The organism is Pseudomonas sp. PS01300 (assembly GCF_029960155.1).
In the GTDB taxonomy this organism is placed as follows: Bacteria; Pseudomonadota; Gammaproteobacteria; order Pseudomonadales; family Pseudomonadaceae; genus Aquipseudomonas; species Aquipseudomonas palmensis.
The window spans coordinates 1-42,284 of record NZ_JASCPN010000048.1; the positions used below are offsets into that span (position 1 = coordinate 1).

The window sequence follows — 42,284 nt, forward strand, 5'->3', positions numbered from 1 at the left end:
GGTCAAGCCCGCTCCCACAAGAACAGCGCCGACCTTGTGGGAGCGGGCTTGACCCGCGATGGCGGCACCGATGATTTGTGATCTGCGCTCAAATTTACCCACCCACCATTAGTCGCCGCACCCCCGGATGGATTAAAGTATCAGCCCCTGCCCGGGCGTTGTTGCCCTCCCCCCGGGCGCACGCCCAGGAACCGTCCCGATGGAACATCGTGAAGCGCTCATCGCGCTGCGCACCTTTCTCTCCACCCAGATTCTTGGCCAGGAAAAACTGGTCGAGCGCCTGCTCATCGTGCTGCTCGCCGATGGTCATATGCTGGTGGAGGGTGCGCCGGGCCTGGCCAAGACCAAGGCCATCAAGGAACTCGCCGAAGGCGTCGAGGCGCAGTTCCACCGCATCCAGTTCACCCCCGACCTGCTGCCCGCCGACATCACCGGCACCGAAATCTATCGCCCTGAAACCGGCAGCTTCGTGTTCCAGCAGGGTCCGATCTTCCACAACCTGGTGCTGGCCGACGAAATCAACCGCGCCCCGGCCAAGGTCCAGTCGGCCCTGCTCGAGGCCATGGCCGAGCGCCAGGTCAGCGTGGGGCGCAGCACCTACGAGCTGTCGCCCCTGTTCCTGGTGATGGCCACGCAGAACCCCATCGAGCAGGAAGGCACCTACCCGCTGCCCGAAGCCCAGCTCGACCGTTTCCTGATGCACGTGAAAATTGGCTTTCCCGATGCCGCCGTGGAGCGGCGCATTCTGCAGCAGGCGCGCGGCGAGGCGCTCAACGGCGAAACCAAGCCCGAACGCCGGGTCAGCCAGCAGGCGATCTTCGCCGCACGCAAGGAGATCCTCGGCCTGTACATGGCCGACGCAGTGGAGGAGTACCTGGTGCAACTGGTGATGGCCACCCGCACCGGTGCCAAGTACGACGCCGAACTCGGCGACTGGATCGCCTACGGCGCCAGCCCGCGGGGCTCCATTGCCCTGGACCGCTGCGCACGCGCCCACGCCTGGCTGGCCGGACGCGACTTCGTCAGCCCCGAAGACATCCAGGCGGTGCTGTTCGACGTGCTGCGCCACCGCATCATTCTTTCGTTCGAGGCCGAAGCGGCCGGTATCGACCAGGACCGGGTGATCCAGCGCATCCTCGACGTCGTCGCCGTGGCCTGAAGCCATGCCTCTTTCAGCGCAGGCCGAGCCCGGCATCCGCATCGGCCTTTCCGAGCTGATCGAGATGCGTCATCGCGTGCGCGAGGTGCAGCTGTTCTCCGCCCCCGGGCAACGCAGCCCGCTGGTGGGCCTGCATCACTCGCGCCTGCGCGGGCGCGGCGTGGACTTCGACCAGGTGCGCGTTTACCAGGCCGGCGACGATGTGCGCAACATCGACTGGCGAGTCACCGCCCGCACCCAGGAACCCCACACCAAGCTGTTCCACGAAGAGCGCGAGCGGCCCATCTTCATTTTGGTCGAACAGAGCCGACGCCTGTTCTTCGGCTCCGGGCTGATGTTCAAGTCGGTACTTGCCGCCCAGGCCGCCGCCCTGATCGGCTGGGCCGCGCTGGGCCACAACGACCGCATCGGCGGCCTGGTGTTCGGCGACAACGAGCACTATGAAATCAAGCCACGGCGCAGCAAGCAGAGCCTGCTGCAACTGCTCAACCGCCTGGCGCGGGTCAACCAGTCGCTGCACACCGAGGCCCAGCCCCAGGGCGACAACCTCAACATCGCCCTGCGCCGCGCCCGCGAAGTGCTGCGCCCGGGCAGCCTGGCCATCGTGATCTGCGACGAACGCGCGCTCACCCCCGGGGTGGAGCAACAGATGAGCCTGCTGGCGCGCCACTGCGACCTGCTGCTGCTGCCGGTGTCCGACCCACTCGACCACGCCCTGCCCGCCGCCGGCTTGTTGCGCTTTGCCCAGCGCGGCGCACAGCTGGAGCTCGATACCCTGGATGCCAACCTGCGCAAGAGCTATCGCCAGCAGAGCGAGGCACGCATCGAACGCTGGGAACTGCTGGCCCAGAAACTGCGCGTGGTGCTGATGCCCTTGAGCACCCAGAGCGAAATGATCGAGCAACTGCGCGAATACCTCGACCCGCAACGCTCGGGTAAAAGCCGATGAACCCACTGGACGCACTGCAACCGCTGATCGCCCCCGCCCCCATCGGCGCGTGGCCGCCCGCGCCGGGCTGGTGGGTGCTGCTGGCATTGCTGCCCGTGCTCGCCTGGGGCCTGTGGCGGCTGCGTCACTGGCGCCCGCGCAAGGCTCCGCTGCCACGCGCCGAACAACCGCTGGAACCGATCCGCATCGCCGCCCTGGCAGAGCTGGCGGCGCTGCCCAAGCCCTACGACGGCGCACCGGCCGGTGCCTGGCTGCAGCAGATCAACGCCCTGCTCAAACGCCTGTGCCGCAACCACTACCCCGACAGCCACAGTCACACCCTCAACGGGCGCAAGTGGTTGGCGTTTCTCGACAACCGCTGCCCGGCCGCCGGCCTGACCCGCTGGATGGTACTGGTGGAAGGCGCCTACAAGCCCGTGTGCCGGCTTGACGACAAGGCCATCGCCGGGCTCAACCAGGCGGTCGACACCTGGATTCGCAAACATGTTTGAACTGGCCTGGCCGTGGGTCTTCGCGCTGTTGCCGCTGCCGTGGCTGGCCCGTCTGCTGCTGCCGGCCGCCGACAGCGGCGAACCGGTGCTCAAGGTGAGCTTTCTGGACGAGCTCGAAGGCCTGGCCGGGCGCCGCGCGCGGCTCAACCTGCCGACCTGGCGCCAGCAGGCGCCGTTCGTGCTGGTGTGGCTGCTGTTGCTGTGCGCCGCCGCACGCCCGCAATGGCTGGGCGAGCCGCTGCCGGTGGCCGCCAGTGGGCGCGACCTGCTGGTGGCGGTGGATGTATCCGGCTCGATGGACTTCCCCGACATGCGCTGGGACGACGAGGACGTCAGCCGCCTGACCCTGGTCAAGCAACTGATGGGCGACTTTCTGCAAGCGCGTGAAGGCGACCGCGTGGGGCTCATCCTGTTCGGCAGCCAGGCCTACCTGCAGGCCCCGCTGACGTTCGACCGACGCACCGTGCGCAGCTTTCTCGACGAGGCGCAGATCGGTATCGCCGGCAAGAACACCGCCATTGGCGATGCCATCGGCCTGGCGGTCAAGCGCCTGCGCATGCGCCCTGCGCAAAGCCGCGTGCTGATTCTGCTGACCGATGGCGCCAACAACGGCGGGCAGATCCATCCGCTGACCGCCGCGCGCCTGGCCGCCCAGGAAAGCATCAGGATCTACACCATCGGCATCGGCGCCGACCCGGACGAAACCGGCACCGCCGGCATGCTCGGGCTCAACCCGAGCCTGGACCTGGACGAAGCCTCGCTCAGGGAGATCGCCGAGGTCACCCACGGCGCCTACTTCCGCGCCCGCGACGGCAACGAACTCAACGCCATCGGCCAGACCCTCGACCGCCTCGAGCCGGTAGCCCAGCAACCGACCCAGGCGCGTACCGCGCATGCCCTGTACAGCTGGCCGCTGGCCCTGGCGCTGGGCCTGAGCGTACTGCTGGTGGTGCGCGATCGCTGGCCCGACAACCTGCTGCAACGCCTGCTGCGCCGGCCGCACTTTCTGCAGCCGCATCCCGAATGGCGCGAGCGCCTCAAGCGCCTGCGCCTGCGGAGGCGTCGATGATCGAGCTCTGGCCCCAATGGTTGCGCCCGGCCTGGCTGTTGCTGCTGCCGCTGCTCGGCTGGCTGCTGTGGAAGCTGTGGCACCGGCAAAAGCGCGCCGGACGCTGGCAGATGATCCTGCCCGCGGCGTTCCATGCCGTGCTGCTGGGCGGCGGCAATGGCCGCGACAGCAAGCTGCCGTGGATCGCCCTGGGCCTGGCCTGGCTGCTGGCCGTGCTGGCCCTGGTCGGCCCCAGCTGGGAGCGCCTGGAAGAGACCCGCCAGCGCGCCGCCGACCCGCTGGTGGTCATGCTCGAACTGACCCCGCAGATGCTCGCCGACGACACCCCGCCCAACCGCCTGCAGCAGGCCAGACGCAAGCTGCTCGACCTGCTCGAACACCGCCGCGACAGCCAGACCGCGATCATCGTGTATGCCGGCAGCGCACACACCCTGGTGCCACTGTCCGACGACCTGGCCACCAGCCGCAACCTGCTCGACGCCCTGGACCCCGCCATCATGCCGCAACCTGGTCAGCGCGCCGACCTGGCGGTACGCAAGGCGCTGGCACTGCTGGCCCAGGGCGCGCTGGGCCAGGGGCGCCTGCTGCTGATCGGCTCCTCGCTCAGCCCGCAGGAACGTCAGGGCATCACCCAGGCACTGGGGCGTCATGGTCCCAAGCTGCTGATGCTGGGCGTGGGCACCCCCGAAGGCGCGCCGGTCAGGCAGACCAACGGCGAATACCTCAAGGACGTGGACGGGGCAATCCTGGTTCCGCGCCTGGACAGCGCCGAGCTCAAGGCCTTCATCAACAGTACCGGCGGGCGTTACCGCAAGGCGCGCATCGACGACCTCGACCTGCGCGGCCTGGGCCTGTTCGACAATCCCCAGGCGCTGCGCGCCGACGGCCAGACCCTGCAACTGGACAGCTGGGCCGACCAGGGCTACTGGCTGCTGATCCCGCTACTGCTGCTGGCCGCGTGCGCTGGCCGGCGTGGCTGGCTGTTCTGCCTGCCGCTGCTGCTCGGCCTGCTGCCGCAACCGAGCTACGCCTTCACCTTCAACGACCTGTGGCTGCGTCCCGACCAGCAGGGCCAGCGCCTGCTCGAACAGCAGCGTCCGGCCGAGGCCGCCCGCCACTTCGAAGACCCGCAATGGAAAGGCATGGCGCTGTACCAGGCTGGCGACTATGCTGGCGCCGCCCGTGAATTCGCACGGGCCAGCAGCGCCAGCGCCCATTACAATCGCGGCAATGCCCTGGCCCGCAGCGGCGAACTGGAGGCGGCCGTGGATGCCTGGGAGCAGGCCCTGGAGCTGGAGCCCGAGCTGGAAGCGGCCCAGGCCAACAAGGATCTGGTCGAGCAACTGCTGCGCCGCCAGCCCGAACAGCCCCAGCAACCGCCGGCCACCGAAGACCCGCCTCAGGGCCGGCCCGACCTGCCGACCGATTCGGCCAGCAACGGCCAGCAATCGAACAGCAGCGACAGCAGCCAGGGCGATGCCAAGGCCGGCGCCGGCGAAGACACCGCCACCGCGCCAGAGCACGCGCACAACGCCAGCGAGCCGCCGGACGAAGACACCACCCGGCCACCGCAGCGCCCCGTCGACAGCAGCCTGGATGCCGAGCAGCGCCAGGCCCTGGAACAATGGCTGCGCCAGATCCCGGACAACCCGTCCGAGCTGTTGCGCCGCAAGTTCTGGTACGAACAGCAACTGCATCAGGAAAGCCCCAAATGATCCGCGTCTGCGCCCTGGTTTTCAGCTTCTTGTTCGCCCTGCAGGTGCAGGCGGCGACGCTGCTCGCCAGCGTCGACCGCAGCCGCCTGATCGCGGGCGAAACCCTGGAGCTGACCCTGGAAATCGAAGACGTGACCCAGTTCGGCAAGCCCGACCTGACCCCGCTGCAGGCCGACTTCGAAGTGCGCGACACGCGCCAGGTCAACAGCCTCAAGAGCCTCGACGGCCAGACCCAGGCCAATACCCGCTGGATCATCACCCTGCGCCCGCGCCAGAGCGGCACGGTCCAGGTGCCGGTGCTGCACCTGGGCGAGGCGCAGAGCCAGCCGGTGACGTTGCAGGTACTGCCGGCCGAGGCGGCCAGCGACATCAGCCAGGCGCCGGTGAGCATCGATGCCAGCCTGGACGCAGACAGCGTGTACGTGCAGGCCCAGGCCGTACTGACCCTGCGCATCTACCACTCGGTGTCGCTTTACGATGACAGCAGCCTCAGCCCGCTGGTGATCGCCAATGCCCGGGTCGAACCGCTGGGCGAGTCGCGCACCTATGAAAAACTGATCAACGGCGTGCGCTTTGGCGTGATCGAGATGCGCTACGCGATCTTCCCCCAGCAAAGCGGCGCACTGAGCATACCCGCCCTGACCTTCAGCGCCACCAGCGCCGACGAGCCGGCCCAGGGCGACAGCGGCGCGGCACGTGGCAAGCAGGTACGGGTCAGTTCCACGCCGCTGCCCTTGCAGGTGCTGCCGATACCGGCCGAGTACCCCGCCGACCAGCCGTGGCTGCCGGCACGCAGCCTGAGCCTTGAGGAACGCTGGAGCCCGGACCCGGCGCAGACCCCGACCCAGATCGGCGACTCGCTGACGCGCAGCGTGATCCTCAGCGCCGACGGGCTGTCCAGTGCGCAACTGCCACCGCTGCCCGCCACCGAAGTCAACGGCCTGCGCCGTTACCCGGATCAGCCGCAACTGCGTGAAGAGGTCAGCGAACGCGGGCTGGTAGGCCTGCGCGAGGAACGCGAGGCGCTGGTGCCGACCCACAGTGGCGCACTGGAACTGCCGAGCCTCGAGGTGGTGTGGTGGAACACCCGCGAACAGCACGTGGAGCGCACCAGCCTGCCGGCGCGCGGGTTGAAGATCGAAGACAACCCCGCCCTCACGGCAGACACCCCGGCCAGCGTCGTCAACCTCGAGAACCGGCCGCTATGGCCGTGGCAACTGAGCACGCTGCTGCTGGCCCTGACCACCCTGCTCGGCTTCGCCCTGTGGTGGCGCGCACGCTCGCAGCCGGCGGTAATGCGTGCGGCGCAGAGCGGGCCGAGCCCGCGCACCCTGCTCGACGACCTCAAGCGTGCCTGTCAGGCCAACGACCCGCAGGCCACCCGCCAGGCGCTGGATGCCTGGGCCCGCCAGCAGCCCGAGACCCTGGCCGAGATGGCGGCGCGCTTCGTGCCGCTGTCGGATGCGCTGGACGGGCTCAACGGCGCGCTGTACAGCGAGAGCGGGCAATACTGGCAGGGCGATGAACTGTGGCGGGCGATCGGCACCATTCCCGCAGCCGAGCAGGCGCAGCCGAGCGCCGCCGAGAACGGCAGCCTGCCGCCGCTCTATCCCAAATAACGCGGCGCCTGCGCAGGGGCTATCGCAGCCCCCAAAACCTGCCACCCGCGTTACCATAGCCGGCTACCGGCTCGACCTTCACGGGACTTCCAATGCGTCTGTTTCACACCTCCGACTGGCACCTGGGGCAAACCCTGCATGGCCAGGAGCGCGACTTCGAACATGCCTGCTTTCTCGACTGGCTGCTCGGCCAGCTCAAGCTGCGCCAGCCTGACGCGCTGCTGATTGCCGGCGACATCTTCGACACCGTCAACCCGCCGGTCAAAGCCCAGGAGCGCCTCTACGACTTCATCGTCCAGGCCCACGAACAGCAGCCCAGGCTGAACATCGTGATGATCGCCGGCAACCACGACTCCGGCTCGCGCATCGAATTGCCCGCACCGCTGATGCGCCGTCTCAGGACCTACGCCCTGGGTCGCGTGCACTGGCTCGACGACGGCCAGCTCGACAGCGAGCGCCTGCTGGTGCCGCTGACCAACGCCAAGGGCAAGGTGACCGCCTGGTGCCTGGCCCTGCCCTTCCTGCGCCCGGCCGAAGTCACCGGTGCGCACCTGGGTGACGACTACCTGCGCGGCATCGGCCAGGTGCACGAATGGCTGATCGAGGCCGCCCTCAAGCAACGCAAGCCTGGCCAGGCGCTGATCGCCGTGAGCCACGCACACATGGCCGGCGGCTCGGTATCAGAAGACTCCGAGCGCAGCCTGATCATCGGCAATGCCGAGGCCCTGCCCGCCAGCCTGTTCGGCAGCCAGATCAGCTACGTTGCCCTGGGCCACCTGCACAAGCCGCAGAAGGTCAACCGCGAAGACCGCATCCGCTACAGCGGCTCGCCGATTCCGCTGTCGTTCTCCGAAATCGGCTATCAGCACCAGATCCTCGAAGTCGAACTCGACGGCGCCACCCTGACCAGTGTCGAACCGCGCCTGATACCGCGTGCCGTGCCCCTGCAACGCCTGGGCCCGGCGCCGCTGGTGGAGATTCTCGAACAACTCGGGCAACTGCCCCAGGTCGACCTGCTCGACGACCCGCAGCGCCAGCCCTGGCTGGAGGTGCGGGTGCGCCTGGACGAACCGCAGCCCGACCTGCGCCAGCAGCTCGAAGCCTGCCTGCAAGGCAAGGCCGTGCGCCTGGTACGCATCGCCGCCGAATACGCCGGCACCGGCGCCAGCGACGGCGAGGACGACACCCGCCTGATCGAGCTGGGCCAGCTCAGCCCCCACGACCTGTTCAGCCGTGCCTGGGAACAGGCCTACGGCACCGGCGTCGACGAACAGACCCTGGCCGACTTCGCCCTGCTGTTGCAGGACGTGCAGCAGGAGGAGGAACAGCCATGAAGATTCTTGCCATTCGCCTGAAGAACCTCGCCTCCCTGGCCGGCCCGTTCGAGATCGACTTCACCTGCGAGCCGCTGGCCAGCGCCGGCCTGTTCGCCATCACCGGGCCGACCGGGGCCGGCAAGAGCACCCTGCTCGACGCCTTGTGCCTGGCGCTGTTCGGCGCGGTGCCGCGGCTGAACAACATCGGCCGCGAGACCAAGCTGCCCGAGGTCGACAGCGAAATACTCACCAGCGACCCGCGCACCCTGCTGCGCCGCGGCACCGGCAGCGGCTTTGCCGAAGTCGACTTCGTCGGCATCGACGGGCGCCATTACCGCGCGCGCTGGGAAGCCAACCGCGCCCGTGACAAACCCACCGGCAAGTTGCAGGGCAGCCGCCAGAGCCTGCACGACCTGGACAGCAACCAGTTGCTGAGCAACCAGAGCAAGCGCGAATACGAGCAGATGATCGAGGCCCGCCTGGGCCTGAACTTCGAACAGTTCACCCGCGCCGTGATGCTGGCGCAGAGCGAATTCAGCGCGTTCCTCAAGGCCGACGACAAGGAACGCAGCGAACTGCTCGAAAAGCTCACCAACACCGCCATCTACAGCCAGCTGGGCCGGCGCGCCTACAGCAAGAGCAAGGAGGCCGAAGAGGCGCACAAGGCGCTCACCGACCAGGCCCAGGGCGTGATGCCGATGGCCGAGGAGGCACGCGCCGAGCTCGACCAGCGCCTCGCCGAGGCGCAGCGCCAGCTCAAGGCCGAACAGGCCCGCCTGCGCCTGCTCGAACAGCAGCGCAGCTGGTTCGCCGAACTCAAGCAGTTGCAGGACCAGCAGGCCGCCGCCAGCGAGCAGTTGCACAGCGCGCAGCAACAGTGGACGCAGTTGCAGGGCGAACGCCTGAACCTGAGCCGCCTCGAACAACTCGCCCCGCAGCGCCATCAGTTCGCCCGCCAGCGGGAGCTGGCCAGCCAGCTCAGCCCACTGGCAGCGAGCATCCAGCAGCAACGCCAGCAGCAGGCCGCGTTGCAGCAACGCCTGCAGCAGCTTGAACAGGCGCAGCAAGCCGCCGGTGAGCACCTGGCCACGGCCCTGGCCCGGCAGACCGAGTGCGCGCCGCTGCTGCGCCAGGCCTTCGCCGAGCAGCAGACGCTGGCGCGCCTGGAGCAGGAACTTGACCAGCGCAACGTTCAATGTCAGCACGCCGAACAAGCCAGTCGCCAAGGCCAGCAGCAGATCCAGGCGCTGATCGAGCGCCAGCAGCTCACCCACCAGCGCCTGGCCCAGGTCGACGAGCAGTTGAGCCAGAGCGCTCACCTGGCCAGCATCGGTGATGCCTGGAACGCCTACCGCGCCCAGTTGCAGCAACTGATGCTGGTCGGCAACCGCCTCAGCCAGGGCCGCGAGGAGCTGCCCGGCCTGCAGCAGCGCGCCGATGAGTGCGCACGCCAGTTGCAGGCACACCGTGAAAGCCTGGCCCTGCTCTACCACGAGGCCGGCGCCGAGCCCGAGGCGCTGGCCGAACAGATCGACCTGCTCGGCACCCTGCTGCAGGACAACCGCAAGCAGCAGCGCGCCGTCGAAGAGCTGTCCCGCCTGTGGGCCAGCCAGCAGGAGCTGACGCAACGCGCCCAGGCCCTGCGCGAGCGCCAGCAGGCAGCCCAGCAACAGCGTGAAGGCCTGATCGCCGAAGGCCTGCAGGGCAAGACCGAGCTGACCGCCGCCGAACAGGCCCTGCAGGTCACCCGCCAGGTGCTCGAACGTCAGCGCCTGGCCCGCAGCGCCAGCGTCGAGGAACTGCGCGCGCAGTTGCAGGACGACCAGCCCTGCCCGGTGTGTGGCAGCCAGGAGCACCCCTATCACCAGCCCGAAGCCCTGCTGCAAAGCCTCGGCCGGCACGACCAGACTGAAGAGGCCGGCGCCCTGCAGGCGGTGGAGGCGCTCAAGCTCAAGCTCGACGAACTGCGCAGCACCCTGGGCGGCGTGAATGGCCAGATCAAGGAGTACCTGCACCAGCAGGAACAACTGGCCGTCCAGCAGCAGGCACTGGCTCCTGGCCTGGAGGCGCACGCGCTGTATGCGCAACTCTCGGCACAGGATGTGGGCGAGCGCTCGGCCTGGCTGGAGCATCAGCTACGCCGCCTGAACGACGACATCGCCCGCGACGAGCAACGCCTCGCTACCCTGCTGACCCTGCAGAAAGACGCCGCCCGTGTGCAGCAGCAGGTGCAGGCGAGCGTCGAGGCGAACCAGCAGGCCGCGCAGCACCTGAGCCAGCAACAGCATGCGCTGCAGGCCGACGACGAACACCTGGAGCAGGCGCTGGCCGGCTTCGCCACGCTGCTGCCAGGCGACATTCTCGATGCCTTGCGCCGGGAGCCCGCCGCGACCTTCCTGCAACTGGACCAGCAACTGGCCCAGCGCCTGGAGCTGCTGGGCCGGCAAAAGGACGAGCAGCAGGAGCACGCCGAGCGTCAGCAGCAGCTTGAAAAGACCCAGGTGCAGCAACAGGCGCTTGAACTCAGCCATCAGGCCGTGCAGCAACAGGTCGATGCACTGCGCACCCAGCAGCAACAGGCCCGCGACGCCCTGACCGCGCTGATTGGCGAGCATGCCGGTGCCGAGCACTGGCAGCAGCACCTGGAACAGCAGGTCGAGGCAGCGCGCAGCGCGCAGGCAACGACCGGCCAGCAGTTGCAGCAGGCCCAGGCCCAGGCCATCGAGCGGGCTGCCGAACTCAAGGCAGACGAACAGCGTCTGGGCGCCCTGGAGCAGGAAAGCCAGCAGCTCGACCACGCCATCGGGCAATGGCGCCAGGGTCACCCGGAACTCGACGATGCCGGGCTGGACCAGCTGCTGGCGGTGGATGACGAGCAGGTCAGTCAACTGCGCCAGCGCCTGCAACAGGCAGAAAAGGCCATCGAGCAGGCCGGCGTGCTCGTCGCAGAGCGCGAACAGCGCCTGCAGCAGCATCAGGCCCAGGCCAGCGGCGAGGTACCCGCCGAGCAGCTGGAGCAGGCGCTGAGCGAGCTGCAGCAACACCTGGTGATCAGCGAACAGCAGTGCGCCGAACTGCGCGCCGAGCAGGCCGACGACCAGCGCCGGCAACTGGCCAACCAGGCCCTGGCCGAGCGCATCGCCCAGGCCCATGCCCAATGGCAGCGCTGGGCACGCCTGAACGCGCTGATCGGCTCGGCCACCGGCGACGTGTTCCGCAAGATCGCCCAGGGCTACAACCTCGATCTGTTGGTGCACCACGCCAACGCCCAGTTGCGCCAGCTGGCGCGGCGCTACCGGCTCAAGCGTGGCGGCAGCGCGCTGGGGCTGCTGGTACTGGATACCGAGATGGGCGACGAACTGCGTTCGGTGCACTCGCTGTCCGGCGGCGAGACCTTCCTGGTGTCGCTGGCACTGGCGCTGGGCCTGGCCTCGATGGCCTCGAGCACCTTGCGCATCGAGTCGCTGTTCATCGACGAAGGCTTCGGCAGCCTCGACCCGGAGTCGCTGCAACTGGCCATGGACGCGCTGGACGGCCTGCAGGCCCAGGGCCGCAAGGTGGCGGTGATCTCCCACGTGCAGGAAATGCATGAGCGGATCCCGGTGCAGATCCAGGTGCGGCGCCAGGGCAATGGGTTGAGCACGGTGGAGGTCAGCGGATGATCCTGTATTCGTTCCGCCGCTGCCCCTACGCGATGCGTGCGCGCATGGCCTTGCGCTACGCCGGTTGCCCGGTGCAGATCTGCGAAGTGAGCCTGAAGGCCAAGCCGGCCGACATGCTGGCGCTGTCGCCCAAGGGCACGGTGCCGGTGTTGAGCGTGGACGGTGAGGTACTGGAGGAAAGCCTGCAGATCATGCACTGGGCGCTGGCCCGGCATGATCCGCAAAACTGGGCGCTGCGGGACGACCCGAACGCAGCGCAGCAGGCCACGCAACTGATCGAGCGCAATGACACGCTGTTCAAGCAGCAGCTCAATCACTACAAGTATGCCGAGCGTTACCCGGAGCAGTCGCGCGAGACGTATCGCGCGCTGGCCGAGGCGGTACTGCTGGACCTGGAACAGCGTCTCGAGCGGCAGGCCTACCTGGTGGCGGCGCACCCGAGCATCGCGGACGTGGCGCTGATGCCATTCGTTCGCCAGTTTGCCGGGGTCGAGCCTGACTGGTTTGCCACAGCGCCCTACCCGCGCTTGCGCGTGTGGTTGCAGGGGTGGCTGGAGTCGGTGCTGTTCAAGGCGATCATGGCACGCTGACCAGCGAAGGGGCCGGTACTGACGCTACAAGGTCAGCACCGGAAACGATCAGTGCTGGACCTTGTGATCCAGCGCCGCATAGAAATTCGCGCTTTGCTGCAGGTACTTCTGGGTGTAGCTCGGGGTGGAGGATTTTTTCTCGCGGATCTCGACCTGGGCGCCGGCAGGCAGCACCACAGAGGCAGAAATGGCCGAAGCCGCGATAACCGAAAAAAGATTGAAGTTCATGGCAATGCCCTCGAAAGCGTCAGGTTGAAGTGGCCGGTTGGGCCGTGGTTCAAACCTACGCCGCTGCCGGCGCACTGAAAAATTCATTGCGCCAGTAGCGAATATCAAGGCGATTGATAGTTCAGTCGACGAACTTGAGGTCCGAAGGCGATTGCAGTGCCAGCGTCTGCACCACCTCGCCCAGCAGGCCGGTCTGCGCATCGCGCCGGATCACCACGATCTGGTTGCTCTGCTGGTTGCCGACCAGCACGTAGCCCCCGGTCGGGTCCAGGGTGAACTCGCGCGGGTGATCACCCTCCACCGAACGGCGCTGCACCTGGCGCAGGCTGCCATCCTGACGGTCGATGGCGAACACGATCAGTTCGTTGCGGGTGCCGCGGTTGCTCACGTACACGAAGCGCCCGTCGGCGGACACATGCACCGCGCTGGCCGCCTTGGCCGCGGCATCGGCCTGTTCGGTCAACGGCAGGATCTGGCGCTGGCTCAGGGTGCCGTCTTGGTAGTCGAACACCACCAGCTGTGCACTCATTTCCAGGGTCAGGTAGGCATGCTTGCCGTTTGGACCGAACGCCAGGTGACGCGGCCCGCTGCCCGGCGGCAGGACGACCGGGGTTGCCGCGCCCAGTGGCCGGGTCGGGGTCTGGGGCTGGTAGCGGTAGCCGATCACCTGGTCGGCGCCAAGGTCGCTGGCAAACAGGTATCGCCCGTCCGGGGACGGCACCACCGAATGCACATGCGGCCCGGCCTGGCGCTCGGGGTTCACCCCGCTGGCCACATGGCGCACCTGCTGCACCGACGCCGACAAACGGCCATCGGCGGCGACCGGCAACACGCTGAGGCTGCCGCCCGGCTCAGGCTTGACGCCGTAGTTGGCCACGAACAGATAACGCCCATCCAGGCTCAGGCTCGAGTGGGTCGGTTCGTCACCGTCGCTGGACACCTGGCTCGACAGGCTCAGTTCACCGCTGTCATGCGCCCGGGCAAAGCTGCTGACCTGGCCCTGGCCGTCACCGTTCTCGTTGACCGCGAACACGTTGCGCCGGTCCGGCGACAGCGTCAGCCAGGACGGGTTGCTGCTTCTGAGCACTTGCAGGGGCGTGAGGTCGAGCTGGCCGCGCTGGCTGTCGAAGCGGTAGCGGTAGATCCCGTCATGGGTGCCCACCAGCAGTTCATGGCCGTGGGCGTTGAGCGTCAGCGCCATGGCACTAGCGGTCAGCAGGGACATCAGCTGGCGTTTCATCGTCGTCCTCTTCAGAAGCGCGCAAGGCACTCATGCAGACTAGTTGATGCTCGCCCGTGTCGTCGCTGAGCTGCCAGTGCTCGCCGGCAAGCGTCGCGTTGCCGATCTGCTCGGGGCTGAACTGCCATTTCTTCAACGCACGGCCGTCCATCAATTCGATGCGCAGGCCCGTATCGTCGAAGGTGAAGTCGAATGCGTGCAGGCCATCGATCAACAGCATGTCGCAGGATTCAAGGGCTTGGGCAAGGGTGGTCATGGGGGGGTATCCCTGATTAAACACGCATGATACCCCAACCTTAAAAGCATCGCGGGTCAAGCCCGCTCCCACAAGGACCGCGGTAGTCATTGTGGGAGCGGGCTTGACCCGCGATGAAAACGACGCAGTGTGTCAGTGCGCGAAGATCGACTTGCTCTGGGTGCCCGCCATCTTCTCCGGCTTGATCAGGAAGCGTGCCAGCGCCGGCAACAGCCACAGCGCGCCGAACATGTTCCACAGCAGCATGAAGGTCAGCATCAGGCCCATGTCGGCCTGGAACTTGATAGCCGAGAAAATCCAGGTGCACACCCCGATCGCCAGGCACAACCCGGTGAACAGCACCGCCTTGCCGGTGGAGCGCAGCGTCTGGTAATAGGCCTCCTGCAACGGCAGGCCGGCGCGCAGGAAGCTCTCCAGGCGGCTGTAGATGTAGATCCCGTAGTCCACGCCGATGCCCACGCCCAGCGCCACCACCGGCAAGGTCGCGACCTTGACGCCGATGCCCATGAACGCCATCAGCGCGTTGCCCAGCACCGAGGTCAGCACCAGCGGCAGCACGATGCACAGGGTGGCAGCAAACGAGCGGAAGGTGATCATGCACATCACCGCCACGCACAGGTACACCAGGATCAGGATGGTCAGCTCGGCCGACCGGATCACCTCGTTGGTGGCCGCCTCGATCCCTGCGTTGCCCGCCGCCAGCAGGAACTCCAGGCCCTCCTGGTCATGCTCGGCAGCGAATGCCTTGACCGCATCCACCACGCGGTCGAGGGTCTCGGCCTTGTGGTCGTTGAGGAACACCAGCACCGGCGCCAGCGAACAGTCGGCGTTGTACAGGCCCTCGGCACGCGACACCGAGGTGTTGAGGATGTCCGGGTTGCGCGACAGGCTTTCCCATTTCAGGTTGCCCTCGTTCATGCCCTTGATCATCTGCTTGGACACGGTCACCAGCGAGATCGCCGACTGCACCCCGGGGGTGTTCTCCATCTTCCACATCAGCTCGTCGACCGGCGCCATGGTCTTGTACACCGAGCAGCCTTCGGTCGGGGTCTTGACCATCACCACCAGCACGTCGGAGCTGGTGGAGTAGTTGTCGATGATGAAGGCGTTGTCCTTGTTGTAGCGCGAATCCGGACGCAGCTCCGGCGCACCCTGGTCGAGGTCGCCGATCTTCAGGTTCTGGCTGTACCACAGGCCGCCACCGAACATCGCCAGCGCCAGCAGCACCGACACCGGCGCCACCTTGGGGCTGGCGAAGCTGGACAGCAGGCGCCAGAACGGATGCTCGCGGGTCGCATCCTTCTTGCTGCGTTCGATGGCCTTCTTGCTGATGCCCACATAGGAGATCGCCACCGGCAGCAGGATCAGGTTGGTGAACACGATCACCGCCACGCCGATCGAGGCACCGATGGCCAGTTCACGGATGACCCCGATGTCGATGATCAGCAAGGTGATGAAGCCCACCGCATCGGCCAGGATGGCGATCATGCCCGGCAGGAACAGCTGGCGGAAGGTACGCCGCGCCGCAGTCAGCGCGTTCTCGGCCTCGCTGGACTGCAAGGCGATGCCGTTGATCTTCTGCACCCCGTGGGAGATGCCGATGGCGAAGATCAGGAACGGCACCAGCATCGAATACGGGTCGAGCCCGAAGCCCACCGCGTGCATCAGCCCCAGTTGCCACACCACCGCCACCAGGGTGGTGATGAGCACGGCAATGGTGCTGCGGATGCACCAGGTGAACCAGTACAGCAGCACCCAGGTGATCACCAGGGCGATGCCGAAGAACATCACCACCATCATCAGGCCGTCGATCAGGTCGCCGACCTTCTTGGCAAAGCCCACGATGTGGATCTTGACGTTGGGGTTCTGCGCCTCGAACTTGTTGCGGATCAGGTCTTCGAGCTGGTGCGAGAACGCCTGGTAGTCGAGCTTGATCTGGCGCCCCGGGTCGTTGGGGTCGGGGTAGGATTCGAGCAGCGGCACATCGACGATGCTCGACTTGAAGTTGTTGGCCACCAGCCGGCCGACCTGACCGGACTTGAGCACGTTGTTGCGCAGTTGCTCCAGGCTGTCGGGCGAACCGTCGTAGGTCTGCGGGATCACCTCGCCACCGGCGAAGCCCTCCTCGGTCACCTCGGTCCAGCGCACGCTGGGGCTCCACAGCGACTTGAGCGCCGAACGATCGACGCCAGGAATGTAGAACACCTCGTCGTGGATCTGGCGCAGGGTCTCCATGTACGCCTTGCTGAAGATGTCACCGTCCTTGGCCTCCACCGAGATCCGCACGGTGTTGCCCAGGTTGGCCAGGTCGTTGCGGTGCTCGATCATGTTCTGGATGAACGGATGCTCCAGCGGGATCATCTTCTCGAAGCTGGTGGACGGGCGAATCAGCATGGCCTGCCAGAACAGGAACAGGCTCACCAGCACACAGATGCCGATCACCGCCGGGCGGTTGTTGAATATCAGGCGCTCGAGCAGGCTCGCCTTGTCCTGGTTGTGCTGCATGTTGAACGACTCCTGACTGCTCATGGTTGCGCCCTCGCGGCGCCGGTGGCGGTAGCCAGGCGTGCCCCGCCCTGGCCGACCAGGATCAGCTGCCCATCGGCCTGGCCGCTCACGCCCGAAAGGGCGATACGGTCGGGCCGGTTGAACACGCTGAAGCTCTGGCCGTCATCGGTGCTGCGCAACACGCTGCCGCCGTTGCCCACCAGCACCAGGCTGCCGTCTTCGAGTAGCGTAGCGCTTGCCAGGCCGAATTCGAGCGCACCGCGCTCGCCCTGGAGCGCGATGGCCTGCCAGGTGCTGCCGAAATCGCTGGAACGGTACAGGTTGCCGCGCAGGCCGTAGACCAGCAGGGTATCGGCGCGGGCGGTACCGATCGCTCCGAACAGCGAGCCCTCGTAGGGGCCGTCGAGGTGTTCCCATGTCTGCCCGGCATCGCGGGAGCGGAACATGCTGCCCTGCTCGCCCACGATGAACAGGCCCGCGCCCTTCACGGCAGCGATGCCATTGAGGTGGTACTGATCGGGGTTGTCGAGGCGCTCTGCGACGTCCTGCCAGTGCGCGCCGCCGTCGGTGGTTTCGAACAGGCTGCCATAGGCCCCCACGGCCAGCCCGTGCCGGGTGTCCTGGAACCAGACATCCAGCAGCGGGGATTCGCGGGACGGGTCTTCGAACTGTTTGCTCCAGGTGGCGCCGCCGTCGCTACTGGCGAGGATCTGCGCATCATGGCCCACTGCCCAGCCGTGCTTGGCATCGGCGAAGTACACGGCAGTGAGCAGTTGGCGGCTGGGGACGCGGGCCTGGGTCCAGCTCTGGCCCTGGTCGTCGGAGAAGAGGATATGCCCGCGTTCGCCCACCGCCACCAGGCGCGGCCCGGCCTTGGCGATGTCGATCAGCAGGCTGTGGGAGGCCTTGTTCGAGGTCTGTGAATACACCGTCTGCGGTGTCGGGCCGTCATCGGCAGCCCCGGCGGTTGCGGCGAACAGCCCCAGGCCCAGGCTCAGCAAGACGCTGGCCGTGAATACATTCATAGTCCTCTCCCACATTATTGTTATTCGGTGCTACTGGCGGGGCTGGAAGCGGCAATCTAGAGCCCCGCGAATGCTGGCCTCAAGCTAGCAGGCTTTGGAAATGGATGACAACGTACAACGCGTTATGTTTTGTTAAGCGCGGCCTCTGGGTCGTGGATGTCGCGTTGTCCGCCCGCACCTTCATCATAAAAAAGGGGGCTGCCCCGAAAAGGCCAGCCCCCTGTTCAACCTGCCCTCAACCTCAGGCCAGGCTCTTGCTCACCACCTCGAACACATCGCTGGACAGCCCGCCCGAGCCGCGGATGCGCTCCAGCTCGGCCTTCATCAGCGCCTGGCGCGCGGCATCGTACTTGCGCCAGCGGGTCAGCGGCGCCAGCTGGCGCGAGGCGATCTGCGGGTTGAAGCCGTTCAGTTCGATCACCAGGTCCGCCAGGAAGCGATAACCCGAGCCATCGGCCGCATGGAAGTTGACCAGGTTCTGCCCGGCGAACGCACCGATCAACGCGCGCACCTTGTTCGGGTTCTTCAGGGTGAACGCCGGGTGCTCCATCAACCCACGCACTCGCGCCAGGCCGCCCGGCAACGGGCTGCCCGCCTGCACGCTGAACCACTGGTCCATCACCAGCGGGTTGTCCTTGAAGTGCTCGGCAAAACTTTGCAGTGCCCTGGCGCGCTCGTCCTGGAACGGCGAATTGACCAGCACGGCCAGTGCGGTCAGGCGTTCGGTCATGTTGTCGCACGCCTCGAACTGCTCGAGCGTCGCCTCCAGCACCTGCGCCCGGCCCGTGAGCATCAGGTACGACAGCGCGATGTTCTGCAGGCTGCGCCGGGCAAAGTGCTCGGCCTCGGCCACATAGGCGGTTTCGCGCGAGACCGCACGGTTGGCCTGGTAGCGCGCCCACAGCCCGTCGAACAGTTGCTCGGCCAGTTGCTGGCGGGCAAAGTCGCGGGCCGCGTGAATCGCGTCCACATCGGCCACTTCGCTGATTTCGGTGAGGTAGGCCTCACTCGGCAGCGAGAGCATTTCGGCGACCATGGCCTGGTCGAGTGCCTCGTTGGCCAGCACGCTGCCCAGGGCAGTGACCAGGCGCTGATCGAGCACCAGGGCTTCACCGCGCTGATGCTGCGCGATCAGTTCCTGCAAGACCTGAACCGACAGTTGCTGGCCGGCTTCCCAGCGATTGAAGCCATCGCTGTCGTGCTGCATCAGGAACATGAGTTGGTCGCGGTCGTACGGGAAGCTCAGCTTGACCGGCGCACTGAAGCCGCGCAGCAGCGACGGCAACGGCCTGGCGGCCACGTCGACGAAGGTGAAGGTCTGCTCGGCCTCGGTCACCGACAGCACCCGCGTGGTCGCGCCCGCCTGCGTTTCGCCTTGCAGGCGCAGGGCAATGTCGTTGCCCTGGGCATCGAGCAGGCCCAGTTCGACCGGGATCACGAACGGCTGCTTCTCGACCTTGTCCGGGGTTGCCGGGCAGCTCTGGCTGAAGGTCAGACTGTAGGTCTGGGCAGCGGCGTCGTACGCCTCGCTGACGTTCAGGCGCGGCGTGCCGGCCTGGCTGTACCAGCGCTTGAACTGGGTCAGGTCGACGCCGTTGGCGTCTTCCATGGCCTTGATGAAGTCGTCGCAGGTCACGGCCTGGCCGTCATGGCGTTCGAAGTACAGGTCGCTGCCCTTGCGAAAGCCCTCGGCACCCAGCAGCGTGTGCACCATGCGCACCACTTCCGAGCCCTTCTCGTACACGGTCAGGGTGTAGAAGTTGGAAATCTCGATGAAGCTGTCCGGGCGCACGGCGTGGGCCATGGGGCCGGCGTCTTCGGCGAACTGGTGGGTACGCAGGTAGGCCACGTCCTCGATGCGCTTGACCGTGCGCGAGTTCATGTCGGCGCTGAACTCGGAATCGCGGAACACCGTGAAGCCTTCCTTGAGCGACAGCTGGAACCAGTCGCGGCAGGTCACGCGGTTGCCCGACCAGTTGTGGAAGTACTCGTGGGCCACCACCGCCTCGACCCGCTGGTGCGCGGCATCGGTGGCGGTCTCGGCACGCGCCAGCACGCAGCTGGAGTTGAAGATGTTGAGGCCCTTGTTCTCCATGGCGCCCATGTTGAAGTCGTTGACCGCCACGATCATGAAGATGTCCAGGTCGTATTCGCGGCCATACACCTCTTCGTCCCAGCGCATGGATTTCTTCAGGCTGACCATGGCGTGCTGGCACTTGTCGATGTTCTCCGGCTCGACATAGATGCGCAGGGTCACGTCGCGCCCCGACTGGCGGGTGAAGGTGTCTTCGACGCACCACAGGTCGCCGGCCACCAGTGCGAACAGGTAGGCCGGTTTCTTGAACGGGTCTTCCCAGGTGGCCCAGTGCCGACCGTCCTGCTGCGGCCCGCTGCCGATGGGGTTGCCGTTGGACAGCAGGACCGGGTAGCGATGCTGCTCGGCGATCACCGTGGTGGTGAAGGTGCTCATCACGTCCGGGCGGTCGAGGTAGTAGGTGATCTTGCGAAAGCCCTCGGCCTCGCACTGGGTGCAGAACATGCCGCCGGACTTGTACAGGCCCTCGAGCGCGGTGTTGGTCTCGGGGTGGATCTTCACGCTGGTGTCCAGGGTGAAGCGCTCGGCAGTGGGCTGCAGGGTCAGGTGGCTGTCGTCGAGCTGGTAGTCGTCAGCGCCCAGCGGCTGGTCGTCCAGCGCCACGCTGAGCAGTTCCAGCTGCTGGCCGTCGAGCACCAGCGCCGGCAGGCCGGCACCGCGCGCCGGGTTGCGGCGCATGACCAGCTGCGCGTGGACCAGGCTGTGGTCCTCGAACAGTTCGAAGGTCAGGTGCGTCTCGTCGATCAGGTACTCGGGTGCCTGATAGTCCTTGAGGTAGATCACTTGCGGCTGTTCGGTACGCATGTGGCGGTCCTTTTACTGATGCACGGCCAGCTGGTAGGCCGTGTACTTGCGAATATTGATCACGCCGGTATCGAAAATCAGGTACTGGCCCTTGATCCCCAGCAGGGTGCCTTCGGCGACAGGGTTCTTGTCCAGGTTGAAGCTCACGATCTTGCTCGGGTACGCCTCTACCGGGTAGCTGATTTCAATCGGCTCGACGTCGGTCAGCGGCTGGATCGCCTGCAGGCCGAAGCGGTCCTGCAGGCCCTTGAAACCTTCACTGCAGCTGTCGAACAACTGCTCGCGCACGGCCACCAGGTCGACCGCCTCGGCGTTGCCCTTGAGCAGTGCGCGCCAGTTGGTGCGGTCGGCCACCTGGCTGCGGAACAGGTCCTCGACCAGCCCGGACTGCTGCCGGGTGGCCACCCGCACGATCGGCAGGGCCTGGCTGGCGCCCTGGTCGAGCCAGCGCGTGGGCAGCTGGGTGGCGCGGGTGATGCCGACCTTGATACCCGACGAGTTGGCCAGGTACACCACGTGGTCGGTCATGCAGAACTGCTCGCCCCAGGCCGGGTCACGGCAGGTGCCGTGCTCGTAGTGGCAGCGCTCGGGGCTCATGATGCAGGTGTCGCATTGCGCCAGCCTGGTCATGCACGGGTAGCAGTAACCCTGGCTGAAGCTGGTCTTGGTCTTGCGCCCGCAGTGGGTACAGTGGATCGCGCCCAGGTATTCGAGACGCACGGTCTTGCCCAGCAGGGGGTTGACCGGCACTTCGACGTCGCCCAGGCGAAACGCGTATTGCACGACCGGCTGCTCGAGGCGCGCCGTCATCTTGCTGATGGAACCACGGCCGAGTTCGATCAATGGATCGCGTCCGACTTGAACAGGATGTTGGGCACCGGCGCGGACTTGGAGGCGCATTCCTGCGGGCCCATGTAGCCGGTACGCTGGTCTTCGGGCAGGTTCTGCATCTCCCAGGCGATCACGGCCTGCAACGACAGCTCCTTCTGCTCGGCGGTGAGCTTGCGCCCGTCGGACCATTTGCCGATTTCCACGGCCAGTTTCAGGCTGGCGTAGATCTCCGGGGTGATGTTTTCGATCATTTGCGCAAAAGTGGACATAGCGTCTCCAAAAATCAAGCTGACAGTTTACGCCGGGCCAGTGCCCCGCCCAAGAGCCCGCTGAGGCAGCCGACCAACAGCCCACCCACGTGGGCGGCGTTGGCGATCGCGCCGAAGCCGAGCAGGGTGATCAACCCCGACAGGCACAGCAGCAGCCATACCAGCATCATCACCAGCACGCCACGCGGCATGCGATACACCGGGTTCGGCGCCAGCCACTGGTACAGCCAGATGTGCCCGAGCAGGCCGTACAGCACCCCGGACAAGCCGCCGAACAGGCTGGGCCCGCCGAACACGAACTGCGCCATGTTCGACACCAGGCTGAACAGCAGGGTCAGCGACAGCAAGGCCAGGGTGCCCTGACGCAGCTCGATGCGCCGCCCCAGCTCCCAGTACCACAGGCCGTTCATGGCCAGGTGCAGGATGCCGAAGTGCACCAGCATCGGGCTGAACAAGCGCCACCACTGGCCTGCATCGAGGCTGGTCAGCAACGGGGTTAAATACAGGTAGTCGCCCTGCACGCGAAAATCCAGGAAGGTCAGCCAGCTCAAGGTGGCGAAGTTGTCGCCCAGGCCGGTCAGTGCCGCCACCACCACGCACAGCAGCAACACCGCTGCAGTGGCCTTGCTGGCCTTCGCCTGCGCGGCCAGGCTCGGGCGCGGTGGGGCCGGGGGCTGCGCCAGGGGCGGCAGTTGCACATCGGCATTGCCCTCCGGATAGCGCTGGTACAGCTGGCGAACATCTTCCACCAGGTAGTCGGCGGTCCACAGTACCTGCTCCTCGCCCTCCTCCGAGACCCGGTGCGGCACCTGCAGGCGCTTGAGCAGCTCGACAAAGCCGCTGAGGTCGACGCTCAGGGGCAGGCGCATCACCATTGCCGCACTCATTGACTGGCCTCCGGCCGTTCGACATCCACCCATACGAACTTGTGCGGGTCGATGCGGGTTTCATCATCCAGCCGATAGGCCACCAGCTTCCCGTAGAGCACCGCACTGTAGTCCAGGCACGCCAGGTTGGCGCGGATGGGTGCGGGCCGGCCGCTGCGCCAGTAATGGCCGACGAACAACAGCGGCTCGTCGTCACCGTAGCGCAGCAGCGCGTTCTTCTGGCTGCGACTGAGCGGCGCATTGGCCACTTCGGCCGGCAGCGCATCGGGCTGGAACACGATATCGCCGTAGGTCTGCGGGTCTTCCTCCCAGAACTTGGTGCGAAAGAATGCGCGAGTCAGGCCGTCGCCGCCGGTCAGGGTGAGGCCGTCGGGCAGGCGCATGTCGGTGCCGCGCAGCAGCCGGTTGCACACGGTGTGGGCAAAGCTGCCGCCCACGGCCGAGGCCTGCACGAAATGCTCGTCGATGCGCCCGTCCGGATGCTGCTGGCGCAGCGGCTCGATCAGGCGCGCGTCCCAGCAGGCATGTACCACGCGAAAGCGTCCGGCATCGATGAACAGCGGCAGCTCGTAGAACCAGCCGAGGAAGTCGTGCCAGTCGTGGGGGTGGTCGGCGAACTGGGTCAGTGTCTCTTCGATCAGCCGCGCATGGCGCGGGTTGTGCTCGCGCACGAACTGCTTGCCGCTGCCCGGCAGCGCCGGCGTGGTCCAGCCCAGTGCGCTGAATTCGTGGTTGCCCATGATGCAGTGGGCCTGACCGGCTTCGACCATGTCGTGCACGATGTGCAGGGCCTCGCGAATGCGCGGGCCGCGATCGATGATGTCGCCAAGGAAGATCGCCTGACGCTGCGCATGCCGCCACACCCCGCCCTGACGCTTGTACCCCATGGCGTCGAGCAGACGCTCCAGGGTGTGGGCACAGCCGTGGACATCGCCGATCAGGTCGTAACTGCGCGCGGGATCGAGCATCAGTCGCCTCCACCACCCAGACGGCTGCCCCAGCCGAGCTTGGTCCGGCAGACCTCGTAGTAGTTGTGGTCCAGCGGGTGGATCAGGCGCAGCTTCTGCGGCTTCTTGTTCACTGTAATGGTGTCGCCGGGGGCACAGGTGAAATGGTTCTGGCCATCGCACGAGACTTGCGGGTACAGCTGCAGGTCACGCGATACCACGATCTTCAGCTCGCTGTTGCCATCGACCACGATCGGGCGTCCCGAAAGCGTGTGCGGGTACATGGGCACGATCACGATGGCGTCGAGCTTGGGGTGCATGATCGGTCCGCCGGCCGACAGCGCGTAGGCGGTCGAGCCGGTCGGTGTGGCGACGATCAGGCCGTCGGCCTTCTGGCTGCACACGAACTGGCCGTCGATGTAGATCTCGAACTCGATCATGCGGTTGGACTTGCCAGGGTGCAGCACCACGTCGTTGAGCGCGTCGCCCTGGCCGATGGCCTCGCCGTGGCGGCGGACTTCGGCCTGCAGCAGGAAGCGGTTTTCCACCAGGTAGTGGCCGTCGAGCACTTCGGCCACCTTGACCTCCAGCTCGTCGGGGCGAATGTCGGTGAGAAACCCCAGGCTGCCGCGGTTGATGCCCAGTACCGGGATGTTGTGGCGCGCCAGTGCGCGGGCGGCGCCGAGCAGGCTGCCGTCGCCGCCGACCACGATGACCATGTCGCACACCTCGCCCAGCAGCTTGCGCGAAGAGGTCTGCAGGCCGTGGCCGGGCAGCACGTCGGCGATGGTGTCCTCGAGGATCACGTGCAGGTGCCGCTCGAGCAGGAATTTTTTCAGTCGGCGAATGGTATCGAGCACCTGCGAACTGCCAAGGCGGCCGATGATACCGATATTGCGAAATTGCTCCATGGGGCTCCTGCGGGGCACTGCGGCGTTGAATGGGCCGGTTGGCCAAAGCGTTGATTATGGGCGAAAGCGCCGGGCAGCGGCAAACGCCGCAGTTTTTTGCACAAGGCGCCGGGGCGGGCGGCTATGCTCGCAGGATGATGCCCTTTACCGACCTTTGCGACCTGCCCAACCGCCTGCGCCAGCCCCCGGTGCGGGACCTGGCGTGGGTAATCCTTGCGCCCCCCATGCTCGCAGTGACGCCCTGGCCGCAACGCCACCCGTTGGCCGGCAGCGACTGGATGGCCGCACCGGCGCTGCTGCGCGACTGGCTGCTGGCGCTGGACCACGACAGCCGTGACCTGCAGGCCTGGCTGGCACAGGCCGCCAGCCGGCGCCTGGGGTTGTACTACGAGCGGCTGTGGCAGTTCGCGTTGCGCCATGCTCCGGGGGTGGAGCTGCTGGCGGCCAACCTGCCGATCCGCGACGGCGGGCACACCCTGGGCGAGCTGGACATCCTGCTGCGTGACCGCGACGGGGTGCATCACCTGGAGCTGGCCATCAAGCTGTACCTGGGCCCGCAGCACGGTGACGGGCGTAACCCGGCGCAGTGGCTTGGGCCGGGCTGCCATGACCGGCTGGACCGCAAGCTGGCGCACCTGAACGACCATCAACTGCCGATTTCGGCGCGGACCGAGGGGCGCGAGGCGCTGGCGGCGCTGCACATAGACAGCTTCACGGCTCAGCTTTGGCTGGGCGGGTATCTGCTGTATCCATGGCCGGGGACGGCGCAGCCTCCGGCGGGTGCGCACCCGCAGCACTTGCGCGGGCGCTGGCTGCATCAGCGCGACTGGGCCCGGTTTGCGGCGCAGGCCGACCCCGGGCGCTGGCAGCCGTTGCCGCGCCAGGCATGGCTGGCGCCGGCGCGGTACACGCAGGAACAGGCCTGGGGCACGGAACAGTTCCAGGCCTGGCTGCAAGCGCTGGACCCGATGGCCCCCGCGCAGTTGCTGGTGCGGCTGGTGCCTGGGGATAGCGGGGATTGGGTAGAGGCTCAACGCTTGTTTCTGGTGGCCGATGCCTGGCCGAACCTGGCGGGTTAGCATGCACTGGCTGGGCCGGCCCCCACATGAACGTACGCCCCCGTGGGAGCCGGCCTTGCCGGCGAAGGGGCCAGCGCTGACAACATTCTGCTAACCTCGCCCACCCTCACCCAGCACCCGCACAAGGAACCCACCCGTGCCCGGCAATCTTCTCGCCCTGGCGCTCGCCGTCACCCTGGCCTGGCCCGCAAGTGCCAGCGCAGCGCCTGCCCCAGGTCTGGACCAGGACAACGACCTCGCCCTGCTGAGCGACAGCTTCTGGCGCCAGGCGACGCCCACCGACCTGGACACGTGGCTGGCCCCGCGCAGCCAACCCGGCGAGTATCCACCCGGTGTGGTCACCCGCAACACCACGGCCTTTCACCTCGCACTCGAAAACAACGCCTCGCTGGCCATGCTGCAACACCTGCGTGCCGCGCTACCGGCCATGGTCGGGCTCGGCGACTACCCCGAATCGCTGCTGTCCACGGCCATCAAGCACAACCACCCCACTGCCACCATCGAATGGCTGCTGGCCCAGGGCGCGCCGGTGGAAGCCGGCGACTACCACAACCCACGCCCGCTGCTGCTGGCCATCGCCCAGGGCGCCGATGCCTCGCTGATCGACGCCCTGGTCAAGGCCGGCGCCGACACCTCCTACTTCACGCGCAGCGACAGCAACATGGACGCCTTCGACGCCGCAGTGCTGACCGAGCACAGCGCCACGCGCCGGGCCGTCGCCCGCCATCTGCCACTGCCCGAGGCCGGCAGCGAAACCATGGAAGCGATCCTGGTCGAGCTTTCGCGCCAGGGTCGCGACGGGCCCGACGCCCCGCACGTGAGCTACGACATCCTCAGCGTGCTGCTCGAGCGCGGCATGAGCAGCACCGGCACCTACTGCGACCCGCACAAACCCTACTGCCTGGCCGACGACAGGAGCGACCTGATGGACCTGGCCATCCGTATCGAGGACCCGCAACTGGTCGACTACCTGCTCGGCAAGGGTCTGAAGGCCCGCTAGCACACTTTTTTGCCCCAGCGCAGGTGCAGGGCACGCGCAAGCGATTAGAGTTATCCGCACAGCGCCATCAAGAGCGCGGCCATTGACCTGATTGACCGATATGAGGAACCACCATGACCCTGACCAATACGCAGGCACGCTACGGCAGCCTGTCGATCGCCCTGCACTGGCTGATGCTGATTCTGCTGGCGGTGGTATACGCCTGCATCGAACTGCGCGGCATCTTCCCCAAGGACAGCGCCGAGCGCGACCTGATGAAAAGCCTGCACTTCATGCTCGGCCTGAGCGTGTTCGTGCTGGTATGGCTGCGCCTGATCCTGAAGGTCACCCACCCCACCCCGCGCATCGAACCCAAGCCGCCGGCCTGGCAGACGGGCCTGGCGCACCTGATGCACTGGGCGCTTTACGCCCTGATGATCGGCCTGCCGCTGGCCGGCTGGGTGATCCTCAGCGCGGCTGGCAAGCCGATCCCGTTCTTCGGCCTGGAGTTGCCCGCCCTGGTAGCACCGGACACCGACCTGGCCAAGTTCGTCAAGGGCTGGCACGAGTGGTTCGGCGCACTGGGCTACTGGCTGATCGGCCTGCATGCACTGGCCGGCCTCTATCATCACTACGTGGTCCGCGATAACACCCTGCTGCGCATGCTGCCGCAAAAAGGTGACTGACTAGGCGAACCCGCGGCGGCCCTGCAAGCCGCCGGTGTGAACGAAGATCAGCCGCGTGCCGGCCACGAACGCGCCAGCCAGCACACGCTCCTGCAGGGCCAACAACGCCTTGCCGGTGTACAGCGGTTCCAGTGGCAGGCCCGATTCGGCCTCGCTGGCCTGGATGAATGCCAGCAAGGCCGGGTCGACCTTGGCAAAGCCGCCCCGGCTGGCGTCGTGCAGGCGGTAAGTGTCCGGCGCCAGCACCTCGACCTCGCCTTCCACCCCATGCCCCGGCGGCACGGCCAGCGCGCCGTGCACCGGGTGGTCGCCCGCTTCGGCCTGGGCCAGCCCCACCAGCGTGGTACCGCTGCCCACCGCCAGCCACCAGGCGTCGTAATCGGCCCAGCCCACGGCCGCCAGCTGCGCCCGCGCCTGGGTCACGATCTGTGCGCAGCCTTCGGTGCCCAGTGGCCCCGCGCCGCCTTCGGGCACGCAATGCCATGCCGGGTAGAGGGCTTGCCAGGGCTGCCAGAAATCCGCCTGATGCCGCGCCCTGTATCCGGCGTACCCCAGCCAGTGCAGGTGCATGCCCAGTGCTTGCAGGTCGTGCACGGTGGGGTTGCTGTGCGGGTGCCCACGCAACAGCCCGGCCGTGGCAAAGCCGAAGCGCTTGCCGGCCGCCGCCAGGGCATGCAGGTGGTTGGAATAGGCGCCGCCCAGGCTGATCACCCCCGGGGCACCACGGGCATGGGCAAGGCGCAGGTGCCCCTGCAGCTTGAACCATTTGTTGCCGCTGATCAGCGGGTCGATAAGGTCCAGACGCAGCACTGCCACCTCGACCCCGGCGCGCGCCAGCCAGCCTAGGGCCAGCGGTTGCAGGGGTGCCAGTGGCAGGTCATCGAAAGCGGCAGACATCGAACAGGCTCGGCAGGACGGGAGCGCGCAGTCTACCAGCGCACCCCCGCCACCGCTTTACAGCTCGGCCGCCAGGCGTGAACCCTGGTTGATCGCGCGCTTGGCGTCCAGCTCGGCGGCGACGTCCGCGCCGCCGATCAGGTGTACCGACTGCCCGGCGGCCAGCAGGCCATCCTGCAGCTCGCGCAGCGGGTCCTGGCCGGCGCAGATCACCACGTTGTCCACCGCCAGTACCTGCGGCTCGCCTTCGGCGATACGGATATGCAGGCCGGCGTCGTCGATCTTCAGGTAGTCGACGCTGTTGAGCATCTGCACCCGCTTGTTCTTCAGGCCTGTGCGGTGGATCCAGCCGGTGGTCTTGCCCAGCCCGTCGCCAACCTTGGTCTTCTTGCGCTGCAACAGGTACACCTGGCGCGCCGGAGCATGGGGCTCGGCCTGGATGCCCGCCACGCCGCCGCGCGCTTCGAGCCGGGTGTCGATGCCCCACTCCCTCCAGAACGCCTCGCGGTCCTGGCTGGTGGCAACGCCCTGGTGCACCAGGAACTCCGACACATCGAAGCCGATGCCGCCGGCACCGATCACCGCGACCTTCTGCCCCACCGGCTTGCGCGCCAGCAGCACGTCCAGGTAGCTCAGCACCTTGGCGTGATCGATACCGTCGATGGCCGGCAGGCGAGGCGCGATGCCGGTCGCAAGGATGATCTCGTCGTAGCCGCCCTCCACCAGTTGCTCGACATTGACGCGGGTGTTCAGACACAGCTCCACGCCGGTGGTCTGCAGCTTGCGCTTGAAGTAGCGCAGGGTCTCGAAGAACTCCTCCTTGCCCGGCACGCGCTTGGCCACGTTGAACTGCCCGCCGATCTCGCTGGCCGAGTCGAACAGGGTCACCTGGTGGCCACGCTCGGCGGCCACGGTAGCGGCGGCCAGGCCGGCCGGGCCGGCGCCGACCACGGCAATGCGCTTGGGCTGGGCCACCGGCAGGTAGTTGAGTTCGGTTTCATGGCAGGCCCGCGGGTTGACCAGGCAACTGGTCAGCTTGCCGCCGAAGGTGTGGTCAAGGCAGGCCTGGTTGCAGCCGATGCAGGTGTTGATCTCGTCGCCGCGCCCGGCGGCGGCCTTGTTGACGAAGTCCGGGTCGGCCAGGAACGGGCGTGCCATCGACACCATGTCGGCGTCGCCTTCGGCAAGGATCTGCTCGGCGACTTCCGGGGTGTTGATGCGGTTGGTGGTGATCAGCGGGATCTGCACCGCGCCACGCAACTTGGCGGTGACCTTGCTGAACGCAGCACGCGGCACCTTGGTGGCGATGGTCGGGATACGCGCCTCGTGCCAACCGATGCCGGTGTTGATCAGCGTGGCGCCGGCCTGCTCGATGGCCTGGGCCAGCTGCACGATCTCCTGCCAGTTGCTGCCGCCTTCCACCAGGTCGAGCATCGACAGGCGGAAGATGATGATGAAGTTCGGGCCGACCGCTTCTCGCACCCGGCGCACGATCTCCACGGCCAGGCGCATGCGGTTCTCGTAGCTGCCCCCCCAGCGGTCGGTGCGATGGTTGGTGTGGGCGGCCAGGAACTGGTTGATGAAGTAGCCTTCGGACCCCATGATCTCGACGCCGTCGTACTCGGCGCTCTGGGCCAGCGTGGCGCAGGTGACGAAGTCCTGGATCTGCTTCTCGATGCCCTCTTCGTCCAGCTCGCGGGGCTTGAACGGGTTGATCGGCGCCTGGATCGCGCTGGGGGCCACCTGCTTGGGGCTGTAGGCGTAGCGCCCGGCGTGGAGGATCTGCATGCAGATCTTGCCGCCGGCCTCGTGCACCGCCTGGGTAACGATACGGTGCTTCTGCGCTTCTTCGGCCGTTGTCAGCTTGGCCGCGCCGGAGTATACCCCGCCCTCTTCGTTGGGCCCGATGCCGCCGGTGACCATCAGGCCGACGCCACCACGGGCGCGCTCGGCAAAGTATGCCGCCATGCGCTCGAAACCGCCGGGTTTCTCCTCCAGGCCGGTGTGCATCGAGCCCATCAGGGTGCGGTTGCGCAGGGTGGTGAAGCCCAGGTCCAGCGGGGCAAGCAGGTGCGGGTATTGAGCGGCGGTCATGGTGAACTCCACAGCGAACTGATCACGGAATGCGGGCGCCTCGCTGCGTGCAGCGGGGCCCGTCGGTTATCTGTGAGGGACAGTAATGCGCCTGGAAGTGAGGCTCAATGACCGAAAGTTACAAGTTAATGACCGTAACTGACAGTGCGTGAGGCGCTGACCTGTTCACTGATGCAGGCAGCGTTCGGCCAGTTGCCGAGCCTGATCGTGGGTGATGCCGGTGTTTTGCTGCAGGGCGAGCGGGTGATCGCCCGCGTCCACGAACACCAGCGGGCGGTCGCCCAGGGCCTGGGTCTGCAGCGTAGCCTTGAGGTTGAGGGTCGAAACCTCATAGGGGAACTCGCTTTGCACACGTGCCGCATACGGTGGTTCGCGCTCGCGACCTGGGGTTTCCCACAGTTCGCTGGTGCGGTAGAAATCCGCCTCGCTGACCGTCACCCAGGTCAGCCACACGAACGGCTCGGGTGAGCCGATGATCGGGATTTCCAGGCGTCCGAGCACGAAGTGGTGGGTGTCATCGATGATGCACTGATCGCTGGACAGTGGCGCACGCTGCTCGCGCTCTGCCTGCGGCAGGTCATACCAGGCGGCAGGGGCTGGCGCGCCGAAGGTGGTGGGCAACTCGTCGTGATACTCGCCACAGGTGGCGCAATGGAAGCCTCGCATGGTGGGTGCTCCTTGACACTTAAGGCCGGATCAAGCCGCGCGGCGCGCAAACGGCAGCGTCATGTTACAGGCCCAGCAGTGCCTTGAGCGCAGGCATTACCCACTGGGGGTGATCCTCGTGCGGCGAATGCCCGGTAAACGGGATGTTCAGCAGTTGCGCATTCGCCACCCGATCGGCCAGCTCGCAGGCGTTGGCCCGCGTTACCAGGCGGTCTTGATCGCCATGAATCACCAGCAAATCGGCGGTGATGCCGCACACCGTTTCATTCGGGTAGCCTTGCTCGCCTGAATCCAGCCACAGCTCGCGCAACGCCACGGCCAGGCGGTCGAAATCGGGTTCGGGGTTCAACTGCAGGTAGCGCTCGTAGCTGTGCGGGAACAGCTCACGCCAGCGCGCGCCGGTCACGCGGCTGTACATGCCGCGCACGGGATCATCCGCTTTCAGTTGCCAGTGGGCACCGATCGTCACCAGTTTGTCGATGCCAGCACTCCCGGCAGCCGCGATGCGCAGCGCTGCAATGCCGCCATCGCTGTGGCCGACGAGGCTGAAGCGCTCAAGCCCCAACTGCCGGGCAACCGCCTCCACATCCAGTTGCAAGCGCTGGTAGGTCAGCGGCAGGTGCCCCAGGGTCGATTTGCCCTGGCCTCGGCTGTCGATGCCGATCAGGCGATAATGTTCGGCCAGGGCCGGCGTGATGGCATTGAAGGTTTCGATGTCGCCAAAGCCACCGTGCAGAAAAACCAGTGCCGGGCCCTGTGGGTTGCCTTGCTGTTCACAATAGAGGCGTGCCCCGGCAACTTCGACGTACTGGCCGTCCTGGTGAGTGAATGTCGTCATTTGAGGGTCCCTTGTTTGTGTCGCGGTGGCAATTGTCGGCGGCAGTTTAATGCGTTGCGCCTTCGACGCGGTACCCCCGATGCCCTCATTGCCAGGTATGAAGTCCTTTGCTTAACGCATCGTCCTGTCATTGATCGGAAAGACACATCCTTTGCTTTGGCCCCAAAGGGTCAGTACGAAAATAGCGACAATCATGAGTGCCCCGCCAAACACGCCAGAAAAAGTACTCATGTTGATGCCTTTTTTCGTGCAGCATTGGTTTGCGTAAATCACCGCATGGCACCGCTGAAACATGGCCCACCCACCAAACCAACCATCAACTACAAAGCACAGACTTAAAGCACAGTTCTCGGCGCCAAACACGCACCAGTAAAAGCACTTGCCGAGCCAACTTCAGCTCTTGTTTCCCCTTTCACTCACCCTAAATGAACCACTACATCAAGCGCACACCCCTGAGATCGTGCGTAAAACACCAGAGAAGCCAGCCCGACTCCTGCGGCTGCTCCGCCGTAAACAGTTGTAAGGACCACACACGAAAGCATCTTATTTTTAAATGAAAAAGCATGCCTATACATTTCCAAAAGCCCTGCAAAGGTATTCATATTTATGCCATTACGCTTGCAGTATGCATTTGCATAAAAAACCGTTACAAAAACCACCCCAAACAAAAACCAGAAAATTATTTCTATCAATAGAGCCATCCAAAAGCACACAATACGCCCTCCATCTTTCAGTGGAATAATTACGGTAGAAAACAGAGGTGCGCTCCGGCAACTTCGACGTACTGGCATTCTTGGTGAGTGAATGTCGTCGTTTGAGGGTCCCTTGTTTGTGTCGCGGTGGCAATTGTCGGCGGCAGTTTAATGCGTTGCGCCTTCGACGCGGTACCCCTGATGCCCTCATTGCCATGTATGAAGTCCTTTGCTTAACGCATCGTCCTGTCATTGATCGGAAAGACACATCCCTTACTCTGCCCCCAAAGGGTCAGTACGAAAATAGCGACAATCATGAGTGCCCCGCCATAGGTTGCAGTCAACATGATGAATGACAGCTTTTTATGCTCAAACTTGAAAACCATCGCCCACATTTCAAACATGCCAGAAAAAGTGTTCATATTTACGCCTCTCTTTTTGCAAAATTGATTTGCATAAATCACCGCCGCCGCCATTGAAACACCACAAAAAGCAAACAAGGAAATTCTGAAAAACTGAATCGTGTCGCACATAACTCACCTAGAGTAATGGGGCTGGTACATCACGACAGACAAAACATTCTCGTTTTTCGCCTTACACTGCGCCCCCACGACAGTGCGAACTCGCCAAGCTGGGGCCCCCAATATGAAAAGCCATCCTAGTGGGCTGATACTGCAAAAAGCACGAAGTGATACAACGTGATAGTCATCACGAGCGGAAACATTTTCATCACCCTTGACGCTTAGCACAAAAAATAACCCGCAACCAAGCACACAGTGGAACCAAGCCTCGTCACAAAAATAGCATGCCGAATTACTTCAATAGGTGTGGGTGAATCCAGACCCGCGAGCAGTGCAAGTAAACAGAAAGCAAGATAGGCAATTACTACCATGGCAGCGAGAGCGAGCTTCACACCTAACAAAACGCGCGACTGACTCACCGCGACCTCATAATCAACTAAACAAACTGAATTATAAACCACCAGCCTTCACCAATGGCATGCTCAACTATCATAGAAACTTACCCCAAAAAAACTCTAACGCTTCGTAAGCATCCTCATCGTCATAGGCCTGAACCAGAAACTCAAGCACCTGCGCAACCGCCGCCTGCTTCGCGTCATCCATACATTTTATCTTATAAAGATCATCATCTCTGGCATACATCAGCAGCCTTGATGGCAGTTCCTTGGAAATTACATCACCTTCATCATATTGCTCACATGCGATAAAAAGGTAAGCTGGAAAATAATACCTCATCCCGACGGGGGCCATAAATGACAAACATGCAGATGCATCTCCAACATATTCATCTACCAATATATCTAGCGTAACATCCCACCAATTCCGACCCTTGAAAAAATCCCTGATCTGAAGGGGCTCAGGATAAGAAGACGCTACAATCTGAGAGGCCTCCGGCGGCGCTGTACACTTAAAAGCGAGTTTTATTTGTTCTCGAATTCTGCGCCGTTCCATTTTCATGGAATCTTCTTCTCGCATAGCGCTACACTCTCCCACGCTTTGATTGCTTCATCTCGGTGCTGTTTATCCCCAACAGCGAAATATCGATTATTTACAGCATTACGAGCTAACGCACACTCCAGATTCACCTCACGCTGAATTGAAGCTTGCACAGGATCGGTAACTCCCTTGCAAGTACGACGCCCGCTTTACAGGCCCTGTCAATATCTCGCACCCTGCTTACCGTATTTATCTATAATTAATTTTAAAATCACACCCATGGCTCTGCCCCCATATTGTCAACGCAAGAATAACGATACCTATAGCTGCCCCCCCATAGGCCGCAGTCAGCAGGAGGATGGACAGCTTCCTGCTCTCAAACTTAAAAACCTTGCCCCACACCTCTAACATACCTGAGAACGTATTCATGTTGATGCCATTTTTTTACTGTACGCGCTTGCATACAACACAGCAGAAACCAACAAAACCCAACAAATAACAAACAAAAAAATCCGAACGAACTGTATTACGCCGCACATAACCTACTACCTAAAAAACGTAACACCTGGGCCGGCAGGAGCTTTAACTTCAGGGCCACCCCTATAAACATAAAGCTCGGACTGGTTGAGGGTTGCCTAAAACAACCCTGAATCAACGCCATTCCTACTCCCACACCTACGTTGACTCCTTTGCATCAGGATCAGAAAACTCCAAACCACATGATGGCTTCCGGTCCATATGCTTAACGCATTGATCTGTCATTGATTGGAAAAATGCACCCCTGGCTCTGCCCCCACAAAGTTAACACGAGAATAATGACTGCTACGCACAGCCCCCCAAAGGCGGCTGTCAGCATCAATATCGACAGTTTTTTGTTTTCAAACCTAAAGACCATGCCCCACATTTCAAAAAGGCCTGAAAAGGTATTCATATTGATACCTTTTTTCTTGCAACAATGATTGGCATAAATGACGGATGCCGCCACAAACACCCCACCGAGGACAAATAAAAAAATACGGAAGAACTGCAATACATCACACATAAACCACCTAGAACAATGGAATTGAAACAGCGGGGCTGGCAGGCGTCTTGATCTCAGGCCCCACTCCTGCCCCGAAACCTACATACAGTTCTGGCCACGTCGAGGTCTGCGTGACATCAATCTGGATGATACCTAGCGCTACCCCAACTCCCGCCGCCGCCGGCAACGACTTCGAGTCAGGATCAGAGAATTTGAAACCGCAACTAGCAGTCGCACGAGCACCTACACTCATAACGGGTATAGCCACCTGCCCCGCCGCACCGGTTTTTTCGTTTGCACTCATACCGAACGAGACGCCCGTGCCTACCGCAGCAGTAGCAGAAGCCCTACACTCCCCCGTCATAATAGGTTTGGCCGGCGGCGGCGCCATCGCTCGGGAAACCTCATCCGGTGTCGCACCATTCTGCAACATCCAACTTCCCAGTGAAGCGCGCTCCGCGACGCCGGGCATGTTCAGGTCGAACAGCCCCAACGGGTCAGCCCGCATAACAGGCTTGTTACTCACATAGCTGTACACGTTCAACCCACCCAGCATCCCGATCGGGTCTCTCGACACATAGCGCGCCATGCGGGGTTCGTAGTAACGGAATCGGTTGTAATGCAGCCCCGTTTCAGGGTCGTGGTATTGCCCCTGAAAACGAATCGGATTGCCCACGCCATGCTGCGCGGCCCACGACGAGCGCTCTTCACGAACCTCACCCCACACCTTGTACTGCCCCGTCCAGGCAACATTGCCGTTGTGGTCGGTGATTTCCATTGGCGTGCCCAGGTGGTCGCAGTGGTACCAGGCAATGACGTCGAACGCTGGCGCAGTGGGCAGTGCCTGCCAGAGTGGGTCCTGGTCGATGTCGTAATGACGGCCCTGCCAGTCGGGTTGCCTGAGCAGGCGTATCGAGCGCTTGTGCAACGCTTGAGCCACAGGCACGAAGCGGCCCGGTTCGTAGAGGTAGTGAACGGTACGGCCTGTGTCGCCCTCGTCGAGGGGCAATGCGCTTTCCCAGGCCAGGGTTTCGCCGTCCCATCCGTACAGCGTGAAACCGCAGTGCAGCTCACGCTGACGCTTGCTGCGCTGCATTGCATTCCAGCCGGTGCCGGCCTCGGGCTTGTCCTTGTAATGGGCGACGGCATGCTTGTGCAACCGCCGACCAAGGGCGTCATAGCTGTATTCCACACTGAGCCTGTCGTCGCTGTAGCGCACCAGGCGATTGAACAAGTCCCAGCTGAAGTGGGCAGGCACACCGTTGTGCAAGCGTTGCACAAGGTTACCGCGCTCGTCATACGTGTAGCGGCTGCCCGCGTATTCGCGCAGCACGTTGTCCATCACATTGTGGGAGCTGGCATCGTTATCCAGCGGGCGATGCAGTTGCCGCGCCTTGTCCGTCAGGTTGCCGGCCGGGTCGAAGGCAAAGGTTTCTTCACCCAGGCGGCTGTTGGCCTGCAGCAGGCGGCCTAGCGGATCGTACTGGTAGTCCAGGTGACCACGACGGGTATCGAGGATGTCTGTCAGTTGACCGGTCGGGTCGTATTGATACTCGCGCTTGCACAGAATGGATTGGCCGTCATGACTGGTGAGCAACTGTTCTTGCGGACGCCCTAGCGCGTCCCATACCTGCGTTTGCGTCAGTTTGTTGCCCTGATGGCGGGCGACTTCGCGATGCAGATCGTCGCGCTCATAAGCCAGTATTTCGTGCTGGTCAAGTCGCATGCCCAAGAGATGGCCGCTGCCGTAAGTCAGCCAGCTGACCTTGTGGCCATCCGGGCGCGTGGTGGCGATTCGCTGGTTGAGTGCGTCGTACTCGTGCAGCCACACCGCTACCATCGGCGTACCCGTTGCCAGGTAATGCTGGTGCTCACGGGTCAGGTTGCCCGCGTCGTCATAGAACCATTGCAGTGTGCTGGAGTCGTTGATCGCCTGCAGCACCTTGCCATTACCGTCGTAGGCAAAGCGCTCTGTTTGGTGCTGATCGCCAAGGTGCGCTGTGCGCTCGATCAACCGGCCCATGCGGTCGTGGTGCAAATCGATGCGGCGCTGACCCACCTGGCTGCTCGCCAGGCGCCCAGTGCAGGGGTCGTACCGATAACGGACGGTCACACCATCGAAGCCGGTTTCTGCCACTCGACGTCCCATGGGATCGTACTGGTAAAACGCGCACTGCTCGTTCTGGTTCTCCAGGCTGAGCAACCGCCCCAGCCTGTCCCACTGGTAGCGCAACGTGTGCTCCTTCGCATCCACCCGTTCAGCCAACAGACCGGCAGCCGTATAGGACCAGGTAGTACAGCGATCCAGCGCATCCAGGTGCGCGAGCAAGCGCCCTTCGGCGTCACGCTCGAAGCGCTCTTCGGTTTTGTCTGGATGAATCACCTTGGCCAACTGCCCCGCCTTGTATTCGTACTGCGTCTTGTCGCCCGCCGCATTCGCGGTTTCCACCAATTGCCCGCATTCGTTGTAGTGCCACTGGCTGGTCTTGCCCGAACAGTCGGTGTATTCGAGCATCTGCCCGGCCTCGTTGTACCCGAGTTTCTTCTCGTTGCCGTGAGCATCCTTGATTGCCTTGACCTGGCCTGTGGCGGTGTAGGCAAACTCGGTCTTGTTGCCCAGCGGGTCGACCGTCTCTACCAGGTTGCCGCGCTCGTCGTAGTCCCGTCGCCACAGCCCACCTTCAGCATCCCGAACCTTGATCAGCTGATCATCGTCGCTGTACGCGTAATGCACCACGCTATGGTCGGCACGAATGTGTTGCAGCCGGTTGCTTCGCTCGTCGTAGGCAAAACGATCCTGGCTGCCGTCGGCATGAAGGTGGCGAATCAGGTTCTTGCGCTGGTCGCGAAACAGCCACTCCGAGCGCCCATCCGGGTACTCGATACGATAGGTGTAGCCCTGCGCATCGTAATAGTGACGGGTCTGCTGGCCATACGCGTCAGTCACCGTTGTCAGGCGAATGTGTTCATCCCAGGTGAGACGAGTCTCGAAGCTGCCGTCGTCTGCCCATTCGTGCACGGCCCTGGCGCGAGGGCCGCTGCCGTCCCAGCGCAAGTTGAGACCACGACCGGTACGGTCGGTATAGCGCGTGATCAGGTGATGCTGGTACGCGTACTGCCAGGCAGCGCCATGCTCGTCCTGGGCGGTTACCAGGTCGCCAAGCCGATCGTGGTGATAAGCGCAGAGCTGGCGCAGCGGCTTGCCATCGACCACCTGCCAGAGCCCCTGGATACGGCCATGCCCGTCAAGCACGGTGCCGAGTTGCAGGTGTACCTTGGCAGGGTCATTCTCCTGGTAGGTGTTGATGTCCGAGAGTACCGGGCGCCCCTGATGACGGTGCTCGTAATGCAGCATGGCTCCTGCGCCACTGCGCAGCACGATATGCGTGAGGAGGAAGCGCCCCCCTGCCCGCTCATAGGTTTCCTTGCGCCCCAGCCCGCGCATGAGAATCAGCTGACTGTCGGTGGTGCGCACCAGGGCGTTGTACTCCACCGGGTCATAGTGCGACATACCGATCTTGGGCAGCGGGTAGGCATGGCTGCGGCCATCCACGTCGTGGAACAGCACGCCGTCATCCAGCACATCGATGCACGTGGTGAATTCGGTGATCCAGCGTGCGCCCAGGCTGGCGCTGTCGAGGGCATCGAGGCGCGAATGATAGGTACGCGTCCACACGATCGGAAACGGCCCCGGCAGGCTGAAGTCGGTGTGCTGAAGCGTCTCGCTACCCGAGGCGAAGTTGATGCGGTTGCACGTGCTGGTGGGCGCGCCATTCTTGCACTGGTTGGCCTCCAGGCTCGCCGGGCTCTGCATCTTCTGCGTTTCGACCTTACCGTCGGCAGCCTGGTGCTGGGCCGTGCTGATGGCTGCGGTCTTGACGTTGGCCACCACAACCTGGGGGTTGCGCGTGCGCCATTGCTCTACGCTGCTGGCCAGCTTCATGCGCAGGCCTTCAATGGAGCAAGGGCGGCCGGGATCGGAAAGTTCAAGGATTTCAGCACGCACCTGTGGCGCCAGTTCCCGCAGGCGCGCAATCTGCGCCAGTAGGCCAGCTTTGCCCTCGTCCCCCAGTGCAACGCTGACAGCAGCACTGGTCATGCCTTTGCCGGCCGCCTTGTAGGCATCAAAGGCTGCCCGGAGATAGTTGTCGATGCTCGCCGTCGGGTCGTGGACAAGCCGGCTTCCAGCTGGCGCCGAGACCGGGCTGGCCACACCCACAGCAGTGCCGGCAACCAAAGCACCGAGGCCTGAGGCGATGTCGAGAATGATCTGTTCGCCCAGGATTGCTGCCTGGGCCAACGCCTCCTTGAGATTGCCCTGGGACTGCTCGACGAAGTCATCCAGGCTACCGACGATGTCAGCATTCAAGTGGCCCGCCATCAGCTCCATCAGCGCATCACCCAGCGCCCGCTTGCCCTCCTGGCGCACGATGAACAGCATCGGGCGCAAGGCCATGCGTGCTGCGGTCATGCTCGCAGGGGAAGCCACCAGACCGATCAGGTTGAGCCCGAAGCTCGCGCAATCAAAGGGCTCAGGTACGTTGCTGCGCGCCAGCGCGACAACATCCCCCAGCGCGTCGACCAAGGCAATGATATTGCCTGCCATGGGCACACTGCCGGCGACACCGCTGATGCGCTCAAGGGTGGCAAAACTGGCACTGACCTCACGTAGCCAGGCATCGAAGACCACGGCGCCACGACCAACGTCCTCTATCTGGATTTCGCGAAGCGGGGTGATGGCTACCTGCGAGGCGCGGGAGTGGTCGTCGCAAGCGTAGGTATGTTCAGTCATGAGATCAGTTCACCTGGCAGCAAATCGGTAACAGTGTTCAGGCTGTGAGCCTTGAGTTCAGCCAGCTTGGGTACTGGCAACCTTGGCAGGCCGGCCAGGCCCGCCGCACTCAGCGCCGCCGAGGCGGCAGGCAGCGTAGAACCGACGGCACTGGAAGCGCTGACCCGCTGTGCCAGCCCACCCATGCCGCCCTGCATTGCGCCCCGCATCTGCTGCATGCCTTGGAGCGCGCTTTGGCCGGTGTTGAGCAAGTCACTGCCGGCCTTTGCTGCATGCATGCCCTTGCCGGCGAGTTGCTTGGCCTCTTCGATCAGGCTGCCGCCAGGATCAGGCTTGAGCTTGTCGAGCATCGCACCGAGCATCGACGGCGTGCCCTCTTCGAAGGCCGACAGGCTCGGCCAGGGCAGGCCCTTGGTAAAACTGCCAAGGCTCCAGGTGTTGACCGTATCGAGACCAAACCTGACCCACGCCGGCCCCGGCGCAACCCCCGACACGGCATTGAACCCCTGGCCATCGAGGCTGCCCTCGAGCACCGTGCCCAGCGCATCGGTCACTTCGTAATCGCCGGCCTGGATGCCCTTGGCATTGGCGTACAGGTTGAACAGCTCCAGGTTGCCCTTGCCCGGTTTGGGCGGCTCGGGAAAGGTCCCGGCCAGGCTCTTGGGCCCCACATGGGCGAAGTTCGCCGCGTGCGCGGTGTACGGCCCGGTGGTCACGTGGGTGATGCCACTGGCGTTGTAGGTGGTGGCACTGCCGCCACCCTGCACCACCAGTTCGGTCTTGGCGGTGAGGGTGATGCGGTCGGCATTGGCAGTGATGTCGAGCTTGGCCAGCAGGTTGATGCTGTTCTTCAGGGCACGGAAGTCGATATCTCCTGATACGGCGATCAGCCGCCAGCCCATGTTCTGCACGAACAACCGCATGCCCTGGCTGGCACTGGCCAGCAGCCGCTTGCCGATCGACAGGCTCGTATGCCCGGTGCTGCTCAACGCCAGGTGTTCACCGGTCGCGACATGCGTCGAGCGCGGCGTGGTCAGGGCGATGCCCGCCGGGCTGGCCAGCACCAGGTGCGGTTCGCTGAACTCGGGAAACTCGTTGGCGCTCTGGTTGGTCGGGCCGCTGCCGACGATGCCCTGGTGCTGCGCATGCAGGGCCTTGGCCACCTCGTCCTGATCGCCCGACTCCTGCGCCTGCACCTCGCGCGCCTGCTGGCCGAAGCCGTCCTGCTGCTCGCTGGCAGTAGCCAGGCGTTCGGCGGTCTCGGGCAGGTCCTTGTGGTGCTTGGCTTCGTGATGGCGCGGCTCGGTGGTCAGCAGCAGGCCCGCCGCCGCGCGCACTGCCCCATGCCGGTCGGTGCGCAGTTCGAAACCCTCCCCCCGCGGCTGGCCGCCCGAGGGGCGCGGATGGGTCAGGTAGCCCAGGTTGATCGCGCTGGCGCCGTGGTCGCTGCGCAACGCGATGCTGATCTCGCTGGTGGTGTCGTCGATGCGCAGCTCGTTGCTGCGGCTGCCCTTGTATTCCTTGCTCTTGACCGTGGCCAGGGTCTTGAAGTCGGGCAACCGGTACGGCGGCAGGTTGGCGCCGTGGTACAGGCAACCGGTGATCAGCGGCTGGTCGGGGTCGCCTTCCAGAAAGGTGATCAGCACCTCCATGCCCACACGCGGCAGCGAGATGGCGCCGAAGCTGCTCTGGCTGGCCCAGTTGGAGGCCACGCGCATCCAGCAGGTGGTCTTGTCGTCCGACTGGCCTTCGCGGTCCCAGAAGAACTGCACCTTGACCCGGCCGTACTCGTCGCAATAGATCTCTTCGCCTTCGGGGCCGGTCACTACCGCACGTTGTGCACCCAGCACTTTGGGCTTGGGATGCCTCAGCGGCGGTCGATACGGCACGTCCCACGGCGTGGCGCAGAAGCGGTTGCGATAGCCCTGGTGGAAGTCGTCCTTGAGGTCGGTGACGTCACTGCTGATCACCTCCTCGAGCACCTGCGGCTGCTTGCCTTCGTGGATGATTTCGGTGAGCAGCCACAGGTCGTTCCACGCCGGGTTGGCGTGTTCGGTCAGGCTCAGAAAATGCCCGCTGACCAGGCTCGGCTGGTCGCTGCGCCCCTCGGCCAGGCGGTAGTCGCTGCGGTGGCGCTCCAAGGCGCGGGTGGCCAGGTGCTTGCCGCGCGCGCGGTCGCTGAAGCGCGCCGGGTAGTCGTAGTCTTCCAGGTCCGGCGCGGCACCGCTGTCGGCGTCGCTTTCAAGCTGGATGCGCGGTTTGGTGAAGTCGTAGTCGCGCCGCGTGGTGCGGCTGGTGCGCGTGGCCAGGCGCAGGCCGAAGCGCTTGATCACCGGCACGTCGGCCACCAGCCCGGTGTCCTGCTGGTAGGCCACCGGGGCCAGCGTGGGGAATACGGTCTGGTCGTCGCCGAACACCAGCGCATGGCCCTGCGGGCTGTGCTGGAAGTGGTAGTGGATGCCCTCCTCCTCGCACAGGCGCTGGATGAAGTGCAGGTCGGACTCGTCGTACT

General features: G+C 64.6%; 33 protein-coding genes. 12 read left to right on the forward strand and 21 right to left on the reverse strand.

Features of this window, described 5'->3' with window-relative positions; translation table 11 throughout:
- Positions 1-199 precede the first annotated feature (199 nt).
- The 9 genes from QMX96_RS19935 (at position 200) to QMX96_RS19975 (ending at position 12,570) form a co-directional block, all read left to right on the forward strand.
- On the forward strand, positions 200-1,159 hold the full coding sequence (locus QMX96_RS19935; protein WP_043864622.1) for a MoxR family ATPase: 960 nt from the start codon (positions 200-202) through the stop codon (positions 1,157-1,159).
- A 4-nt stretch (positions 1,160-1,163) separates the two neighbouring features.
- Positions 1,164-2,108 carry a DUF58 domain-containing protein gene (locus tag QMX96_RS19940; protein WP_054916213.1) on the forward strand — a complete coding sequence of 315 codons (945 nt, stop codon included), beginning with the start codon at positions 1,164-1,166 and terminating at the stop codon, positions 2,106-2,108.
- A complete protein-coding gene (locus QMX96_RS19945) occupies positions 2,105-2,599 on the forward strand; it encodes a DUF4381 domain-containing protein (RefSeq protein ID WP_116055067.1) in 495 nt (164 codons plus the stop codon). Before QMX96_RS19940 ends, QMX96_RS19945 begins: the two co-directional genes overlap by 4 nt.
- Positions 2,592-3,668: a VWA domain-containing protein gene (locus QMX96_RS19950; protein WP_054916214.1), complete on the forward strand. Its 1,077-nt coding sequence runs from the start codon at positions 2,592-2,594 to the stop codon at positions 3,666-3,668. The genes QMX96_RS19945 and QMX96_RS19950 overlap by 8 nt, the downstream gene beginning before the upstream one ends.
- Entirely contained in the window at positions 3,665-5,383 is a 1,719-nt protein-coding gene (locus tag QMX96_RS19955) for a tetratricopeptide repeat protein (RefSeq protein WP_078479579.1), read from the forward strand. Before QMX96_RS19950 ends, QMX96_RS19955 begins: the two co-directional genes overlap by 4 nt.
- Positions 5,380-7,002, forward strand: coding sequence for a BatD family protein (locus tag QMX96_RS19960; RefSeq protein WP_088514246.1), 1,623 nt, complete (start codon positions 5,380-5,382; stop codon positions 7,000-7,002). Before QMX96_RS19955 ends, QMX96_RS19960 begins: the two co-directional genes overlap by 4 nt.
- Positions 7,003-7,094: 92 nt before the next feature.
- Positions 7,095-8,336, forward strand: coding sequence for an exonuclease SbcCD subunit D C-terminal domain-containing protein (locus QMX96_RS19965; protein ID WP_116055069.1), 1,242 nt, complete (start codon positions 7,095-7,097; stop codon positions 8,334-8,336).
- A complete protein-coding gene (locus QMX96_RS19970; protein WP_210014553.1) occupies positions 8,333-11,980 on the forward strand; it encodes an AAA family ATPase in 3,648 nt (1,215 codons plus the stop codon). Before QMX96_RS19965 ends, QMX96_RS19970 begins: the two co-directional genes overlap by 4 nt.
- Complete coding sequence (locus QMX96_RS19975) at positions 11,977-12,570, forward strand: glutathione S-transferase (RefSeq protein ID WP_210014552.1); 594 nt, start codon at positions 11,977-11,979, stop codon at positions 12,568-12,570. Before QMX96_RS19970 ends, QMX96_RS19975 begins: the two co-directional genes overlap by 4 nt.
- 48 nt (positions 12,571-12,618) lie before the next feature.
- On the opposite strand, the gene QMX96_RS19980 is transcribed toward QMX96_RS19975, so the two are convergent.
- The 11 genes from QMX96_RS19980 to QMX96_RS20030 form a co-directional block, all read right to left on the reverse strand.
- A complete protein-coding gene (locus QMX96_RS19980) occupies positions 12,619-12,798 on the reverse strand; it encodes a hypothetical protein (RefSeq protein ID WP_043864631.1) in 180 nt (59 codons plus the stop codon).
- A 121-nt stretch (positions 12,799-12,919) separates the two neighbouring features.
- A complete protein-coding gene (locus tag QMX96_RS19985; protein WP_282362274.1) occupies positions 12,920-14,038 on the reverse strand; it encodes a lactonase family protein in 1,119 nt (372 codons plus the stop codon).
- Positions 14,004-14,294 (reverse strand): DUF5629 family protein, encoded by a 291-nt coding sequence (locus QMX96_RS19990; RefSeq protein WP_058541348.1) that lies wholly within the window; start codon positions 14,292-14,294, stop codon positions 14,004-14,006. The genes QMX96_RS19985 and QMX96_RS19990 overlap by 35 nt, the downstream gene beginning before the upstream one ends.
- Before the next feature lie 132 nt (positions 14,295-14,426).
- A complete protein-coding gene (locus tag QMX96_RS19995; RefSeq protein ID WP_043864634.1) occupies positions 14,427-16,823 on the reverse strand; it encodes an RND family transporter in 2,397 nt (798 codons plus the stop codon).
- On the reverse strand, positions 16,820-17,827 hold the full coding sequence (locus QMX96_RS20000; protein WP_236066272.1) for a YCF48-related protein: 1,008 nt from the start codon (positions 17,825-17,827) through the stop codon (positions 16,820-16,822). Before QMX96_RS20000 ends, QMX96_RS19995 begins: the two co-directional genes overlap by 4 nt.
- 241 nt (positions 17,828-18,068) lie before the next feature.
- Entirely contained in the window at positions 18,069-20,726 is a 2,658-nt protein-coding gene (gene pepN, locus QMX96_RS20005) for an aminopeptidase N (protein ID WP_210014550.1), read from the reverse strand.
- Between the two features lie 12 nt (positions 20,727-20,738).
- Entirely contained in the window at positions 20,739-21,569 is an 831-nt protein-coding gene (locus QMX96_RS20010) for a DUF2797 domain-containing protein (RefSeq protein ID WP_043864637.1), read from the reverse strand.
- Complete coding sequence (locus tag QMX96_RS20015; RefSeq protein ID WP_054916681.1) at positions 21,566-21,826, reverse strand: DUF1315 family protein; 261 nt, start codon at positions 21,824-21,826, stop codon at positions 21,566-21,568. Before QMX96_RS20015 ends, QMX96_RS20010 begins: the two co-directional genes overlap by 4 nt.
- 14 nt (positions 21,827-21,840) lie before the next feature.
- Complete coding sequence (locus tag QMX96_RS20020; RefSeq protein WP_282362276.1) at positions 21,841-22,713, reverse strand: rhomboid family intramembrane serine protease; 873 nt, start codon at positions 22,711-22,713, stop codon at positions 21,841-21,843.
- Complete coding sequence (locus QMX96_RS20025) at positions 22,710-23,684, reverse strand: metallophosphoesterase (RefSeq protein ID WP_210014565.1); 975 nt, start codon at positions 23,682-23,684, stop codon at positions 22,710-22,712. Before QMX96_RS20025 ends, QMX96_RS20020 begins: the two co-directional genes overlap by 4 nt.
- Complete coding sequence (locus QMX96_RS20030; RefSeq protein ID WP_043864641.1) at positions 23,681-24,571, reverse strand: NAD(+) kinase; 891 nt, start codon at positions 24,569-24,571, stop codon at positions 23,681-23,683. The genes QMX96_RS20025 and QMX96_RS20030 overlap by 4 nt, the downstream gene beginning before the upstream one ends.
- Positions 24,572-24,705: 134 nt before the next feature.
- Between QMX96_RS20030 and QMX96_RS20035 the strand changes: the two genes are divergently transcribed.
- From QMX96_RS20035 to cybB, 3 genes are all read left to right on the forward strand, one after another.
- Complete coding sequence (locus tag QMX96_RS20035; protein WP_282362282.1) at positions 24,706-25,650, forward strand: DUF1853 family protein; 945 nt, start codon at positions 24,706-24,708, stop codon at positions 25,648-25,650.
- A 136-nt stretch (positions 25,651-25,786) separates the two neighbouring features.
- On the forward strand, positions 25,787-26,650 hold the full coding sequence (locus QMX96_RS20040) for a hypothetical protein (RefSeq protein WP_058541352.1): 864 nt from the start codon (positions 25,787-25,789) through the stop codon (positions 26,648-26,650).
- 113 nt (positions 26,651-26,763) lie between these two features.
- Positions 26,764-27,315, forward strand: a complete 552-nt coding sequence (gene cybB, locus QMX96_RS20045) for a cytochrome b561 (RefSeq protein WP_058541353.1) — start codon at positions 26,764-26,766, stop codon at positions 27,313-27,315.
- Here cybB and QMX96_RS20050 read toward each other — a convergent pair whose 3' ends face one another.
- The 10 genes from QMX96_RS20050 to tssI all read right to left on the reverse strand — a co-directional run.
- Positions 27,316-28,212, reverse strand: a complete 897-nt coding sequence (locus tag QMX96_RS20050) for a pyridoxal-phosphate dependent enzyme (protein ID WP_282362277.1) — start codon at positions 28,210-28,212, stop codon at positions 27,316-27,318.
- Between the two features lie 57 nt (positions 28,213-28,269).
- Positions 28,270-30,306 (reverse strand): NADPH-dependent 2,4-dienoyl-CoA reductase, encoded by a 2,037-nt coding sequence (locus QMX96_RS20055; RefSeq protein WP_054916686.1) that lies wholly within the window; start codon positions 30,304-30,306, stop codon positions 28,270-28,272.
- 165 nt (positions 30,307-30,471) lie between these two features.
- Positions 30,472-30,972: a DUF2199 domain-containing protein gene (locus tag QMX96_RS20060; protein WP_054916687.1), complete on the reverse strand. Its 501-nt coding sequence runs from the start codon at positions 30,970-30,972 to the stop codon at positions 30,472-30,474.
- A 64-nt stretch (positions 30,973-31,036) separates the two neighbouring features.
- Positions 31,037-31,810: an alpha/beta hydrolase gene (locus tag QMX96_RS20065; protein WP_054916688.1), complete on the reverse strand. Its 774-nt coding sequence runs from the start codon at positions 31,808-31,810 to the stop codon at positions 31,037-31,039.
- Between the two features lie 416 nt (positions 31,811-32,226).
- The gene (locus QMX96_RS20070) at positions 32,227-32,511 is read right to left on the reverse strand and encodes a hypothetical protein (RefSeq protein ID WP_152644152.1); all 285 of its coding nucleotides are present in this window, start codon (positions 32,509-32,511) and stop codon (positions 32,227-32,229) included.
- A 224-nt stretch (positions 32,512-32,735) separates the two neighbouring features.
- On the reverse strand, positions 32,736-33,035 hold the full coding sequence (locus QMX96_RS20075; protein WP_146095027.1) for a hypothetical protein: 300 nt from the start codon (positions 33,033-33,035) through the stop codon (positions 32,736-32,738).
- A 477-nt stretch (positions 33,036-33,512) separates the two neighbouring features.
- Complete coding sequence (locus QMX96_RS20080; RefSeq protein ID WP_282362279.1) at positions 33,513-33,980, reverse strand: DUF6714 family protein; 468 nt, start codon at positions 33,978-33,980, stop codon at positions 33,513-33,515.
- Between the two features lie 721 nt (positions 33,981-34,701).
- Positions 34,702-35,001 carry a hypothetical protein gene (locus tag QMX96_RS20085; protein WP_146095030.1) on the reverse strand — a complete coding sequence of 100 codons (300 nt, stop codon included), beginning with the start codon at positions 34,999-35,001 and terminating at the stop codon, positions 34,702-34,704.
- 7 nt (positions 35,002-35,008) lie between these two features.
- The gene (locus tag QMX96_RS20090) at positions 35,009-39,772 is read right to left on the reverse strand and encodes an RHS repeat-associated core domain-containing protein (protein WP_282362280.1); all 4,764 of its coding nucleotides are present in this window, start codon (positions 39,770-39,772) and stop codon (positions 35,009-35,011) included.
- The coding region (gene tssI / locus QMX96_RS20095; protein WP_282362281.1) for a type VI secretion system Vgr family protein at positions 39,769-42,284 on the reverse strand (2,516 nt) is incomplete at its 5' end. The genes tssI and QMX96_RS20090, both read right to left, overlap by 4 nt.

Coding starts and splice junctions, on each gene's coding strand:
- QMX96_RS19960 (WP_088514246.1), top strand. CDS start 5,380: ATGATCCGCGTCTGCGCCCTGGTTTTCAGCTTCTTGTTCGCCCTGCAG.
- QMX96_RS19990 (WP_058541348.1), bottom strand. CDS start 14,294: ATGACCACCCTTGCCCAAGCCCTTGAATCCTGCGACATGCTGTTGATC.
- QMX96_RS20080 (WP_282362279.1), bottom strand. CDS start 33,980: ATGAAAATGGAACGGCGCAGAATTCGAGAACAAATAAAACTCGCTTTT.
- QMX96_RS19935 (WP_043864622.1), top strand. CDS start 200: ATGGAACATCGTGAAGCGCTCATCGCGCTGCGCACCTTTCTCTCCACC.
- QMX96_RS19970 (WP_210014553.1), top strand. CDS start 8,333: ATGAAGATTCTTGCCATTCGCCTGAAGAACCTCGCCTCCCTGGCCGGC.
- QMX96_RS20060 (WP_054916687.1), bottom strand. CDS start 30,972: ATGCGAGGCTTCCATTGCGCCACCTGTGGCGAGTATCACGACGAGTTG.
- QMX96_RS20050 (WP_282362277.1), bottom strand. CDS start 28,212: ATGTCTGCCGCTTTCGATGACCTGCCACTGGCACCCCTGCAACCGCTG.
- QMX96_RS19985 (WP_282362274.1), bottom strand. CDS start 14,038: ATGAAACGCCAGCTGATGTCCCTGCTGACCGCTAGTGCCATGGCGCTG.
- pepN (WP_210014550.1), bottom strand. CDS start 20,726: ATGCGTACCGAACAGCCGCAAGTGATCTACCTCAAGGACTATCAGGCA.
- QMX96_RS20020 (WP_282362276.1), bottom strand. CDS start 22,713: ATGAGTGCGGCAATGGTGATGCGCCTGCCCCTGAGCGTCGACCTCAGC.
- QMX96_RS20055 (WP_054916686.1), bottom strand. CDS start 30,306: ATGACCGCCGCTCAATACCCGCACCTGCTTGCCCCGCTGGACCTGGGC.
- QMX96_RS20015 (WP_054916681.1), bottom strand. CDS start 21,826: ATGTCCACTTTTGCGCAAATGATCGAAAACATCACCCCGGAGATCTAC.
- QMX96_RS19940 (WP_054916213.1), top strand. CDS start 1,164: ATGCCTCTTTCAGCGCAGGCCGAGCCCGGCATCCGCATCGGCCTTTCC.
- QMX96_RS20000 (WP_236066272.1), bottom strand. CDS start 17,827: ATGAATGTATTCACGGCCAGCGTCTTGCTGAGCCTGGGCCTGGGGCTG.
- QMX96_RS19950 (WP_054916214.1), top strand. CDS start 2,592: ATGTTTGAACTGGCCTGGCCGTGGGTCTTCGCGCTGTTGCCGCTGCCG.
- QMX96_RS20030 (WP_043864641.1), bottom strand. CDS start 24,571: ATGGAGCAATTTCGCAATATCGGTATCATCGGCCGCCTTGGCAGTTCG.
- cybB (WP_058541353.1), top strand. CDS start 26,764: ATGACCCTGACCAATACGCAGGCACGCTACGGCAGCCTGTCGATCGCC.
- QMX96_RS19995 (WP_043864634.1), bottom strand. CDS start 16,823: ATGAGCAGTCAGGAGTCGTTCAACATGCAGCACAACCAGGACAAGGCG.
- QMX96_RS20085 (WP_146095030.1), bottom strand. CDS start 35,001: ATGTGTGATGTATTGCAGTTCTTCCGTATTTTTTTATTTGTCCTCGGT.
- QMX96_RS20075 (WP_146095027.1), bottom strand. CDS start 33,035: ATGTGCGACACGATTCAGTTTTTCAGAATTTCCTTGTTTGCTTTTTGT.
- QMX96_RS20070 (WP_152644152.1), bottom strand. CDS start 32,511: ATGGCTCTATTGATAGAAATAATTTTCTGGTTTTTGTTTGGGGTGGTT.
- QMX96_RS20035 (WP_282362282.1), top strand. CDS start 24,706: ATGATGCCCTTTACCGACCTTTGCGACCTGCCCAACCGCCTGCGCCAG.
- QMX96_RS20090 (WP_282362280.1), bottom strand. CDS start 39,772: ATGACTGAACATACCTACGCTTGCGACGACCACTCCCGCGCCTCGCAG.
- QMX96_RS19980 (WP_043864631.1), bottom strand. CDS start 12,798: ATGAACTTCAATCTTTTTTCGGTTATCGCGGCTTCGGCCATTTCTGCC.
- QMX96_RS19955 (WP_078479579.1), top strand. CDS start 3,665: ATGATCGAGCTCTGGCCCCAATGGTTGCGCCCGGCCTGGCTGTTGCTG.
- QMX96_RS19945 (WP_116055067.1), top strand. CDS start 2,105: ATGAACCCACTGGACGCACTGCAACCGCTGATCGCCCCCGCCCCCATC.
- QMX96_RS19965 (WP_116055069.1), top strand. CDS start 7,095: ATGCGTCTGTTTCACACCTCCGACTGGCACCTGGGGCAAACCCTGCAT.
- QMX96_RS19975 (WP_210014552.1), top strand. CDS start 11,977: ATGATCCTGTATTCGTTCCGCCGCTGCCCCTACGCGATGCGTGCGCGC.
- QMX96_RS20065 (WP_054916688.1), bottom strand. CDS start 31,810: ATGACGACATTCACTCACCAGGACGGCCAGTACGTCGAAGTTGCCGGG.